General features: G+C 59.8%; 58 protein-coding genes (1 of these 58 only partly in view). 38 read left to right on the forward strand and 20 right to left on the reverse strand.

Annotated elements, in window-relative coordinates; all coding sequences use genetic code 11:
- On the reverse strand, positions 1–238 hold a 238-nt coding region (locus EOL43_RS03430; RefSeq protein ID WP_205669513.1), incomplete at its 3' end, for an alpha-hydroxy-acid oxidizing protein.
- A 277-nt stretch (positions 239–515) separates the two neighbouring features.
- Here EOL43_RS03430 and EOL43_RS03435 point away from each other — a divergent pair.
- The 5 genes from EOL43_RS03435 to EOL43_RS03455 all read left to right on the forward strand — a co-directional run bounded on the left by EOL43_RS03435 (position 516) and on the right by EOL43_RS03455 (position 5,341).
- The gene (locus EOL43_RS03435) at positions 516–1,493 is read left to right on the forward strand and encodes a Hint domain-containing protein (protein WP_166636191.1); all 978 of its coding nucleotides are present in this window, start codon (positions 516–518) and stop codon (positions 1,491–1,493) included.
- 153 nt (positions 1,494–1,646) lie between these two features.
- On the forward strand, positions 1,647–2,267 hold the full coding sequence (gene rpsD, locus EOL43_RS03440; RefSeq protein ID WP_133485594.1) for a 30S ribosomal protein S4: 621 nt from the start codon (positions 1,647–1,649) through the stop codon (positions 2,265–2,267).
- A 179-nt stretch (positions 2,268–2,446) separates the two neighbouring features.
- On the forward strand, positions 2,447–3,568 hold the full coding sequence (gene hisC, locus EOL43_RS03445; protein ID WP_133485596.1) for a histidinol-phosphate transaminase: 1,122 nt from the start codon (positions 2,447–2,449) through the stop codon (positions 3,566–3,568).
- Positions 3,565–4,482, forward strand: coding sequence for a prephenate/arogenate dehydrogenase family protein (locus tag EOL43_RS03450; RefSeq protein WP_420867494.1), 918 nt, complete (start codon positions 3,565–3,567; stop codon positions 4,480–4,482). Before hisC ends, EOL43_RS03450 begins: the two co-directional genes overlap by 4 nt.
- A 16-nt stretch (positions 4,483–4,498) precedes the next feature.
- Positions 4,499–5,341, forward strand: coding sequence for an extensin-like domain-containing protein (locus tag EOL43_RS03455; protein ID WP_166636192.1), 843 nt, complete (start codon positions 4,499–4,501; stop codon positions 5,339–5,341).
- Positions 5,342–5,344: 3 nt separating this feature from the next.
- On the opposite strand, the gene EOL43_RS03460 is transcribed toward EOL43_RS03455, so the two are convergent.
- Positions 5,345–6,346, reverse strand: a complete 1,002-nt coding sequence (locus tag EOL43_RS03460; RefSeq protein WP_166636193.1) for a DUF2125 domain-containing protein — start codon at positions 6,344–6,346, stop codon at positions 5,345–5,347.
- A gap of 72 nt (positions 6,347–6,418) precedes the next feature.
- On the opposite strand from EOL43_RS03460, the gene EOL43_RS03465 reads away from it, so the two are divergent.
- The 3 genes from EOL43_RS03465 (at position 6,419) to EOL43_RS03475 (ending at position 9,978) form a co-directional block, all read left to right on the forward strand.
- Positions 6,419–6,958 carry a gamma-glutamylcyclotransferase gene (locus EOL43_RS03465; protein WP_205669514.1) on the forward strand — a complete coding sequence of 180 codons (540 nt, stop codon included), beginning with the start codon at positions 6,419–6,421 and terminating at the stop codon, positions 6,956–6,958.
- A gap of 83 nt (positions 6,959–7,041) precedes the next feature.
- Positions 7,042–8,238 (forward strand): biopolymer transporter ExbB, encoded by a 1,197-nt coding sequence (locus EOL43_RS03470; RefSeq protein ID WP_133485602.1) that lies wholly within the window; start codon positions 7,042–7,044, stop codon positions 8,236–8,238.
- Positions 8,239–8,241: 3 nt separating this feature from the next.
- A complete protein-coding gene (locus EOL43_RS03475) occupies positions 8,242–9,978 on the forward strand; it encodes a peptidoglycan -binding protein (protein WP_133485604.1) in 1,737 nt (578 codons plus the stop codon).
- Here EOL43_RS03475 and EOL43_RS03480 read toward each other — a convergent pair.
- The 3 genes from EOL43_RS03480 to gloB form a co-directional block, all read right to left on the reverse strand.
- Entirely contained in the window at positions 9,975–10,946 is a 972-nt protein-coding gene (locus EOL43_RS03480; RefSeq protein WP_133485606.1) for a M23 family metallopeptidase, read from the reverse strand. The genes EOL43_RS03475 and EOL43_RS03480 overlap by 4 nt on opposite strands.
- Positions 10,946–13,273 (reverse strand): ATP-dependent Clp protease ATP-binding subunit ClpA, encoded by a 2,328-nt coding sequence (gene clpA, locus EOL43_RS03485; protein WP_133485608.1) that lies wholly within the window; start codon positions 13,271–13,273, stop codon positions 10,946–10,948. Before clpA ends, EOL43_RS03480 begins: the two co-directional genes overlap by 1 nt.
- Before the next feature lie 159 nt (positions 13,274–13,432).
- Positions 13,433–14,197, reverse strand: a complete 765-nt coding sequence (gene gloB / locus EOL43_RS03490) for a hydroxyacylglutathione hydrolase (protein WP_133485610.1) — start codon at positions 14,195–14,197, stop codon at positions 13,433–13,435.
- 131 nt (positions 14,198–14,328) lie between these two features.
- Here gloB and EOL43_RS03495 point away from each other — a divergent pair, with 131 nt between their 5' ends.
- The 9 genes from EOL43_RS03495 (at position 14,329) to EOL43_RS03535 (ending at position 22,711) form a co-directional block, all read left to right on the forward strand.
- Positions 14,329–14,922, forward strand: a complete 594-nt coding sequence (locus tag EOL43_RS03495) for a DUF938 domain-containing protein (RefSeq protein ID WP_240686446.1) — start codon at positions 14,329–14,331, stop codon at positions 14,920–14,922.
- A gap of 71 nt (positions 14,923–14,993) precedes the next feature.
- Entirely contained in the window at positions 14,994–15,761 is a 768-nt protein-coding gene (locus tag EOL43_RS03500; protein ID WP_133485614.1) for a class I SAM-dependent methyltransferase, read from the forward strand.
- 362 nt (positions 15,762–16,123) lie between these two features.
- The gene (locus EOL43_RS03505; RefSeq protein WP_133485616.1) at positions 16,124–16,684 is read left to right on the forward strand and encodes a F0F1 ATP synthase subunit delta; all 561 of its coding nucleotides are present in this window, start codon (positions 16,124–16,126) and stop codon (positions 16,682–16,684) included.
- On the forward strand, positions 16,684–18,222 hold the full coding sequence (gene atpA, locus EOL43_RS03510; RefSeq protein ID WP_133485619.1) for a F0F1 ATP synthase subunit alpha: 1,539 nt from the start codon (positions 16,684–16,686) through the stop codon (positions 18,220–18,222). Before EOL43_RS03505 ends, atpA begins: the two co-directional genes overlap by 1 nt.
- Positions 18,223–18,236: 14 nt before the next feature.
- Positions 18,237–19,115 (forward strand): F0F1 ATP synthase subunit gamma, encoded by an 879-nt coding sequence (locus EOL43_RS03515; RefSeq protein ID WP_133485621.1) that lies wholly within the window; start codon positions 18,237–18,239, stop codon positions 19,113–19,115.
- An 18-nt stretch (positions 19,116–19,133) separates the two neighbouring features.
- Positions 19,134–20,558 carry a F0F1 ATP synthase subunit beta gene (gene atpD / locus EOL43_RS03520; protein WP_133485623.1) on the forward strand — a complete coding sequence of 475 codons (1,425 nt, stop codon included), beginning with the start codon at positions 19,134–19,136 and terminating at the stop codon, positions 20,556–20,558.
- A 26-nt stretch (positions 20,559–20,584) separates the two neighbouring features.
- Positions 20,585–20,995, forward strand: a complete 411-nt coding sequence (locus tag EOL43_RS03525; protein WP_133485625.1) for a F0F1 ATP synthase subunit epsilon — start codon at positions 20,585–20,587, stop codon at positions 20,993–20,995.
- A gap of 105 nt (positions 20,996–21,100) precedes the next feature.
- Entirely contained in the window at positions 21,101–22,303 is a 1,203-nt protein-coding gene (locus tag EOL43_RS03530; protein WP_133485627.1) for a TCR/Tet family MFS transporter, read from the forward strand.
- A gap of 60 nt (positions 22,304–22,363) precedes the next feature.
- On the forward strand, positions 22,364–22,711 hold the full coding sequence (locus EOL43_RS03535; RefSeq protein ID WP_133485629.1) for an H-type lectin domain-containing protein: 348 nt from the start codon (positions 22,364–22,366) through the stop codon (positions 22,709–22,711).
- Positions 22,712–22,777: 66 nt separating this feature from the next.
- On the opposite strand, the gene EOL43_RS03540 is transcribed toward EOL43_RS03535, so the two are convergent.
- On the reverse strand, positions 22,778–23,791 hold the full coding sequence (locus tag EOL43_RS03540) for a ribose-phosphate pyrophosphokinase (protein WP_133485631.1): 1,014 nt from the start codon (positions 23,789–23,791) through the stop codon (positions 22,778–22,780).
- Positions 23,792–23,898: 107 nt separating this feature from the next.
- Between EOL43_RS03540 and EOL43_RS03545 the strand changes: the two genes are divergently transcribed.
- Complete coding sequence (locus EOL43_RS03545) at positions 23,899–24,498, forward strand: 2-hydroxychromene-2-carboxylate isomerase (RefSeq protein ID WP_133485632.1); 600 nt, start codon at positions 23,899–23,901, stop codon at positions 24,496–24,498.
- A gap of 2 nt (positions 24,499–24,500) precedes the next feature.
- Positions 24,501–25,322: an alpha/beta fold hydrolase gene (locus EOL43_RS03550; RefSeq protein ID WP_133485634.1), complete on the forward strand. Its 822-nt coding sequence runs from the start codon at positions 24,501–24,503 to the stop codon at positions 25,320–25,322.
- Between the two features lie 12 nt (positions 25,323–25,334).
- Here the strand turns inward: EOL43_RS03550 and EOL43_RS03555 are convergent, their stop codons facing one another.
- From EOL43_RS03555 to EOL43_RS03580, 6 genes are all read right to left on the reverse strand, one after another.
- Positions 25,335–26,384 (reverse strand): threonine aldolase family protein, encoded by a 1,050-nt coding sequence (locus EOL43_RS03555; protein ID WP_133485636.1) that lies wholly within the window; start codon positions 26,382–26,384, stop codon positions 25,335–25,337.
- On the reverse strand, positions 26,384–26,836 hold the full coding sequence (locus EOL43_RS03560; RefSeq protein WP_133485638.1) for a YcgN family cysteine cluster protein: 453 nt from the start codon (positions 26,834–26,836) through the stop codon (positions 26,384–26,386). Before EOL43_RS03560 ends, EOL43_RS03555 begins: the two co-directional genes overlap by 1 nt.
- Positions 26,836–27,126: a Dabb family protein gene (locus EOL43_RS03565; RefSeq protein ID WP_133485640.1), complete on the reverse strand. Its 291-nt coding sequence runs from the start codon at positions 27,124–27,126 to the stop codon at positions 26,836–26,838. The genes EOL43_RS03560 and EOL43_RS03565 overlap by 1 nt, the downstream gene beginning before the upstream one ends.
- Positions 27,123–28,073 carry a bifunctional riboflavin kinase/FAD synthetase gene (locus EOL43_RS03570; protein ID WP_133485642.1) on the reverse strand — a complete coding sequence of 317 codons (951 nt, stop codon included), beginning with the start codon at positions 28,071–28,073 and terminating at the stop codon, positions 27,123–27,125. The genes EOL43_RS03565 and EOL43_RS03570 overlap by 4 nt, the downstream gene beginning before the upstream one ends.
- Positions 28,074–28,148: 75 nt before the next feature.
- Positions 28,149–28,592 (reverse strand): MaoC family dehydratase, encoded by a 444-nt coding sequence (locus EOL43_RS03575; protein ID WP_133485644.1) that lies wholly within the window; start codon positions 28,590–28,592, stop codon positions 28,149–28,151.
- A 187-nt stretch (positions 28,593–28,779) separates the two neighbouring features.
- Entirely contained in the window at positions 28,780–29,655 is an 876-nt protein-coding gene (locus EOL43_RS03580; RefSeq protein WP_133485646.1) for a TIGR01459 family HAD-type hydrolase, read from the reverse strand.
- A 137-nt stretch (positions 29,656–29,792) separates the two neighbouring features.
- Here EOL43_RS03580 and EOL43_RS03585 point away from each other — a divergent pair, with 137 nt between their 5' ends.
- Positions 29,793–30,059: a hypothetical protein gene (locus EOL43_RS03585; RefSeq protein ID WP_133485648.1), complete on the forward strand. Its 267-nt coding sequence runs from the start codon at positions 29,793–29,795 to the stop codon at positions 30,057–30,059.
- Positions 30,060–30,151: 92 nt separating this feature from the next.
- On the opposite strand, the gene EOL43_RS03590 is transcribed toward EOL43_RS03585, so the two are convergent.
- The 3 genes from EOL43_RS03590 to EOL43_RS03600 form a co-directional block, all read right to left on the reverse strand.
- Entirely contained in the window at positions 30,152–30,640 is a 489-nt protein-coding gene (locus tag EOL43_RS03590) for a hypothetical protein (RefSeq protein WP_133485650.1), read from the reverse strand.
- A gap of 63 nt (positions 30,641–30,703) precedes the next feature.
- A complete protein-coding gene (locus EOL43_RS03595) occupies positions 30,704–31,285 on the reverse strand; it encodes a hypothetical protein (RefSeq protein WP_240686447.1) in 582 nt (193 codons plus the stop codon).
- 134 nt (positions 31,286–31,419) lie between these two features.
- Positions 31,420–32,340, reverse strand: coding sequence for a manganese-dependent inorganic pyrophosphatase (locus EOL43_RS03600; protein WP_133485652.1), 921 nt, complete (start codon positions 32,338–32,340; stop codon positions 31,420–31,422).
- A gap of 187 nt (positions 32,341–32,527) precedes the next feature.
- Between EOL43_RS03600 and EOL43_RS03605 the strand changes: the two genes are divergently transcribed.
- From EOL43_RS03605 to groL, 4 genes are all read left to right on the forward strand, one after another.
- On the forward strand, positions 32,528–33,178 hold the full coding sequence (locus tag EOL43_RS03605) for a DUF2161 domain-containing phosphodiesterase (RefSeq protein WP_133485654.1): 651 nt from the start codon (positions 32,528–32,530) through the stop codon (positions 33,176–33,178).
- A gap of 79 nt (positions 33,179–33,257) precedes the next feature.
- Entirely contained in the window at positions 33,258–34,382 is a 1,125-nt protein-coding gene (locus tag EOL43_RS03610) for a cytochrome-c peroxidase (RefSeq protein ID WP_133485656.1), read from the forward strand.
- Positions 34,383–34,520: 138 nt separating this feature from the next.
- The gene (locus EOL43_RS03615) at positions 34,521–34,808 is read left to right on the forward strand and encodes a co-chaperone GroES (protein WP_133485658.1); all 288 of its coding nucleotides are present in this window, start codon (positions 34,521–34,523) and stop codon (positions 34,806–34,808) included.
- Positions 34,809–34,859: 51 nt separating this feature from the next.
- Positions 34,860–36,509 carry a chaperonin GroEL gene (gene groL / locus EOL43_RS03620; protein WP_133485660.1) on the forward strand — a complete coding sequence of 550 codons (1,650 nt, stop codon included), beginning with the start codon at positions 34,860–34,862 and terminating at the stop codon, positions 36,507–36,509.
- 169 nt (positions 36,510–36,678) lie between these two features.
- Here the strand turns inward: groL and EOL43_RS03625 are convergent, their stop codons facing one another.
- Positions 36,679–37,113: a PACE efflux transporter gene (locus EOL43_RS03625; RefSeq protein ID WP_133485662.1), complete on the reverse strand. Its 435-nt coding sequence runs from the start codon at positions 37,111–37,113 to the stop codon at positions 36,679–36,681.
- An 83-nt stretch (positions 37,114–37,196) separates the two neighbouring features.
- Between EOL43_RS03625 and EOL43_RS03630 the strand changes: the two genes are divergently transcribed.
- The 3 genes from EOL43_RS03630 (at position 37,197) to EOL43_RS03640 (ending at position 40,162) form a co-directional block, all read left to right on the forward strand.
- Positions 37,197–38,093, forward strand: a complete 897-nt coding sequence (locus tag EOL43_RS03630) for a LysR family transcriptional regulator (RefSeq protein WP_133485664.1) — start codon at positions 37,197–37,199, stop codon at positions 38,091–38,093.
- Positions 38,094–38,199: 106 nt separating this feature from the next.
- Positions 38,200–39,333: a DUF8173 domain-containing protein gene (locus tag EOL43_RS03635; RefSeq protein ID WP_133485666.1), complete on the forward strand. Its 1,134-nt coding sequence runs from the start codon at positions 38,200–38,202 to the stop codon at positions 39,331–39,333.
- Positions 39,334–39,433: 100 nt separating this feature from the next.
- Positions 39,434–40,162, forward strand: coding sequence for an esterase/lipase family protein (locus EOL43_RS03640; RefSeq protein WP_240686448.1), 729 nt, complete (start codon positions 39,434–39,436; stop codon positions 40,160–40,162).
- 38 nt (positions 40,163–40,200) lie between these two features.
- Here the strand turns inward: EOL43_RS03640 and hemN are convergent, their stop codons facing one another.
- Positions 40,201–41,556 (reverse strand): oxygen-independent coproporphyrinogen III oxidase, encoded by a 1,356-nt coding sequence (gene hemN, locus EOL43_RS03645; RefSeq protein ID WP_133485670.1) that lies wholly within the window; start codon positions 41,554–41,556, stop codon positions 40,201–40,203.
- Positions 41,557–41,634: 78 nt separating this feature from the next.
- Here hemN and fnrL point away from each other — a divergent pair, with 78 nt between their 5' ends.
- Positions 41,635–42,375 carry a transcriptional regulator FnrL gene (gene fnrL, locus EOL43_RS03650; RefSeq protein ID WP_133485672.1) on the forward strand — a complete coding sequence of 247 codons (741 nt, stop codon included), beginning with the start codon at positions 41,635–41,637 and terminating at the stop codon, positions 42,373–42,375.
- 17 nt (positions 42,376–42,392) lie between these two features.
- Here the strand turns inward: fnrL and EOL43_RS03655 are convergent, their stop codons facing one another.
- Complete coding sequence (locus EOL43_RS03655) at positions 42,393–43,214, reverse strand: universal stress protein (RefSeq protein ID WP_338068764.1); 822 nt, start codon at positions 43,212–43,214, stop codon at positions 42,393–42,395.
- A gap of 231 nt (positions 43,215–43,445) precedes the next feature.
- Between EOL43_RS03655 and ccoN the strand changes: the two genes are divergently transcribed.
- The 8 genes from ccoN (at position 43,446) to ccoS (ending at position 51,582) form a co-directional block, all read left to right on the forward strand.
- Positions 43,446–45,047, forward strand: coding sequence for a cytochrome-c oxidase, cbb3-type subunit I (gene ccoN / locus EOL43_RS03660; protein ID WP_133485676.1), 1,602 nt, complete (start codon positions 43,446–43,448; stop codon positions 45,045–45,047).
- 14 nt (positions 45,048–45,061) lie between these two features.
- The gene (ccoO, locus tag EOL43_RS03665) at positions 45,062–45,796 is read left to right on the forward strand and encodes a cytochrome-c oxidase, cbb3-type subunit II (RefSeq protein ID WP_133485679.1); all 735 of its coding nucleotides are present in this window, start codon (positions 45,062–45,064) and stop codon (positions 45,794–45,796) included.
- Positions 45,797–45,808: 12 nt separating this feature from the next.
- Positions 45,809–45,985 (forward strand): cbb3-type cytochrome c oxidase subunit 3, encoded by a 177-nt coding sequence (locus EOL43_RS03670; protein ID WP_133485681.1) that lies wholly within the window; start codon positions 45,809–45,811, stop codon positions 45,983–45,985.
- Between the two features lie 35 nt (positions 45,986–46,020).
- Entirely contained in the window at positions 46,021–46,893 is an 873-nt protein-coding gene (gene ccoP, locus EOL43_RS03675; RefSeq protein WP_133485683.1) for a cytochrome-c oxidase, cbb3-type subunit III, read from the forward strand.
- A 393-nt stretch (positions 46,894–47,286) separates the two neighbouring features.
- Positions 47,287–48,699, forward strand: a complete 1,413-nt coding sequence (gene ccoG, locus EOL43_RS03680; RefSeq protein WP_133485685.1) for a cytochrome c oxidase accessory protein CcoG — start codon at positions 47,287–47,289, stop codon at positions 48,697–48,699.
- 2 nt (positions 48,700–48,701) lie between these two features.
- Entirely contained in the window at positions 48,702–49,187 is a 486-nt protein-coding gene (locus EOL43_RS03685) for a FixH family protein (RefSeq protein ID WP_133485687.1), read from the forward strand.
- Between the two features lie 33 nt (positions 49,188–49,220).
- Entirely contained in the window at positions 49,221–51,416 is a 2,196-nt protein-coding gene (locus EOL43_RS03690) for a heavy metal translocating P-type ATPase (RefSeq protein WP_133485689.1), read from the forward strand.
- Positions 51,417–51,420: 4 nt separating this feature from the next.
- On the forward strand, positions 51,421–51,582 hold the full coding sequence (gene ccoS, locus EOL43_RS03695) for a cbb3-type cytochrome oxidase assembly protein CcoS (protein ID WP_133485691.1): 162 nt from the start codon (positions 51,421–51,423) through the stop codon (positions 51,580–51,582).
- Here the strand turns inward: ccoS and EOL43_RS03700 are convergent.
- Positions 51,579–52,184 (reverse strand): response regulator transcription factor, encoded by a 606-nt coding sequence (locus EOL43_RS03700; RefSeq protein ID WP_166636194.1) that lies wholly within the window; start codon positions 52,182–52,184, stop codon positions 51,579–51,581. The two genes, ccoS and EOL43_RS03700, sit on opposite strands and share 4 nt — an antisense overlap.
- 174 nt (positions 52,185–52,358) lie before the next feature.
- Positions 52,359–52,961 carry an arylesterase gene (locus tag EOL43_RS03705; RefSeq protein WP_240686449.1) on the reverse strand — a complete coding sequence of 201 codons (603 nt, stop codon included), beginning with the start codon at positions 52,959–52,961 and terminating at the stop codon, positions 52,359–52,361.
- Between the two features lie 78 nt (positions 52,962–53,039).
- Between EOL43_RS03705 and EOL43_RS03710 the strand changes: the two genes are divergently transcribed.
- Complete coding sequence (locus EOL43_RS03710) at positions 53,040–53,708, forward strand: ABC transporter ATP-binding protein (RefSeq protein ID WP_133485695.1); 669 nt, start codon at positions 53,040–53,042, stop codon at positions 53,706–53,708.
- Positions 53,705–55,458, forward strand: the 5' portion of a protein-coding gene (locus EOL43_RS03715; RefSeq protein ID WP_240686450.1) for an ABC transporter permease. It continues 769 nt past the right edge of the window; only the first 1,754 of its 2,523 coding nucleotides appear in the window; its start codon is at positions 53,705–53,707; its stop codon lies beyond the right edge, outside the window. Before EOL43_RS03710 ends, EOL43_RS03715 begins: the two co-directional genes overlap by 4 nt.

Raw genomic sequence — 55,458 nt, forward strand, 5'->3', positions numbered from 1 at the left:
ACGCCGCCCTACTGGCCCACTTTTGCGCCGCCCTTGACACCAGCATGGTGGTGCGGGTCGACCGGTTGTCCATGTCCACGGCAACGCGCTGGCGGAAATAGATCTTGTCAAAATCCGAGCTGTTCTCGCGGAAGGTTTGTTCAGACCAACTGCCACTTTCAGCATAGTCATAGAACATTTTGGGCACGCGCCGTTTGTAGATACGGCGCAGATCTTCGATTTCCGTGATGACGGGCATTGTGTGCTCCTGCGCTGGTAAAAAATCGTTACCAATCGCGGTTGTGTGGCGCAAGAGGGCGTTTCGGCTGACCCGCACGCGCCCGAATTGTGGATTTTGGGACTCACCTGCGACAGCTAACGCGGGCTGGCGACAAAAGACTTATCAGGGTGATTCGCCCGTGATACCCTTTCAGAAAACAAATATAATGGCAGGTATAACCATGAATACGGGCTACGAAGGTACTTTCGTAATTTCATGGGCGCAGACAACGGTCAATTCGACCGTAAATGCGCCTATGGCAATGTTAACCACAGGATCGGACTGGGAATGGAGCGGCGAGGCCGTGCGCCTTGATCGCACGCGTGAGCTGGCCCTGTTGCAGAATGTTGGGGATCAGGTCGACAAGCGGCGCCGCGCGGCCATCTTCGCGCACCAACTTGTCGGGGCTGCAACGATCGGCGCGGCTGGGCTTGAGGTGCTGGCAGAGGATGATCCCCGCTTGAATGTCGGGTTCGAGGTCACGGATGGCTATGAAAGCTATCGCGTGTCTCTGGTGATCTCGCCGAATGGAGGCACCCCGCTTTTGGTCTTCGCTGGTTCCGTGCCGCGCCCCGAAACGACGCTGCGCGTGGTGCGCGCCAATCTGGTCGCGACGCAAGACGATCTTCTGACAGAGCTTCCGTCGGGCGTCGCCATCCTGTCGCAAGGCACCCGCGTGCGCACCCCCTCGGGCGAGTGTGCGGTCGAGGACTTGCGCGAAGGCAGCGTGATCCTGACCCGCGAACATGGTGGCCAGCCGGTCCTTTGGGTCGGGCAGCGCCACATCTCGCAAGCGCGCATGATGGTCGAGCCTGAGCTGAAGCCGATCCGCCTGCGCGCTGGCGCCATTCGCCCCGGCCAGCCGGATGCGGATTTGCTGGTGTCGCCCCATCAGCAGATCCTTGTCTCGGGCATGCGTGCGAAGCAGTTGCTTGGGCAGGCCGAAGTTTTGGCAGGCGCCGCAGATCTGGTAGATGGAAGCCTGATCATGTGCGACCGCAATGCGCCCGAGATCACATTCTATCAAGTTCTGCTTGGACGCCACGAGGTGGTCTGGGCCAATGGTGTTCCGGTGGAAAGCCAGCACCCCGCATTTGCGGATCTGGACGCAACAATGACCGAGCATCGCGCACGCCTGAAAGCCCTGTTCCCGCAGTTGGACGAGATGGCCACCAGCACTGCGCAAACACCGCATGTGGTCCACGAGAATTCAATGGAAATTGGCGTGGCCTAGTCATTGACTCCACCGCTCACGGCGCTATAAGCCCCAAATCCGGTCCCGCGAGGGGCCGGTTTTCATTGGTGTTGGTGGCCCCCGCAAGGGGATCCCTGTCAGGCGCAAGCCAGAGGACAACGCCCTTCGAAGTTTACAGAAGGAGATCAGCAGATGACCAAAAGAACTGCTGCCAAGTACAAAATTGACCGCCGTATGGGCGAAAACATCTGGGGACGTCCGAAGTCGCCGGTAAACCGCCGCGAATACGGCCCCGGCCAGCACGGCCAGCGTCGCAAGGGCAAAATGTCGGACTTCGGTCTGCAGCTGCGCGCCAAGCAGAAGCTGAAAGGCTACTACGGCGACCTGACCGAGAAACAGTTCCGCCGCATCTATGGCGAAGCCGAGCGTGTTAAAGGCGACACCGGTGAAAACCTGATCGGTCTGCTGGAGCGCCGTCTGGACGCTGTTGTGTACCGCGCCAAGTTCGTACCGACCGTCTTCGCCGCACGTCAGTTCGTGAACCACGGCCACGTGAAAGTGAACGGCAAGAAGGTAAACATTCCTTCGTACCGCGTTAAAGAAGGCGACGTCATCGAAGTACGTGACCGCTCGAAGCAGCTGGCTATCGTTCTGGAAGCCGTAGCGCTGGCCGAACGTGATGTGCCTGACTACATCGAAGCCGACCATTCGAAACTGACCGCCACCTTCACCCGCACCCCCGGCCTGTCGGACGTGCCTTATCCGGTGATGATGGAACCGAACCTCGTGGTCGAATTCTACGCGAAGAACTAATCTTCGCCGCACCAGACGAATTCAAAAGGGCCGCGCCAGTCGCGGCCCTTTTTTTATGCTTTCGGTCGCAACATGCGGCCAATTTGCCATCCTATTTGAAAAATACGACCGGCCCCAAACATCGCTGGTCTTGAATTTGGACTAAGTCTAAAACGCGCCTACGAAGGAAAGGCCAAGTCATGACGAAACCTGTGCCCCAGCCGGGGATCATGCAGATCAAGCCCTATGTCGGCGGTGCCTCGGGCATCGACGGGATGTCGAATGTGATCAAGCTCAGCTCGAACGAGAACCCGTTTGGGCCAAGCCCGCTTGCCGTTGAGGCATTCCAGAAGGCAGGTCATGCGCTTCATCGTTATCCGAACACCGATCACGCCAGCCTGCGGGCAGCGATTGGCGATCTGCACGGGCTGGATCCCGAGCGGATCATCTGTGGTGTCGGCTCGGACGAGATCATTACCTTTCTGTGCCAATGCTACAGCGGCCCCGAGACCGAGGTGATCTATACCGAGCACGGGTTCTCGATGTACAAAATCTCGGCCCTGGCGGCGGGTGCGACGCCGGTGATGGTGCCGGAGCGCGAACGCATGGTCGACGTGGACGAAATTCTGAAGGCCGTGACGCCCAAGACCTCGCTGGTGTTCGTGACCAATCCGGGCAACCCGACGGGCACGATGGTCAGCAGGGCCGACCTGTCGCGTTTGGCGCGCGAGCTGCCGGACGATGTGTTGATGGTCATCGATGGTGCCTATGCGGAATACGTCGACGGGTTCGACGGCGGTGCCTCGCTGGTCGAGAAGTTCCCGAACGTGGTCATGACGCGCACGTTCTCGAAAATGTACGGCCTTGGTGGGCTGCGCATCGGGTGGGGCTATGCTTCGTCCGAGGTGATCGGCGTTCTGAACCGCGTGCGCGGGCCGTTCAACCTGTCGATGCCGCAGCTGGATGCCGCCGAGGCAGCGCTTGGCGACCGCGAGCATGTGGAACGCTGCCTGCGCGAAAACACCCGCCTGCGCGCGTGGCTGGCCGAGGCGCTGGCCGAGCTGGGCGTGCCGTCGGACACCTCTTGCGCCAACTTCATTCTGGCGCGCTTTGCCGACGCGGACGAGGCGAACGCCTGTGACGACTTCCTGCAAAGCGAAGGCATCATCGTGCGCCGTGTCGCGGGCTATGGCCTGCCCAACTGCCTGCGCATCACCATCGGGGACGAGGCTTCGTGCCGCCGCGTTGCGCATATGATCGGGCGGTTTAAAGGCGTTGCGCCGGCCTCGGACGAGAGCAAATCCGAAGGGGGTGCATCATGAGCGTGATCTACCAACGCGTGGCCCTGATCGGCCTTGGCCTGATCGCGTCGTCGATGGCACATGCGATGCGCCGCAGCGGTTTGGCGGGCGAGATCGTCGGCACCGCTCGGTCTGCCGAAACACGCGACATTGCCCGCGAGGTCGGATTTTGTGACCGCGTCGTGGACACCGCGGCCGAGGCCGCTGAAGGTGCAGACCTTGTCGTGCTGGCCGTGCCCGTGGGCGCGATGGGCCCCGTGGCGCAAGAAATCGGCCCGATCCTGAAAGCTGGCGCGACGGTCACGGATGTGGGCTCGGTCAAAGGGGCTGTCATCGAAGCGGTATCGCCGCATCTGCCGGACAGCGTCCATTTCATCCCGGGCCACCCGCTTGCCGGGACCGAACATAGCGGCCCGCGCTCGGGCTTTGCCGAGCTTTACGACAACCGCTGGTGCATCCTTGTGCCGAACGGCGCGGATGAGGCTGCGACCCAACGCTTGCGCGACCTCTGGGAAGGTATGGGCGCGAATGTGGATATGATGGATGCCGACCACCACGATCTGGTTCTGGCCGTCACCAGCCACGCGCCGCACTTGATCGCCTACACGATGGTGGGCGTGGCTGATGACCTAAGCCGCGTGACAGATACCGAGGTGATTAACTACTCGGCGGCGGGTTTCCGCGACTTTACGCGCATCGCGGCGTCGGATCCGACCATGTGGCGTGATGTGTTTTTATCCAACAAAGACGCGACCTTAGAGATCCTTGGCCGCTTCACGGAAGAGCTGTTCGCCCTGCAACGTGCCATCCGGACAGGCGATGGGGACCACCTGTTCGACTATTTCACTCGCACCCGTGCGATCCGTCGTGGCATTATCGAAGCCGGACAGGATACGGACGCACCAGATTTCGGACGTTCGGTCAAACACGACTAGGGTGGTGAACACAGGCATGGCTACGCGCTTCATTGGCAGCAGAGTGATCTGGCAGGCCGGGGCGCTTGCCTTAGCGGCGTGTGTCGGCGTCGGAACCGCACAGGCCGAGATGCTGCGCCCGAAGCCACGCCCTGTTGTTGCTGAGTTACCCCTATTGCCGATGTCACTTCGCCCAATGGCGCGTCCAGTGGTGGCACCGGTTGTTCTTGCGCCGGCGCAGCCCGCCCCGCCAACGCGTCTTGCAGTTGTCACGTCTTTGCGACCCATTAGTCGCCCGAAGGGCTTCGCGCGCAAGATCGCATCCACGACACCCACACCCGCAAGCGCGGGCCGTCGCGGGCGGATTTGTGGCGTGAACGAGATCAAGGGGCAGGCAATTTCAGCCATCCCCGGTAAGATCAACGGTTGCGGGATCTCCTCCCCCGTGCGCGTAACCGAGGTGTCGGGCGTAAAGCTGAGCCAAGCGGCGGTGATGGATTGCACCACGGCGAAAGCCTTGAACAACTGGGTGCGCAATGGGGTCTACCCGGCCGTTGGGCGCTTGGGCGGCGGCCCGTCGTCTCTGCGTGTCGTCGCGCATTACGCCTGCCGTACCCGTAATAGCCAACGCGGCGCGAAGATCAGTGAGCATGGTAAGGGCCGCGCGGTGGACATCGCTGGGATCCGCTTGAAAAACGGGGCCGAACTGTCTGTTCTGCGCGGCTGGCGCGATCCTGCGCAGAGCAAGGTTCTGAAGAAAATGCACAAGGCGGCCTGTGGTCCGTTCGGGACCGTGCTTGGCCCCAATGCGGACAAGTATCATCAGGACCATTTCCATTTTGATACCGCCCGCTATCGCAGCGGCGCCTATTGCCGCTAGGCCTTACCGGATCTTGATGATCGGGGCTGCGCCGATGGGGATCGGGCCAAGGAACACCGCCCCGCCGGACAGGCGCAGGGTCACATCCAAGGTTTCCGAATTGCCCGACAGACCCGCCACGAACTGAAGTGCGCCGGTAACCGTGCTGACCAGTTCCGGCGCGATGGCGCCCGAGGCTTCCGCGATCTCGATCATTTTGCGCCAGTTTTTGGCTTTGATGGCGACCTCACCTGTGGGAATGCCACGCTCGTCAACGTCCACCGCGCCAACGGCTTTCAGCCCCAGCTCGCCCCATGTGGCGTCCAGCTCGGTGATCTCGATCCGGGTGATTTGCGGACGTGCGGTTTCGACAGCATGCCGGTCCCACGGCCCGGTGAAATCGACGCTGGCTTTCAGCAGCGCGCGTTCAAACACCGGAGGCAGTAGGTTGCCATCGCCAAAGCTCTGAATAAAGGACGAGGCGGGCAGCAGGCCGGTCGCCTCGAAATGGATGTCGTGCCGGTTTGGCGCGACCGAGGATTTGCGCGTCGCGATCTGCCCGGCCTCAAGCCCGGCGGTCCAGCCCGCGTTGGACTGCATCGTCAAGTTCTGGATCACGATTGAACTGCGGTCCAGTGGAAGGTCGGGGCTGGGATCGAAGACCAAAGAACCTTTGAAGCTGTCGGCCTGAAAACTGATGTTTTGCAGGGGCGAGGATATGACCTGCTGCCCCGGCCACACCGCGATCACGTGATTGGGCTGATAGGATAGCGCAAGGATTTTGAACTCATCCGCGCGCCACGCAAGCCCGGTGTCCGGGTCGGCCAGTTCAAGCCCTGTAAAGATCGTGTCGAACCGGTTGGGAAATCCTTGGGTCGAGATGTCCTCGGCCTGCGATACCCAGCCCTCGGCGCGGCGATCCTCGATCCAGGTGGTAAACGCGCTTTCCACGCCCTTTGCCCCGATAAACCAATATCCGGACCAAAGCCCCGCCAGAACCACTGCAATCACAACCAGCTTACGCATCTTCAATTCCCTTTTTGCACGATACATGCTTATAGGCGTGTGTACTGCGCGAAGGACAGAAGGGCGAGTGAAATGAGCAACGGCGATTTGTGGGTTTTCGGCTATGGGTCGCTGATGTGGAACCCGGGCTTTGACCATGACGAAGCGCTGGTCGCCACGCTGCCGGACTATCACCGCAGCTTCTGCATGCGTTCGATCCACCACCGCGGCACGGAAGACCATCCGGGTCTGGTGCTGGCGCTGGACGAACTGGCCGGTGCGCATTGTCAGGGGCTGGCTTTCCGCGCCCGTCCGGGCACCTATGATCAGACCATGGCAGACCTGCGCGAGCGCGAGCTTGTATCCTCGGCCTATCTGGAAAAACGGCTGATGATCGACCTGCGCGATGGTCGCCGGGTCGAGGCCGTGACCTATGTCATCGACCCCGATCACGTGCAGTATTGCCAGATTGAACTGGACGAGCAGGCCCGGATTATCTCGACCGCCGTCGGGGGTAGGGGGCCGAATACAGAGTACCTTTACAACACCGCCAGCCACCTGACCGAGCTGGGGATCGAGGATGAAGATCTGTCGTGGTTGTCCCATCAGGTCCGCGCGTTAACGGGCGGTTGAATTCTGCGGATAGAAAGCTTGGCAGGAAATGAAAACCTGCCTATCCTGACGCCAATAACAATGGCGACAAGGACATACCCCGCATGGATCACCCGGATCGCGGGACGCTGACTGCGCCCAGAAGAAAAGGCATCGAGCCGTCTTTCACTCAACCCGTGCGTCAGATCTTTCTGATGCTGGTGGCCTTGGGCCTTGTGGGCTTTGGCACGTTCGTGGCTTTGCCGCATGTCTTGCCCGTGTTCATGGCGAACCTGTATCTGAACGGGTTCATCCTGTTTGTCTTCATCATCGGGCTCTTGGCCTGTTTCTGGCAGGTGTGGCAGGTTTTCGCCTCGGTCAGCTGGATCGAGGGCTTTGTTCAACAGCGCGAGGCACACGACCCCGATCGCGCCCCGCGTCTGCTAGCGTCGCTGGCGGCGTTGATGCGGTCGAACCGAGGGACACAGTTGCAGATTGGCGCGTCGTCGTCACGCTCGATCCTCGACAGTATCGCCACCCGGATTGACGAAGCGCGCGACATCACGCGTTACATCGTCAACCTTCTGATTTTCCTTGGTCTTCTGGGCACGTTCTTTGGCCTTGCGACAACCGTGCCTGCGGTGGTCGAAACCATCCGCTCGCTTGCGCCGGGCGAAGGCGAAGGCGGGGTCGAGGTGTTCAACCGCCTGATGACCGGGCTGGAAGAGCAGTTGGGCGGCATGGGCACGGCGTTCTCGTCCTCGCTTCTGGGACTTGCCGGGTCGCTGGTCGTCGGCTTGATGGAGCTGTTCGCGGGTCACGGCCAGAACCGCTTTTATCGCCAGCTGGAAGAGTGGCTGTCGACCATCACCAAGCTTAGCTATGCGTCGGGCGACAGTGAAGACGCGTCCGAGGCTGGGGCCTATCTGGGCATTCTGGCCGAGCAGATCGAAACCATGCAGACCATGTTTGTCCAAACGGATGCGCAGCGCACGATGATGGATGAACGGCTGCGCGCACTGGCGACCAATGTCGAAGCCCTAACCAACCAGTTGGCACAGGATAATGGGCAGACGCAGGCATTGATGCAGATCGCCGAAAGCCAAGAGGCTGTACGCCAAATCCTTGAAGCGAACTCTGTCACCGACGAGGATCAAGTGGACGCCGAAAGCCGCATGCGCCTGCGCTCGATCGACGTGCAGATGCTGCGTATTTTGGAAGAAATGCAAGCCGGACGGCAGGAGAGTCTGGCCGATTTGCGCGGCGATCTGGCAACTTTGACCCATGTGATCCGCGTCGCTTCTGGTCAGGAGCAAGGCTAAGCCATGGCGCTGACCCGCCGATCCACCCAACGCGTCAGCGGGTCCATCTGGCCCGGCTTCGTGGACGCGATGACCGCGCTTTTGCTGGTGCTGATGTTCGTCCTGACGATCTTCATGATCGTGCAGTTCATCCTGCGCGAGACGATCTCGGGGCAGGCGAGCGAGCTGGACGAGCTGTCGGCGCAGGTGTCAGAACTGGCCGATGCGTTGGGGCTGGAACGCAACCGGACCGAGGCCCTTCAGGGCGAGATCGGCACGCTGAACGCAACTTTGACCGAGGCGCGCTCGATATCCGACGCGCAGGCGGCGTTGATTGCGCAGCTGACGACGCAGACGGAAAGCCAAGCGGCCGAGCTGGCGGCGCAGGCGGCGAAGATCACCAGTTTCGAAGCTCAGGTGGCCACGCTTTTGTCGGAGCGGGACCGTGCCTTGGCAGAAGGCGAGGCATTGAGCGCGACGGTGGAAGAACTTGAGGTCGCGCGCACCCAATTGCTGAGCGAACAGGAGGCCCTGCAACTGGCCCTTGCCAAAGCGCGTGACGAGGTCGATGCCGGTGCCGAGGCCGCGCGCCTTGCTGCCGCCAAGCGCGAGGCGTTGGAGGCTTTGGTCGCTGATCTGGAAGTGAAGGTCACCGAAGGTCAGACGGCGCTGGATGAAGAAGAGGCCGGGCGCTTGGCCGAGGCTGCGGCCGCCGAAGCCTTGCGTGAACGTTTGCAGAATGCGGACACTGAACTGACCGCCATGACCTTGGCCCTTGAAGAAGAACGCAAGCGGGCCGAGGAAACGCTGACCTTGTTGGCCGCCTCCAAAGCGGCGGGTGTGGATCTGGATAAACGCTTGGCGGCCGCACTGCTGCAGCTTGAGGAACAGGCCGCGGCAGGGGCGGATTCTGCAGAGTTGCGCGACCGGCTTGAGGCCGAACTTGCTGCGCGCCTGAATGCTGAACGGATCGCGACCGAGACACTGACCCAAGCCGAAGAACGCGCACGTCTGCTGGCCGCCGCCAATCTGGCGCTGGCCGAGGAAGAAGCCGAAAGCGCGGAAAGCCAACGCAAGATCGCGTTGCTGAACGAGCAAGTCGCTGCTCTCCGGACGCAGTTGGGCGGGCTACAGGCCATTCTGGATGAAGGCTCGGCCCGTGATCAGGCCGCACAGGTGCAGATCCAGAAATTGGGGTCCGAGTTGAACGCCGCCCTTGCGCGCGTCGCGGCCGAAGAACGTCGCCGCGCGGAACTGGAAGAGGCCGAACGCAAACGTCTGGAAGCCGAAGCAAAAGAACTGTCCGCGTATCGGTCCGAATTCTTCGGAAAACTGCGCGAGGTTCTGGGGAATCGCGAGGGCGTTCAAATCGTGGGGGACCGGTTCGTGTTCTCGTCCGAGGTGCTGTTCGAAAGCGCCCGCGCTGAGCTTCAGCCAGAAGGGCGGGCGCAAGTCGGGCGTGTGGCTGCGCTGTTAGCTGACGTTGCAGGCGAGATCCCTGAAGAAGTGGATTGGGTTATCCGCGTCGATGGGCACACGGACAACGTGCCGCTGTCCGGGCGCGGGGCGTACCGCAACAACTGGGAACTCAGCCAGGCGCGTGCCCTGTCGGTGGTCGAATACATGATCGACGCGCTCGGTTTCCCACCCGACCGTCTGGCCGCGACTGGCTTTGGAGAATACCGCCCGGTTAATCCTGCGAACACGCCCGAGGCCCGCGCTGAAAACCGCCGGATCGAGCTGAAACTGACGGAACGCTAAGGCGCGGTCAGTGTGGCAGTGGCCGAAATACGGTCGATCACAACCCCGTCACGCGTCAGCGTGGCCTCACCGTGATACGCACCGGGGAATGTGTTTTCGCCAGTCAGCCGCCGCCCTGCTGCACGCATCGCGCGGGCTTGCGTCTTGTCCAGCACCTCTTCGTGGTCGATGAAAACACCGTTGGGGCCGTGGATCACTAGCTGCATGAGGTCGTCGGCCTGTGCACCGAATATCTGCGCCCAGAACACGAATGCACCGCCGTCGCCGCCCACGGTAGTAATGTGTGCCTTGCCCCATTTTACCGCGTTAAAGTCAGGAATACGGTCGCTGAACCCCGCATTCACGAACCCACTGGCGCGGTACGGGACCTTGTTCGCCCACAGGGGTTTTGCGTCTGTATCGCCGCAATAGGTCAGAGGATCAGCGTTGAAGGGATCAACAAGCTGCCCGTCTTTGCGCAGGGCAACATGCAGATGCGGAAATTCTGAATGGCCGGACATGCCAATCTGGCCCAACAGGGTTTGCAGGCCGACGCGCTGGCCGATGTCGACGGTGATGCTGCCCTTGCGCAGGTGGCAATACTGGCTTTCCCAGCCGCCGCCGTGGTCAATCAGGACACCGTTGCCGCACTCCTGTTCGTCCGGATGATCGAAGGTCGTTGTGAAGAACTGATCTTCCACGCCGTCACGCAGTCGTCGCACAATGCCGGGCGCAACCGGGGTGACGTCGATACCCGCAAGCGCCGCCATGTCCGAGGTCAGCGCGATATCTGTGCCTTGGTGTCCGTCATAGGTCAGCGCGCCACAAGAGAAATCCGCGGCCCCTGCGCTGGGATCAACATCGACATAGTTCTGGATGAAGCAATCTTGCCCCAGCGTACACGCAACCGGGAAGCTGAGGATGGGATCACGCGCCGCAACCGGGGTCGCGGCGCATGTTATCAATGTTGCAGCCCAGAGGGCGCGCATCAATCGGCGGGCAGAAGCGGGGGCTTCTTGCGGCGGCCGATGCGCGGGGCTTTGGGCTCTTCATAGCGAAGTTCCAGTTTGCCGCCTTTGACACCCACCTGCACCAAGCCACCTTTCGCCAGCTTGCCGAACAGAAGTTCTTCGGCCAGCGGCTTCTTGATGTGCTCTTGGATCACGCGGCCCAAGGGGCGGGCGCCCATGCGATCGTCATAGCCCTTGTCGGCAATCCATTCGGCAGCGGCGCGGGTCAGTTCGATATGCACACCACGGTCCATCAGCTGGGCCTCGAGCTGCAGTACGAACTTCTCGACCACTTGCAAGATCACCTCTTTGCCCAGCGGGGCAAAGCTGATCACCGCGTCCAGACGGTTGCGGAATTCCGGCGTGAAGGTGCGTTCGATGGCTGCGGTGTCTTCGCCCTCGCGACGGTCACGGCCAAAGCCGATCGCGGCCTTCGCCTGTTCCGAGGCACCAGCGTTCGAGGTCATGATCAAAACCACGTTGCGGAAGCTGACGGTGCGGCCGTTATGGTCGGTCAGTTCGCCATTATCCATCACCTGCAGCAGGATGTTGTAGACATCCGGGTGCGCTTTCTCGATCTCATCCAGCAGCAGCACGCAATGCGGATGCTGATCAACGCCGTCAGTCAGAAGACCGCCCTGATCAAACCCGACATAGCCCGGAGGTGCACCGATCAGACGGCTGACCGCGTGTTTCTCCATATATTCGGACATGTCAAAGCGCAGAAGCTCGACGCCCAGATTGTCGGCCAGTTGCTTGGCAACCTCGGTCTTGCCCACACCGGTGGGACCGGCAAACAGGTAGTTGCCGATGGGCTTCTCAGGCTCACGCAGACCGGCACGTGCCAGCTTGATCGCTGAGGAAAGCGCCTCGATCGCGGTGTCCTGTCCGAACACGACGCGTTTAAGCGACTTTTCAAGATCGCGCAGAGTTTCCGCGTCGTCCTTCGAGACGTTCTTCGGCGGGATGCGGGCGATCTTGGCCACGACGGCCTCGATTTCCTTGGTGCCGATGGTTTTCTTCCGCTTCGAGGCGATCAGCAGATGCTGGGCCGCGCCTGCTTCGTCGATCACGTCGATGGCTTTGTCGGGCAGTTTGCGGTCGTTGACATAACGGTCCGATAGTTCGACAGCCGATTTGATCGCATCAGCGGTGTACTTCACGCCGTGATGTTCCTCGAAATAGGGTTTCAAACCCTTCAGGATTTTCACCGCATCTTCGACCGTCGGCTCGTTCACGTCGATCTTCTGGAAACGACGCGACAGTGCGCGGTCCTTTTCGAAATGCTGGCGGAATTCCTTGTATGTGGTCGAGCCCATGCAGCGTAGCTTGCCGCCCTGAAGTGCAGGCTTCAGCAGGTTCGAGGCATCCATCGCCCCGCCAGAAGTCGCCCCGGCACCGATCACCGTGTGGATTTCGTCGATGAACAGCACCGCGTCGGGATGCTCCTCAAGCTCTTTCATCACAGCTTTCAGACGTTCCTCGAAATCACCGCGATAGCGGGTGCCAGCCAACAACGCGCCCATGTCGAGCGAGTAGATGGTGGTTTCCGACAGGATTTCAGGTGTTTCGCCCGCGACGATCTTGGTGGCCAGACCTTCCGCGATGGCGGTCTTGCCCACGCCGGGGTCGCCAACCAAAAGCGGGTTGTTCTTGCGGCGGCGGCACAGAACCTGAATGCAGCGTTCAACTTCGTGGCCACGGCCGATCAGCGGGTCAATGTCGCCCTCACGCGCCTTGGCGTTCAGATCGACACAGTATTTCCCAAGTGCGCTATCATTTTCTTCGGCGGGCTGGGCGTCTTGCACATCCTCGTCATCGAAGTCCGGCGTGCCCGAGATCGGGCGCGCTTCGCCAAAGCCCGGCTCTTTCGCGACGCCGTGGGCGATGTAGTTCACCGCGTCATAGCGCGTCATGTCCTGTTCTTGCAGGAAGAAGGCTGCGTTCGATTCGCGTTCGGCGAAGATGGCGACCAGCACATTGGCGCCCGTTACTTCGGTCCGACCCGAGCTTTGGACGTGGATCGCAGCGCGCTGGATCACACGCTGGAACGCGGCGGTCGGGACCGCTTCGTTGCCTTCGATGTCGGTGATCAGGGTGGTCAGCTCTTCGTCGATGAATTCGACCAGCACTTTGCGCAGCACGTCCAGATCGACCGAACACGCCTGCATCACCCGTGTCGCGTCTGGTTCGTCCAGAAGCGCGAGCAGCAGGTGCTCAAGCGTTGCAAGCTCGTGCTTGCGGTCGTTTGCCAAAGCCAATGCCTGATGGATGGCTTCTTCGAGGGGTTTTGAAAAAGATGGCATGTTGCGCACTCCTCGTAAGTTCAGCGGTGGACATCGCTGGCGATTTCTTCGCCTTTTTACCGTTGCCTCATAGTATTAAGGTTCGGTTGTCCTTGCGTCGCTATCAAGACCCTTTTGGTCAATTTCTGCTCGCACAAGCGTGATTTCTTGAGATTTGCCTTAGAAATCGTCTTTCCTGGCGCGGATCTCGGCAAAGACCTCGGCGTCGGATGCGGTTTCTTTATGTAGGGCGGCTTTGACCGACGACAAGTGCGCGCGCAGAAATGGGTTGGTTTCCAGCTCGTCTGACAGAAGGGATGGGACGGTGGGCTGGCCCTCGGCGCGGGCGGCCTCGACCCGTTCGCGGCGGGCGCGTAGGGCGGCATTGTCCTGCTCGATGGTCAGCGCAAACGAGATATTGCCACCGGTATATTCATGGCCCGAGCAGATCAGCGTATCCGCGGGCAGCGCCATCAGCCGTTGCAGGCTATCCCACATCTGTTCGGGGCGCCCTTCAAACAGGCGACCACAGCCCATCGCCATCAGGCTATCGCCGGTGAAGGCGGCCTTGGCGGCGGGGACATAGAACGCGATGTGGCCGATTGTGTGGCCGGGGACGTCCAGCACCTGAACCTCGTGGCCCGCAAAGTCGAAACTCGTCCCGGGGGTGAGCGCCTGATCCAGTGGGGGCAGGCGGTGCGCATCGGCCTCGGCTCCGATCACGCGGGCGCCGGTGGCGGCAACCAGATCGGCGACCCCGTCAATATGGTCCCAATGGTGATGGGTCAGCCAAATCTCGGACAGGGTCCAGCCGCGCTGTTCCAGTTCGCCTTCGATGGGCAGGGTCTCGGGCGCGTCGATCAGCGCAGTTTTCCCTGACTTGGCGTCATGCAGCAGAAATGCATAATTATCCGAAAGGCAGGGAATTGTGACAAGTTCGAGCATGTTGGTTCTCCGTGGTGGTGCAACAGTCTTGCCCAAACGATCCGAAGCCTCAATACTGGTAATGCGCCCGAGGGATAAAAATGGCGGGAGAAAAACCACATTCGATCGCGCAAGAGCGCGGAGATGGCCGGATGTCTGCGCCATCTGCGGCCCGTAATTTGTTTCCGATTCTTGATGCCATGAAGCCCTTCGTGCCGAAGCACGGGGTCGCGTTGGAACTCGCCTCAGGCACGGGTGAGCATATCGTTGAATATGCCGGGCATTTTCCCGATGTGATTTGGCAGCCGACCGATATCGACCCTGACCGCCTGAACAGCATCGACGCGTGGCGCGCCGAAAAAGGGGTCGAGAACATGCGCTTGGCGCAGTGGCTGGATGCCAGTGCCCCATCGTGGCGCACCGGGCCGATGTCGATGATCGTGACCGTGAACCTGATGCATCTGATCGACGCGCCCACCGCGCGGGCTGTGATTGCGGGCGTTGCGCGCAATCTGGCACCCGGTGCCTATTGGTTCCTCTATGGGCCATTCCGAACCGGAGGTGCGTTTCGCAGCGAAGGGGACAAGAGTTTCCACGCTTCCCTGACGGCGCATGATCCGCATATCGGCTATAAGGATCTGGAGAAAGTCGAGGCGTGGGCGTCGGATGTCGGATTGCGCCGTGCCAATCTGATCGAGATGCCCGCAAACAATCTGGCTCTGGTTTTGCGGCGCAGCACGCATTGAAGATGGGCATTCCAATTTGCCTGTGATCCGGTAGTCTCGGCCTTGAATAAATAAGGGTCGATTGACGCGACATGCATCTTGATGTGCAGGATCTGAGGAACTTTTACTACCGCAGCATGTTGGGGCGCGCGGCGCAAAAGGCGATCCGTGACAAGGTGGTCAGCCTGTGGCCTGAAGCACAAACCAAGGGGCAAACTGTTGCGGGTTACGGATTCGCTGTGCCGTTGCTGCGCCCCTATCTGCCGACAGCGCGCCGGGTCGTCGGTTTGATGCCCGCGCCGCAGGGCGTGATGCCGTGGCCTGCCGGGATGCCCAATGTCTCGGTTCTGGTCGAGGACACTTTGTGGCCCTTGGATACGGGGGTCGTGGATCGGCTGGTGGTGATGCACGGGCTTGAGACGTCTGAGACGCCTAGCCAACTGCTTGAAGAATGCTATCGCGTACTTGGCCCCGGTGGCCGTGCCCTGTTCATCGCGCCGAACCGGGCGGGTCTGTGGGCGCGTTCGGATGCGACACCGTTTGGGTACGGACGACCCTATTCGCTTGGGCAGCTCGAAGGTCAATTGCGCGAGCATGGCTTCAAGGTCGAACGGCACCTGTCCTCTTTATATCAACCGCCGTCAGGAAAGCGGTTCTGGCGCAAGACTGGTACCTTCTGGGAACGGGCCGGGCACCAGTTGCCAGTGATCCTTGCTGGCGGGGTCCTGATGGTCGAGGTGACCAAGCAAGTGCCCGCCCCCAAACGCCCTGGCCTCGCGCAAGCCGTCCGTCGCCCCCTGAAGGTTCTCGAGGGGCTGGGTGTTCCCGAGCCCAGTGCGCCGAGGCAAGGACGGCCTTAGGTATAGAATCAGTCCAGTGTCGACCTTGGAAATTTGGCTATCAGAACGCCAAACCACCTTTGATTCTTTCGTGAGTGCCGTTTCGGTATGCAAATGTATTCCGTTTTGAGTGGTCCGAGTTTCAGCCCGTGATCGGCAAATTGTCCCTAGGGTTAAGGGGTATGCGCGGATTAGCGGCGAAATCTAACGAAACCTAAGCCGGAAATGTTGGCGATAAACCCGCGCAAGCCTGTTGCGAGGTAGGGTTTTCCCTGTTACATGCGACGACGATTTAGATAGTACGCGCGAAAGTGCGGCTTCTGTAGGCCGCCCCGGTTTGTCCAGCAAACCACAAAGGGGCATAGTACATCGGAAGGGTGGACGTGTCCGAACCAGTCTCGATCTCAACTGGCATTGCCCAACGTTATGCCACGGCCATCTTTGATTTGGCCAAAGAGGGCAAAGAACTGAAAGCAGTTGAAGCGGATGTTGCCGCTCTTGATGCTGCTCTCGCCGATAGCTCTGATCTTGTCGATCTGATCAACTCGCCGGTAGTTACCCGCGATGAACAGGCCGCCGTGATTGCAGCTGTCGCCAAGAAAATGAAACTTTCGTCAACGGTCGCAAACGCCCTGAGCCTGATGGCTCAGAAACGTCGTTTGTTCGTGCTGCCTCAGCTTCTGGACGCCATGCGCGCCCTGATCGCCGAGGATAAAGGTGAAATCACCGCAGAGGTGACTGCAGCCAAAGCCATGACCAAGGCGCAACAAGACAAACTTGCCAAGGCTCTGAAAGCCTCGACTGGCAAGGATGTAAAAATCAACCTGGCCGTTGATGAAGCTCTTATCGGTGGCCTGGTCGTGAAAGTGGGCTCGCAAATGATCGATACGTCGGTCAAGGCCAAGCTCGATGCACTTCAGAATTCCATGAAAGAGGTCGGATAATGGGTATCCAAGCAGCAGAAATTTCTGCGATCCTGAAGGACCAGATCAAGAACTTCGGCCAGGAAGCCGAAGTGGCCGAAGTTGGCCGCGTTCTGTCGGTCGGTGACGGTATTGCTCGTGTATACGGTCTGGACAATGTTCAGGCTGGTGAAATGGTCGAATTCCCCGGTGGTATCCGCGGGATGGCTCTGAACCTTGAAGCTGACAACGTTGGTGTTGTTATCTTCGGTTCCGACCGCGACATTAAAGAAGGTGACACCGTAAAGCGCACGAACTCGATCGTGGACGTGCCGGCCGGTGACGAGCTTCTGGGTCGTGTTGTTGACGGTCTGGGTAACCCGATCGACGGCAAAGGTCCGATCAAAACCAAAAAGCGCAACGTTGCTGACGTTAAAGCTCCGGGCATCATCCCGCGTAAATCGGTTCACGAGCCGATGGCAACCGGCCTGAAATCGGTTGACGCTATGATCCCGATCGGCCGTGGCCAGCGCGAGCTGATCATTGGCGACCGTCAGACCGGCAAAACCGCCGTTGCTCTGGACGCGATCCTGAACCAGAAATCGTACAACGACGCCGCTGGCGACGACGAATCGAAAAAGCTGTACTGTGTGTACGTGGCCGTTGGTCAGAAGCGTTCGACCGTTGCTCAGCTGGTGAAGAAGCTGGAAGAAACCGGCGCGATTGAATACTCGATCGTTGTTGCTGCAACCGCTTCGGACCCCGCTCCGATGCAGTTCCTGGCACCCTATGCCGCAACCGCCATGGCCGAGCACTTCCGTGACAACGGCCGCCACGCCCTGATCATCTATGATGACCTGTCCAAACAGGCTGTTGCTTATCGTCAGATGTCGCTGCTGCTGCGCCGCCCGCCGGGCCGTGAAGCTTATCCGGGTGACGTTTTCTATCTTCACTCGCGCCTGCTGGAGCGTTCGGCAAAGCTGAACGAAGACTTCGGTGCCGGTTCGCTGACCGCTCTGCCGATCATCGAAACCCAGGGTGGCGACGTGTCGGCCTTCATTCCGACCAACGTGATCTCGATCACCGACGGCCAGATCTTCCTGGAAACCGAACTGTTCTACCAGGGTATCCGCCCCGCTGTGAACACCGGTCTGTCGGTATCGCGTGTTGGTTCGTCGGCACAGACCAAAGCTATGTCGTCGGTTGCCGGTCCGGTTAAACTGTCGCTGGCTCAGTACCGCGAAATGGCAGCATTTGCTCAGTTCGGCTCGGACCTCGACGCCGCAACCCAGCAGCTGCTGAACCGTGGTGCACGTCTGACCGAGCTGATGAAACAGTCGCAGTACTCGCCGCTGACCAACGCCGAAATCGTTTGCGTCATCTACGCAGGCACCAACGGCTATCTCGACAAGGTTGACGTGAAAGAAGTTGGCCGTTTCGAGGAAGGTCTGCTGAACCACCTGCGTCAGAAACACGCCGATCTTCTGGACGACATCACCAACAACGACCGTAAGGTTAAAGGTGAGCTGGAAGACAAGGTCAAAGCAGCGCTGGATGCGTTCGCCGCAGACTACGCATAAGGGGGCTCTGAACGATGCCCAACCTTAAGGACCTCAAAAATCGGATCGAAAGCGTCAAGTCGACGCGGAAGATCACGAAGGCCATGCAGATGGTGGCCGCCGCAAAACTGCGGCGGGCACAGGAAGCGGCCGAAGCAGGTCGTCCCTACGCAGAACGGTTTAACGCCGTTCTGGGTGGGCTGGCTGCTTCTTCGGGGGGTGATAGCGCTCCGAAACTGCTTTCGGGCACGGGTTCCGATCAAGTCCACATGCTTGTGGTCATGACCGCGGAACGCGGCCTGTGTGGTGGCTTCAACTCGTCCATCGTAAAGATGGCGCGTGCCAAGGCTGAAGAGCTGATCGCTTCGGGCAAGACGGTTAAAATCTTGACCGTCGGCAAGAAGGGTCGTGAACAGCTGAAGCGTGATTTCGCAGACAACATGGTTGACCATGTGGATCTGTCGGAAGTGCGCAACGTGGGTTACGACAACGCACAAGGCATCGCGAACGATCTGATCAACCGTTTCAACAACGGTGAGTACGACGTTGCGACGATCTTCTACAACAAGTTCGAAAGCGTGATCAGCCAGATCCCGACGACGCAACAGGTCATCCCGGCCAGCTTCGACGCCCCTGCAGAGGGCGCGGAAGAAGTGTCGACCGTGTATGATTATGAGCCGTCGGAAGAAGGCATTCTGGCAACGCTGCTGCCTTCGGGCGTGGCCACCCAGATCTTTACCGCTCTGTTGGAAAACGGCGCGTCCGAGCAAGGTGCGCGTATGTCCGCAATGGATAACGCAACCCGAAACGCTGGCGACATGATCGACAAGCTGACGATCGAGTTCAACCGCTCGCGTCAGGCCGTGATCACCAACGAACTTATCGAAATTATTTCGGGCGCCGAGGCGCTCTAAGAAATCGGAGAAACGACAATGGCAAATGCAAAAGGTAAGATCACCCAGGTGATCGGCGCCGTTGTAGACGTTCAGTTCGAGGACCACCTCCCCGAGATCCTGAACGCACTCAACACCGACAACAATGGCAACAAACTGGTTCTGGAAGTGTCCCAGCACCTTGGTGAAAACACCGTTCGTTGTATCGCTATGGACGCGACCGAAGGTCTGGTTCGCGGCGCAGCCGTGGAAGACACCGGCGCACCGATCTCGATCCCGGTTGGCAACGCCACCCTGGGCCGCATCCTGAACGTTGTGGGCGAGCCCGTGGACGAAAAAGGTCCGGTTGTAGCGACCGAGACCCGCGCCATCCACCAGCCCGCACCGGAATTTGACGAACAGGCAACTGAATCGGAAGTTCTGGTAACCGGCATTAAGGTTATCGACCTGCTGGCCCCCTACTCGAAGGGTGGTAAGATTGGTCTGTTCGGCGGCGCCGGCGTTGGCAAAACCGTTCTGATCATGGAACTGATCAACAACATCGCAAAAGTGCACTCGGGTTACTCGGTGTTCGCAGGTGTTGGTGAACGTACCCGTGAAGGTAACGACCTTTACTGGGAGATGATCGAATCCAACGTTATTAAGCCCGACAACCTGGAAGAATCGCAGGTTGCTCTGGTGTACGGCCAGATGAACGAACCTCCCGGAGCACGTGCTCGTGTTGCTCTGACCGGCCTGACCCTGGCCGAGCAGTTCCGCGACCAGTCGGGTACCGACGTTCTGTTCTTCGTGGACAACATCTTCCGCTTTACTCAGGCTGGTTCGGAAGTTTCGGCTCTGCTGGGTCGTATTCCTTCGGCGGTGGGCTATCAGCCGACCCTGGCCACCGACATGGGTGCCATGCAGGAACGCATTACCTCGACCAAAGCCGGTTCGATTACCTCGATCCAGGCCGTATATGTTCCCGCGGATGACCTTACCGACCCCGCACCTGCAACCACCTTTGCTCACTTGGACGCAACTACCGTTCTGTCGCGTGCGATCTCGGAACTGGGTATCTACCCGGCCGTTGACCCGCTCGACTCGTCGTCGCGTATCCTTGACCCGCAGATCGTGGGTGAAGAGCACTATCAGGTTGCCCGTGATGTTCAGAACATCCTTCAGCGCTACAAGTCGCTGCAGGACATCATCGCCATCCTTGGCATGGACGAACTGTCGGAAGAAGACAAACTGACCGTTGCTCGCGCTCGTAAAATCCAGCGTTTCCTGTCGCAGCCGTTCGACGTTGCGAAAGTGTTCACCGGCTCGGACGGTGTTCAGGTTCAGCTGGAAGACACGATCAGCTCGTTCAAAGCGGTTGTTGCTGGCGAATACGACCACCTGCCCGAAGGCGCCTTCTACATGGTTGGCGGCATCGAGGAAGTGATCGCCAAAGCCGAGAAAATGGCGGCAGACGCTGCTTAAGCTGAACCGCTGAAGGAGGGCCTCTGATGGCTGATACGATGCAATTCGACCTGGTGTCGCCCGAACGGAGCCTCGCTTCGCTTCAGGCGACTGCGGTCCAGCTGCCGGGTGCCGACGGTGACCTGACGGCGATGCCGAACCACGCACCGACGATCACGACGCTGCGTCCCGGTATCGTTCGCGTCGAGTCCCCCGAAGGCAATGCCGAGTTTGCAGTCACCGGCGGTTTCGCCGAAGTGACCGCCAACGGCACCTCGGTTCTGGCTGAACGTGCCCTGCCTGTTTCGGAAGTGACACAGGACGTTCTTGATGGCTTCGTTTCGGATGCGGCTGCCGCATCGGAAAACGCAACCGCCGAGAACTTGGACGAACTGGCCAAACGCACGGTAGATATCGCTGCAATGGCAAGTGAACTGGGTCTGTCCGTGAAAGGCTAAGCCCACGGAACATGATTATTGAAAAGCCCCGCCCGAACCGGCGGGGCTTTTTGCATTTGCGCTTTCCCACGCTTCGCGTCACTGATGTGGGCAAAGGAGCGCGACATGCAGAAACGCGGAGCAATCTGGTTCATTTTGGCCACCATCCTTCTGGATGCAGTGGGCATTGGCATCGTGTTTCCGATCATGCCGGACCTGATGGAGCGTGTGGGCGCGGCCAATACTGCCGACGGCGCGTTTTGGGGCGGTATTTTGATGGCCTCTTACGCGGCGATGCAGTTTCTGTTCGCGCCGGTGATTGGCGGGATCTCGGATAGTCTGGGACGTAGGCCCGTGCTGTTGTTGGCGCTTGTCACATTGGCGGTGGACTATGTGATCATGGCCTTGGCCACCACATTCTGGTGGTTGTTGATTGGGCGCGTGCTGGCGGGGATTGCCGGGGCGACCTATATCACCGCGACGGCTTATCTTGCCGACATCTCGAAGCCCGAGGAACGGGCCGCGAATTTCGGTTTGATCGGCGCGACGTTCGGCATCGGCTTCGTTATGGGCCCTGCAATTGGTGGTCTGGTGGCCAGCGTGCACATCACGGCCCCGTTTTGGCTGGCAGCGGGTCTGGCCGCGCTGAACGTCGCCTTCGGCCTGTTCCTGCTGCCTGAGAGCCTAGCGCCCGAGAAGCGCCGTGCCTTCACGAAGCGGGACCTGAACCCGTTCGGTTCAATCCTCGACGCCTTCCGTCTTCCCGGCCTGATGTTGCCCTTGGTCCTGATCTTCGCGTTTGAGTTCGCCAACATGGTCTATCCGACGCTTTGGGCCTTCTGGACGCGCGAGGTCTTTGGCTGGGGCACCGCCCTGATCGGCATCTCGCTGGCGTCCTACGGGATTGCGGTGGCCTTTACGCAGGGTGTCGTCATGCGGTTCATGCTGCCCAAACTTGGCGAATATCGCACGCTGATCTTCTCGATCATCTGTGCGATTGCAGCTTTCGTTGCGTTCGGATTGACCGGAAGCGTCTGGGTGATGTTTACGTTTATCATCGTCGCAGCACTGGCAGACATGGCCCCGCCGACCATGACCGCCATGATGGCCAATATGGTGTCCGAGGATCGTCAGGGGCTGCTGCAAGGCGTTATCGCCAGCCTTGGATCGATCGCCGCCGTGATCGCGCCAATGGTGGTAACCGGTGTCTTCCAATTTTTCGCGGATGCGGACGCTCCGATCTATTTGCCCGGCGCGCCGTTCTTGCTGTCCGGACTGATGGTTCTGATCCTTCTGCCCTTCTTTTTGCGTTTGAAAACTCAGCCTTAACTTGTGTTGGACATAATTTTTCGGCAACAATTGTCTAAATTTTATGGACGACGTTAAATTATGAAGCGAATTCGACCCCAAATGATGGGCGTGGACCAAGGCAGCAAAGTGCTGTTCTCGGATTTCGAGCATGACGGAGAGATGTGGACAGGAAGTGGTCCGCGAAAAATGCGGACGAAGATCCGTTTCTCGGAACCCTTTCTGACACCGCCCACCGTCACCGTGTCGATGTCGATGTGGGACATTGCAGGTGAAAGCAATCAGCGGGCGGACATCACGGCCGAGAATGTGACCGAGGACGGGTTCGACATCCTGTTCCGCACATGGGGGGATACGCGGGTCGCCCGCGTACGTGCTGATTGGCTGGCGATCGGGGAAGTTCGGGATGACGAAATGTGGGATGTCTGACCCCAAATCTGACCAATAAAAAAGGGCCCCGTGGGGCCCTTTCGTGTCTCTGATCTTCAGATGGGATCAGGAATACATACCTTCATAGAGCGGCTCGAGCGTGTCGTGGTCAAACAGCGACGACACCGAGGTGCCACCCCAGATGTTCAGGATGGCCTGTGCAAACATCGGTGCGGTCGGGACCACGCGAATGTTCTTGGCATCCAGCACCGGTTGGGTGGGCTCGATCGAGTCCGTGATCACCAGCGATTTCATGACAGAGTTCTGGACGCGCTCGACAGCAGGACCGGACATGACGCCGTGGGTGATGTAGGAATGTACCTCCTGCGCGCCGTTCTCCATCAGAACCTCGGCCGCTTTACACAGCGTGCCCGCGGTGTCGCAGATGTCATCGACGATGATGCAGCGCTTGCCTTCAACGTTCCCGATCACGGTCATCTCGGCGACTTCACCGGGCTTTTCGCGGCGTTTGTCGACGATGGCCAGCGGTGCGTTGATCCGTTTTGCCAGCTCGCGAGCACGGGCCACACCGCCAACGTCGGGCGAAATCACCATCACTTCGTCCAGGCAATCCTTGAAGTGGTGCTTTACGTCCAGCGCGAAGATCGGGCTCGCATAAAGGTTGTCCACCGGGATGTCGAAGAAGCCCTGGATCTGGGCGGCGTGCAGGTCCATGGTCAAAACCCGCTCGATGCCCGACTGGGCGATTAGGTTGGCGACCAGCTTGGCCGAGATCGGCGTGCGGGCCTTGGTGCGGCGATCCTGACGGGCATAGCCGAAGTAGGGGATCACGGCAGTGGCAGACCGGGCCGACGAACGGCGCAGCGTGTCGGCCATGATCAAGAGTTCCATCAGGTTGTCATTCGCCGGGTTCGAGGTCGACTGAATGATGAACATATCCTCGCCGCGGACGTTCTCGTAGATCTCGACGAACACCTCTTGGTCGTTGAAGCGTTCGACGCGTGCATCCACCAGCCCGACATTGGCGCCGCGATGCATGGACATGCGTTTGGCGACGGCTTCGGCCAGCGGGCGGTTGGCATTGCCCGAGATGAGTTTCGGTTCGGTGATGGAAGGCATGGCAGCAGATCCCAGAATTGCTCTGTATGACAGAATCGTGACGTTGACACCCAATAGCATCGGGATAGATTTCGGGAAACAGCATTGGCGCAACAGGGGGCCGAAAAATGAGCCATATTGACTATTATTTCACAGTCCTTTCACCGTGGGCTTTCTTTGGCGGCAAGCGGTTTGCGCAGATTGCCGACAAGAACGGCGTATCCGTCACTTTCAAACCAGTGGATATCGGGCAGCTCTTTTCGCGCACCGGTGGACAGCTTCCCAAGGATCGCCACCCCTCGCGCATGGAGTATCGCATGCAAGAGTTGAAGCGCTGGTCCAAGGCGCTGGACATGCCGATCAACCTCAACCCCGCGCATTGGCCGACCAATGGTGCGCCTGCGTCTTACGCGATCATTGCGGCTCAGAATGCGGGTACGGGCGATGTCGGCGTGCTGGTGAACGCTTTGATGCGCTCGATCTGGATGGACGAAAAAGACATCGCCGAAGACGCGGTGATCAAAGAGTGCCTGTCCGAGGCCGGGTTTGATCCGTCGCTGGCCGACAGCGGTCTTCTGATGGGGGCCGAGACCTATGCCAAGAACACTGACGACGCGGTGAATGCGGGCGTGTTCGGCTCGCCCTTCTATGTCTGCGATGACGGCGAGAAGTTCTGGGGTCAGGACCGTCTTGACCTGCTGGACGCCTATCTGGCCGAGCGGGGATAAGTATGCTGGAAGATCTGGGCGGCTGCCCCACCTATTGGGACCGGCAGGGCGCGGGCCCGCACGAGGCGCTGTTCATCCATTGCTCGCTGGCGCATTCTGGTGCGTGGCGGGGTGTGCGGACCGTGTTAGAGCATGAACTGACAACGCTTGCCTATGACCTTCCGGGGCACGGGCGCAGTTCCGATTGGGACGAGCAGAGCGATTATCAGGACACCGCGATGCAGGCCGCGTTGGATCTGCTGGACCGCCACGCGCATGGGCCGGTTGATTTGGTTGGACACAGCTTTGGCGGCACGATTGCTTTGCGCGTGGCCCAGATGGCACCCGACAAAGTGCGCAGCCTGACCCTGTTCGAACCGGTTCTGTTTGCGACCGCCAAGGACGACCCGGCTTATGTCGAGAACAACACCTATATGAATGGCGTTTTTGCGGACGCCATGCGCGCGGGCGACCGGATGGAAGCTGCGCGTCTGTTCAATTGCCAATGGGGCAGCGATGCCGGGTGGGAAGCGCTGCCCGAGCGTCTGAAAGCTGATATGGCAAAGCAAATCCACTTGATCCCCGCCGCGCGCGGTGTCACGCATGAAGACATACACGGGCAGGTTGCGCCGGGTGCGTTGGAAAAGGTCGCGCTGCCGGTTTTATTGCTGGAAGGCGAACGCTCGCCCGATCTGGTACGCGCCGTGCATGACCGGATGGAGGCGCGGTTCCCGAATGTGCGCCGCAAGGTGATTGCTGGGGCAGGGCATATGGGGCCGATCAGCCACCCGCGCGAGGTCGCTGCATGCATTCGCGGGCACATTCTGCAGATAGAACAGGCCTAGGCCGCGCGCGCCTTAGCCGCGCACCAGCTCGATAAACCGATCGACGTTTTCGTCCGACATGGACCAGTCCGCCACCATGCGGGCGGTCAGGATCTCGTCGGGGTTGTCGCCTTCAAGCTGGCCTTCCCAGACATAGTACGCCGCGCCCGCGTCATGCAGACGCTGATGACCTGCGCGGGTCCAGCCGGCAAAGCTCATATTGGCCTGCGGGTCGTGCAGGAAGGTCACGCCGTCGATCTGCTTCAGCCCGCGCACCAGACGGGCGTTGGCTGCATTTGCGCGGCCTGCCAGATCCAGCCACAAATCGCCATCCAGATAGGCCAGCATCTGCGCCGCCAGATAACGGTTTTTCGAGAACAGATGCCCACCACGCTTGCGGCGCAGCTCGAATTCCCAGGCGTGTTTGGGATCGAAGAAGATGACCGCCTCGACACCCATGCAGCCATTCTTGGTGCCGCCAAAGCTGACCACATCCACGCCCGATTTCCATGTCATCTCGGCGGGCGAACAGCCCAAAGCGACCAGCGCATTGGCAAAGCGCGCGCCGTCCAGATGGACGGGCAGGTCGAAGGATTTGGCGACGTCGCACAGGGCTTTGATTTCGGCCACGGAGTAGACCGTACCGCGTTCAGTCACGTTTGTGATCGACACCGGGCCGCGCTGCGGGCCATGTACACCGCGGCTTTCCTCGCCCGCGATAGACGCGCTCAGCGCGTCAGGCGACATCTTGGCGTGTTCGGCAGGCACCAAAGTCAGCTTTGCGCCACCTGTATAGAACTCGGGTGCGTTGCACTCATCCTCGTGGATATGCGCCTCGGGCGAGCAGAAAATCGTGTCGAAAGGGCGCGTCAGTGTCGCCAGCGAGATCGAGTTCGCCGCCGTGCCGGTGGCCACCAGATAGACCGCGGCCTCGGGCGCTTCGAAAATCTCGCGAATGCGGGCGGTGACTTGCGCCATGATGTCGTCAGCCCCATAGGGCATGGCGTAACCTTCATTGGCGCGTGCCAGTGCTTCCATCACCTTCGGGTGCACGGGCCCCGTGTTGTCAGAGGCGAAAAACATCAGTGAGGCTCCTCGATCAGGTGGTCTTCCCATTCGTCTTCAGGGATTTCAAATTCCGGCACCGTCCAACCCTGTACGCTGCGCCCAGCCTTATGCACGCTGTCCGGATCGCCCGACACCAGCGGGTGCCAGTCATGAAGCGGCTTGCCTTCATGGCGCAGTCGATAGGCGCAGGAGGCGGGCATGAAATAGGCGGTTTCGCCGATATTCTCCGGCGTCAGGTGGATGCACTCCGGCACGAATTGCAGACGGATGTCATATTGCGAGCACTGGCAGGTCTCGCCATCCAGAAGGCGGCAGGCGACGCGGGTAAAGACGACCTCTCCGGTGTCTTCATCTTCCAGCTTGTTCAGGCAACATTTACCGCAGCCATCGCACAGCGCTTCCCATTCATCAGGGGTCAACTGATCCAGCGGGTGTTCCCAGAATTTCTTACGCAGGGACTTGCCCATCAGTCGGCCAGAAAATCGGCCGCAATCCGCATCTCGCGCAGGGGGCGGACGCGGGCAATCGATTCCTGATAGATGGGATGCGCCTTATAGGCGGCCAACTGGGCTTCGTCCTCGAATTCGCCATAGACGACCACGTCGGGCGAGGGGCCGGGGATCGGGTCTTCGAACCGGTTCTCGGCGATCTCAAGCCGGATGCAGTCGGGGATGCCTTTCAAAAGCTCCAACCCTTCGCGTACGCGGTCGACGTCTTCGGGGCGTTTGGCGGTGAAGAAAACGATATGACGGATCATGGGCGGCTCGGAAGTTGAGAGAGAATGTCGCGCGCGCGGGCGCAGTCGGCGTCCATCTGGGCAATCAGGGCGTCCAGCCCGTCGAACACCTCTTCCGGGCGCAGATAGTCGATCAGGGCAACGGACAGCTGTTCGCCATAAATGTCGCCCTTGAAGTCGAAAATAAAGCTTTCGATGTTGGGCAGGTTTTCCCCAAACATCGGGCGTGTGCCCATCGAAGCCGCGCCACCATAAACGCCTTGATGCGGGCCGGTCAGGATCTCGACTTCGACCACATAGACGCCGAATTTCGGCGGGTGCAGGCCAGCAATGGACATGTTGGCAGTGGGATAGCCCAGATCGCGGCCGCGCTGGTCGCCCCGGATCACTTCGCCATCAATGCGGTGCCAGTGGCCCAGCATACGGGCGGCATCACGCGGGCGGCCTTCGGTCAGGGCTTTGCGGATCGCGGTCGAGCTGACCTCGCCCACGTCATCCGACATGAGCGGCGCGACGGTGACGCCAAAGCCAAGCTCTTTGCCGAGCGCTACCAGCACCTCGGGCGTGCCCGCACGGTCCTTGCCGAAATGGAAATCTGCGCCAACAAAGACATGGGTCAGGCCCAGCCCCTCGACAATAACATCGCGGGCGAACTCTTCGGGCGTCAGGGCCGATAGGGTATCGTTGAAGCTGAGTTCAAACAGCGCTTCGATTCCCAGCTTCTCAAGCCGGTGCGCGCGTGTGTCGGCGTTCATCAGGCGAAACGGAGGGGCCTTCGGCGCGAAATATTCGCGCGGGTGGGGTTCGAACGTCATTACGCCCAAAGGCGCGCCCAGCTCGGCTGCTTTCTGGCGGGCAATGTCGATGACATACTGGTGGCCCAGATGCACGCCGTCAAAATTGCCGATGACAGCCGTGGCGCCTCGGTCAGATGGGTCTACAAACTGATAGTCACGAATGATCCGCATATGCTGGCCTTAGCGGTCCAGCGGGGCCTGTGCAAGCCCAAGGCGGCATGCAGGCCGAATTCGTGAATGCGGCGTTTAGTCCAGCTTGGCGGACGGCGCCAGAACCTTGGCCTCGCCCTTCAGGACGGGCTTGCCGTCGACCAGACATTCGGTCTTCAGCGTCACGCGGCGTTTGGCGTGGTCGATGTCCATCACGGTCACCTCGGCGCGCACGACGTCACCGGGGCGCACTGGGGCCAAGAAGGTCAGTTGCTGGCCCATATAGATGGTGCCATGTCCGGGTAGCTGTTCACCAATCACGGCCGAGATCAGGCCAGCGCTGAGCATGCCGTGGGCGATACGCCCCTGAAAGATGGTGTCTTTCGCAAAGTCGTCATCCAGATGCACCGGGTTGCGGTCGGTCGAGACCTCGGCAAACAGTTCGATGTCACGGTCGGTCACCTCTTTGACGATGTGGCGCGACATACCGATTTCCAGCTCTTCAATGCAGATCGTTCCGCGCGGGAAGTTGTCCAACATTTCGTCCTCCGGGTAACAAATGGACGAATTGTCGTCCGTATCGGTAATAACATTACTTTGCAGTTGCAGAAAAAATCAAGGGGTAATCTGCGTAGAAATACCACGTGACCGCCACGTCAAGCGGACGCAACTGTACGGTCTTCGGCCGGGCGTGGCCGAATTAATAACATTAAATCAAGAATTTATGTCAGCGGAGATAGCCGATCGCATATGTCGGGGTGATCATCTGCGACTGGATATATTGATCCAACGCGTCTGGATCGGGCTGCGTGCGGGTTTTCGTCTCGTCCCGCGCAAGGCCACCAGTGATGAAAAGAGAATCGATATCCTCGCCCAAGGCGCCTTTGATGTCGGTCGCGATGCCGTCGCCGATGGCCAGAATGCGGTTGTCCGGCACCGATTTGCCCTCGGCCACCATGCGGCGGCGGGCGAGGTCATAGATCGGCGGATGGGGCTTGCCAAAATACAGGCTCTCTCCGCCCATTTCCGTATACATTTGCGCGATTGCACCCGCGCACCATTCCCGCGCCTCGCCGCGATCCACAATAATGTCGGGATTCGCGCAGAGCAATTTGACCCCGCGCTGTTTCGCCATCAGAAGATCCGCGCGCCATGTGTCAGGATCCGCCATCGGGTCGAAGGGGCCACAGCATACGATGCCCTCGGCCTCGGCCACGGGGACGCGGGTGATGTCGACGGGGGTATCGATCACCTCCATTGGTTCGAAGAAACCGGCGTCGCGCTCCCATTCGCCCATGAAGAAGACGTTGTTGCCCACCGCACCCGTGAACATCGCCGCCCGCGCGCTGTCGCCCGACGTTGCGATGGTGTCATAGCAGTCCGAGGGTACGCCGAATTCCGGCAACTGCTCCATCACGCCCGCGCGGGGTTTGGGCGAGTTCGTGACCAACACCACATAACCGCCATTCGCACGGTAGGCGCGCAGGGCGGCCACAGCCTCGTCAAACGCGGTGATCCCGTTATGCACACAGCCCCAAAGGTCGACGAACAGCGCGTCGTAATTCGCAGAAATCTCGGACAAGCTGGTGATGATACGGGTCATGGCGCGGTCTCCTTAGTTGCTGGAGATATGGCAGAGGGGAGGCGGGGTGGCTAGGGGGAGTTGTATGGAATGCATATCCAGATCTATGCTGCGTTTTCGAGGATTCCATTCTATTGGGGCAACTAGGAGTAAGTTGCATGGCATTTAAGCTCATCACGTTGACGAATGGCGGTGTTAGCTTGGAGTTCGATCAAAGCGACCTCCCAATCGTTGTGGAGGCGATTACGGCGCTATACGGAACGCCAGTTATGCGAAAGCAAGTTCTTTGCGAGCTTTGGGAGTTTGGGGGTGGGGAACTCATTTACTACAATGAATGGGATCCCTGTTTGATCGCCCAATCTGAGGAAAGCAATGAAGCGCTTCAAAACCTCAATTCCGTGTTGGGTGAACGGCAGTCGGGTTAAAGGTCTGCTCTCTAGGAATTGACAGTTCGCCCGGCATCGCCGGGCAGCGCCCGACCACCCCCCATGGGCGGGCGCTTCACGCCCACCCGCGGTCAGGCGCTGCCCGCGCTTACTTGTGGGATCGGTAGGTTCATGCGTAGACAATCACCTTCGTAGGTCAGGTGTAATTCTTTTCCATTGGAAAGCCCAAAACGGATCTCTTCACTATGTTGAGTTTTCCTGAGCGTTACGCTCCGAACAACGGTGGCGCGTGTAGCTTCATGGTGGCTAATCGGTAGGATGAGGGTTCGGCCATACTCCGCCATGTCGACCGACGTCTGCGTCACTTTCTCGATAGTAAACTGGTCCGCGCTGCTGTTGCCGCGAACCAGAATGGAAGCAGACGCGGTTGGTGACTTGAACGCCAACGACATTAGTTCCTCGCTGATGTTTCCGCTGCCCTTCGGGTGCTCATGAACTTCAATTGAAAACGTTGAAAGCTCAAGGCCGATCGCCTCTTCTAAAAGTGCTTGGTGTCTTGTTTTCATCGCAAATGCCTGAATCAAATAGCCCGCTCTGTTGTACGGGCCACGTTTCCGCATGTGAACAGGGCTTAAACGGCCAAACCCGGAATGGTCGGCAATAGCGGCCCATGATGCCCCTCTTCAATTCCCGGCGCGTTGCATCATCATCATGTGCACGGCATGCATCCCTTGCGACGCCATGGCCGAAACTTCTTGGGCGTGGAGCTGCAAGGCGTTGACCACATCTGGATCGTCTGAGGTCTGCGTCACGACAATGCCCTCGTCCGTTACCTCGATGGTGTTTGAGATCGTCTCGGCGCGGTCAAAGAAGATGTCCAGTGTCGGGCTTTGAATGATGATTTTCGGATCGTCCTGACGCTCGACCCGGTCGACCATGCCCACCACATGGCTGACAAGCACTTCCATGACCTCGGGGTTGGTTGATCGGGTCACCGTGCGAATGCCGTCGGGCAGGTTCTCGACCACGCGTTCAAGCGTTCTGAAGTTGCGGAACAGGATGGCCAGTTCCTGACTTTCCTCGGGCGTTGCATTCTCGCCGCGTAGCCCGGGCATGCGCATCTCGTCATGTCCGGTGCCGTCTGCGCCATGAAGGTGCCCGTGTCCGTGATTCATCTGAGCGTAGGCGCCGACGCCGGACGCCACGCTGATCGTTGCGATCAGGGCGATGGATCGGAGTGTCGGGTATCGCAAGGAAAAACGCATTTGAGCACCTTCATTGGAATGTGCTGCGTGCCTATCACATTCGCATGTGTTCGGGAAATGAGCTTTCTGTGAGGTGGCCCCAAACAAAAAGGCCCGCGCGATTGCACGGGCCAGTTTGAGAGTTTTTGAACGGCTTAGACAGCCAGGTTCGGAATGATCTGCTTTTTGCGGCTCATGATGCCGGGCAGGACGACGGCGTCGCCCTCAACAGTGGCGCCAAAGCTCTTCTCAGCCACGCCCTTCACAACGTCGTTCGGGATCAGCAGGGTGGCTTCTTCCTTCAGGATGTCCACGACGAACAGCAGAACTTCGTCCACGCCGTCTTCAGCGGCGACGGTTTTGAAGGTCTCGATCAGGCTTTCTTTACGGCCCAGCGGGATTTCCGGAGCGGTGGTTTCCAGAACCGACACGCGGAACTTGGTGCCCGACACTTCATATTCTTTCGAGTCCATGCGGATCAGTTCCGCGTCCGAGAATGCCGATACGTCCGATTTGGCGGCGAACATCTCGGCCGCGTATTCGGTGACGTTGATGCCCAGATCAGCGGCCAGAGCAGCCACGACTTCGCGGTCGCGGTCGGTGGTGGTGGGCGAGCGGAATTCCAGCGTGTCCGATAGGATGCAGGTCAGAGCGGCACCCTTGATGTTTTCCGGCATCTTCGCGGCGTCGTCACCCATCAGGTCGTACATGATGGTCGCGGTGCAAGCCAGCGGACGGATGGTGATGTCGATCGGGCCTTTGGTTTCCAGACCGCCAACCAGCTTGTGGTGGTCGATGATGGCCTGAACGTCTGCGCCGTTGATGTTGGCGGGCAGCTCGGCCGGGTTGTTGGTGTCGACTACAACGCAAGGCTGATCGTCGGCCACGTCCTCGATGATGTCCAGCATGTCAAAGCCCCAGCGCTCCAACATGAAGGCAGCTTCGGTGTTGGGCTGGCCCAGCAGAACCGGCTTGGCGTCAACGCCTTTCACTTCATTTAGGTACCAAGCCCAAACCAGCGGCGAGCCGGTCGAGTCGGTGTCAGGCGATTTGTGGCCGAATACGAGGGTGGTCATATGCATCATCCGTCTATGTGTGATCGTGTTTGCGTGCCTTATAGAAAGGCCGATGCGCCTTGTCATCCCTGATAGGGCCAACATCTGTGCAGTTGCAGAAAACCCGTCATGTGTTGCGCGCAAACCCCTTGCGGTTCGTGCGTCGCGTGGCGAAACTGTCGGGACGTCCAATTGAAAGCGTCCTCCTGTGAGCAAACCCGCCGAAACCGACTTGTATGCACCTGTCAAAACGTGGCTTGAGGGGCTTGGCTATGAGGTCAAAGCTGAAGTCGGGGCGGCGGATGTAGTGGCCCTACGTGATGGCGATGATGTGCCGGTGATTGTCGAACTGAAGGCGGGCTTCTCGCTGACCTTATTGCAGCAGGCCGTCGCACGGCAGGCGATCAGCGATCTGGTCTATGTGGCCGTGCCGCGTTGGTCAGGCAAGCCGGGGTGGCGGGCGTTCAAGGGGAATGTCGGGTTGTGCAAGCGGTTGGGGCTGGGCGTTGTCTCGGTCCGGTTAAAAGATGGGTTTGTGCAGGTCCATGCCGATCCCGGTCCGTTTCAGCCGCGCAAATCTAAGGTGAAGGCCGGGCGATTGCTGTCCGAGTTCGCGCGGCGCGAGGGGGATCCGAACACCGGCGGCACCAACGGCAAGCTTGTCACCGCCTATCGTCAGGATGCCGAGAAGTTGCGCGCCTATCTGGCCGAACATGGCCCCAGCCGCGGGGCCGAGGTGGCCAAGGCGACAGGGGTCGAGAAGGCGACCAACATGATGGCGACCAATCACTATGGCTGGTTCGAGCGGGTCGAACGCGGGGTGTACGGATTAACGCAGGTGGGGCGGGCCACGGGATAAATCCGATAATTTTGATCAGGATCAAGTTGCGCTTTCCGCGCGCTGCGCTAGAAGGGCAGGGTAACCCAAGGATATTCCCATGCGCCCGCTTCTGATTTCCGCCCTTCTGACCGTCACGGCGTCCCCCATTTATGCGTTCGATACGCTGGAAGAGCTGGGCGAGGCGCTGTTCTTCGACGTGAACCTCTCAAAGAACCGGACGCAGTCCTGCGCGACCTGCCATGATCCCGAGTTTGCTTTCGTGGACCCGCGTGAAACGGCTGCAGGGCGTGCCGTATCGCTGGGAGATGACGGCGAAAGCCTTGGGGATCGCAGTGCGCCGACCGCTGGCTATGCGATGTTCACGCCGGACTTCGAGCAGTTGGATCAGGCGGCATGGCGCGGCGGGATGTTCTGGGATGGCCGCGCGGCGGGGCTCGCTGGGCAGGCGGGTGGTCCGCCGTTGAACCCGATCGAGATGGGCATGCCCGACAAGGCGTCTGTGGTTGCGCGACTGCAAGAGGATGCGGGTTATGTCACCGGGTTTAAGGCACTGTTCGGCGCGGGGATTTGGAAGTCCGATGATGCCGCCTATGAGGCCATGACGCAGGCGATTGCAGCCTTCGAAAGCACCCCGCTTTTCGCGCCGTTCGATAGCAAATACGACCGCTACCTTCGGGGCGAGGTTGAGCTGACCGCAGAAGAAGAGCTTGGTCGCGTGCTGTTCACGTCTCAGCAATTCACCAATTGCAACCTGTGCCACCAGCTGCGCCCGTCCCCCATCGCGCCGGACGAGACGTTCACGAATTACGAGTATCACAACATTGGCGTTCCGAAGAACGCGGCGGCCCGCGCTGTGAATGGCGCAACAGGGTCTGATACCGGATTGCTGTCCAATCCCGCGGTCGACGCGGCCTCGGCGGCGGGGCGGTTCAAAGTGCCCACGTTGCGCAACGTGGCCGTGACCGGCCCGTATATGCATAACGGTGTGTTCCAAGACCTGCGTACGGTGGTGCTGTTCTATAACAAGTACAACACGAGGAACCCGGATCGGCAGATCAATCCGGAAACCGGCAAGCCTTGGGCGATGCCCGAAATCCCGCAGAACCTGTCCGTCATGGAGCTGACGGAAGGTCCTGCCTTAGATGATCGGCGGATTGATGCCCTGGTCGCGTTTATGAAAACGCTGACCGATCAGCGGTACAAGCATTTGCTGGAAGAGTAGAGCACGTGCTGCGCTGCGGCGACGAAATTTTCCCGGCCTTTGTTGACTCCCCCATTTCGCACCCCTAACTATGCGCCGTTAGCACTCGCAACGGGTGAGTGCTAATGGAACGTTAACTGAGCTTAGGGAGTCTCAGAAATGGCTTTTACCCCGCTGCATGACCGCGTGCTGGTACGCCGCGTAGAGAGCGACGAAAAAACCGCTGGTGGTCTGATCATTCCGGATAGCGCCAAAGAAAAACCTGCTGAAGGTCTGGTTGTGGCTGTTGGCGCTGGCGCCAAAGACGACGACGGCGATCGTATCGCAATGGACGTCAAAGAAGGCGACAAGATCCTGTTCGGCAAATGGTCCGGCACCGAAATCACCATCGACGGTGAAGAGCTGCTGATCATGAAAGAAGCCGACATCATGGGCATCCTGTCCTGATCGTCTGCTGACTGAATATCTGAATTACACGAATTTACTGGAGTAAGCTAAATGGCTGCTAAGGACGTAAAGTTCGACACCGATGCCCGCAATGCAATGCTGCGTGGCGTCAACGTACTGGCTGACGCTGTCAAAGTGACCCTGGGCCCGAAAGGCCGCAACGTGGTTCTGGACAAGTCGTTCGGCGCCCCGCGCATCACCAAAGACGGTGTGTCGGTTGCCAAAGAGATCGAGCTGGAAGACAAGTTCGAAAACATGGGCGCGCAGATGGTGAAAGAAGTCGCCAGCCGCACCAATGACGAAGCCGGTGACGGCACCACCACTGCAACCGTTCTGGCCCAAGCCATCGTGCGCGAAGGTCTGAAGCAAGTTGCTGCTGGCCTGAACCCGATGGATCTGAAGCGCGGCATCGACCTGGCAACTGCCAAGGTTGTTGAAGCAATCAAAGCTTCGGCTCGTGACGTTGCAGACAGCGACGAAGTTGCTCAGGTTGGTACCATCTCGGCCAACGGTGAAGCTGAAATCGGCCAGCAGATCGCAGACGCGATGCAGAAAGTTGGCAACGAAGGCGTTATCACCGTTGAAGAAAACAAGGGTCTGGAAACCGAGACCACTGTTGTTGAAGGCATGCAGTTTGACCGCGGCTACCTGTCGCCCTACTTCGTGACCAACCCCGACAAAATGATCGCTGATCTGGACGACTGTCTGGTTCTGCTGCACGAGAAAAAACTCTCGTCGCTGCAGCCGATGGTTCCGCTGCTGGAGCAAGTGATCCAGTCGCAGAAACCGCTGCTGATCATCGCTGAAGACGTTGAAGGCGAAGCTCTGGCAACTCTGGTTGTCAACAAGCTGCGCGGCGGTCTGAAAATCGCTGCTGTTAAAGCTCCGGGCTTTGGCGATCGTCGTAAAGCCATGCTGCAGGACATCGCGATCCTGACCGGTGGTCAGGTGATCTCGGAAGATCTGGGCATGAAGCTTGAGTCGGTCACCATGGACATGCTGGGCACCGCCAAGAAGATCGAAATCACCAAAGACGAAACCACCATCGTTGACGGTGCTGGCGAGAAAGCCGAGATCGAAGCACGTGTTGCTCAGATCCGCGCCCAAGCTGAAGAAACCTCGTCGGACTACGACCGTGAGAAGCTGCAAGAGCGCGTTGCCAAACTGGCAGGCGGTGTTGCTGTGATCCGCGTTGGCGGCATGACCGAAGTCGAAGTGAAAGAGCGTAAGGACCGTGTGGACGATGCGCTGAACGCGACCCGCGCTGCTGTTCAGGAAGGCGTCATCGTTGGTGGTGGTGTTGCTCTGGTTCAGGCTGGTAAAGCTCTGGAAGGTCTGGAAGGCGACAACGCTGACCAAAGCGCCGGTATCAACATCGTGCGCAAGGCCATCGAAGCGCCGCTGCGCCAGATTGCTGAGAACGCAGGCGTCGACGGCGCTGTTGTGGCTGGCAAAGTCCGCGAGTCGTCGGACACCTCGTTCGGCTTCAACGCCCAGACCGAAGAATATGGCGACATGTTCTCGTTCGGCGTGATCGACCCGGCAAAAGTAACCCGTACCGCTCTGGAAGATGCGGCATCGGTTGCTGGTCTGCTGATCACCACCGAAGCCATGGTTGCTGACAAGCCGTCGAAAGACGGTGGCGCTGGCGCCGGCATGCCCGACATGGGCGGCATGGGCGGCATGGGCGGCATGATGTAATCAGAATTCGCATCGCGAATTCTGATGGCGTCAGGCGAGTTCCCAACGGGAAATCGCCGAGAGCTACCCGGCGACAGGCGATTGGCCGTCAGGCCAATCTGCCGAGAGCCAAACAGCCTAAAAGAATAAAGCAAAGGCGTCCCTTGTGGCGCCTTTGTTGTGTTTGGGGCTAGGCGACCGCGCGCACCGGGAACAGGCGGTCATATCCCAGCGTGAACAGATAGGTGTAGAACACGACGAAAGTGGTGACGGTCAGATCAGTGGCGATGGCCTCGATCAGTCCAAGCTGCAGCCACCACATGTAAATCGGAAGCGAGGTCACCAGCAGGGTCAGTTCGAACCCGGTGGCATGCATGATCCGACCGATGGCTGAGCGATCAGACGAAATCCGACCCGCGCGCGCATCCACCCGATCAAAGACCCAGTTATAGACGAGATTTATCGCCATGGCTTTAAGCGACAGAATTAGCCCCAAGGCGCCGATCTCGTGCAGCGCCTTGTCAAAATAGATCGCGCCCACGGGGACAAGAAGCGCCATCAACAGCAGCTCGAAACTGATCGTGTACCTCAACCGATCACGGCCGGTACGCATGGGGGTGTCCATCGGGTGCCCTTTCCTGTTCACCCTTCATCTATCAAAGATTCTGCGGTAATAAAGTTCGTATGTATCTAATTAAGAGATAGGTCATGGTTTCCCAAGATGGTCTAACGGCGTTCATGCTGGCTGCAGAACTCGGGTCTTTTTCAGCGGCGGCGCGGCGGATGGGGAAGGTGCAATCCGCTGTCTCCACCGCGATTGCCAATCTTGAAATCGATACGGGCGTCACGCTGTTCGATCGCTCCGGGCGTTTGCCGGTTCTGACGGATGAGGGGCGGGCGCTCTTGCCCTATGCGCGTGCAATTTCCTTGGGGCAGAAAGAGCTGATGGCCAAGGCCGGGTCGCTGTCCGAAGGGATCGAACACCGGTTAAGCGTGGCCATCGAACAGGGATTGAGCCTGCCGCCGGTTCTGGATGCGCTTGCTGAATTTGCCCAGACCTTCCCGACGGTCGAGCTTGAACTGCTGTCCCCGGGGATGAACGACACGCCCGAGCTTTTGATCTCGGGCCGTACCGATCTGGGCCTGATGACTGAACAGGAAAGCTATCCGCTGGGGTTCCAGTTTCGCGGTGTCGGACATGCCGCGCATATTATTGTATGTGCACCTGAACACCCGCTTGCCGGGGCGCAGCCTGTCGGTTTGGGCGCGCTGAGGGAGCATCGGCAGATTGTGCTGCACAGTCGTTCGCAGGGGCGGGACGGGTCCGTTCTTGCCGAAAAAAGCCCTATGCTGTGGGAGGCTGAGAACCCAAACCTGATCGTCGAGATGGTGCTGTCTGGCCTTGGCTGGGCCGAACTTCCTTACGCCGTTGTCCACACCCAGATCGCGCAGGGGAAACTGATCCGGCTGGCGACCAGTTTTCAGCAGAGTGACGATCTGGCAGGTGTGGATGTGGTCTGGACGGAACGCCGCGGATTGGGCGCCGCAGGCAGCTGGTTGCGTGATCGCCTGATGTCGCTACCGCAGGACGCGTGGCGGGGTTGAGGTTCCGACCGGAAATCCATTGGAATTCTCACGATCCTCTCTTACAAATCCGGTGATACCTCCTATGTTAAGGTTGATAACATCATTCAATTGGCAAGGGACAGCCATGTTTCGTTCATTCATTCTTCTGTGCGCCACACTGATCGCAACCCCCACCTTCGCGGACGAGGTCTATCGCTTTGGCGATGACGCTTATATAGCGGGCGATAATGTCACCCTGTCGGGCGAGGCCGTGGATGACGCCTTTGTGGTGGGCAACACGATTGTGGTTTCGGCCCCGGTAAGCGGTAGCGCCCATGCGGGTGGCCGGTCGGTGTCGATTTCGGCCCCGGTGGGGCAGAGCCTTTATGCGGCAGGGATGAACGTGAATGTTTCGGCCCCGGTTGGCGGCGACGCACAGCTTCTGGGCGACACCGTTCTGGTCACCGCGCCGATCTCGGGCGATCTGCGCCTTGGTGCGCAGCGGGCCGAGATTACGGCGTCCATTGGCGATGATGCACTGATCGCGGCAGAACATATCCTGCTGACCGAAACCATCGCGGGCGATGCTAGCCTGTCCACGAAAACCATTAGCTTTGGCGAGAACGCCCGCATCGAAGGCACGCTATATCTCTATGCGGACGACCCCGAAGCGATTGAAATCCCGGCCCATGTTGTGCCCGCGGATCGGATCGAGCGTCACGACGCCGATGCATTTGATCCGACAGCAGACCCTGAAGGTGGCGCGACCGTAGACACCAGCGGCGGCTGGAGTTCGTGGCTTGGTGGCAAAGTGACCTCGATCCTGATCCTGACCGCGCTGGCGACGTTGATTGCAGCTTTGGCGCCGGGTTTCCTGATGAATCTGCGCGAGCGCACGTTGGAGACCCCGATGCGTGCCTTGTGGATGGGCTTCTTGTCGATCTCGGCGTTGGCCGGGTCGCTGTTCCTGTTTGCCTTGACGGGCTATGGCATCCTGCTGGTTCCGGCCTCGATCGTGCTGGCGGTGCTTCTGGGCGTCGCGGGCTATGTGATTGGCAGCTATATTCTGGGCGTAGGCGTGATGAGCGCGCTCAGCCGCCCGTTGCCAGAAACCCTGTCCGAACGCGCCATCGCGGCGGCTGTGGGTGCGGTGGCTGTGACGCTGCTGGCCTTGATCCCCGTGATCGGCTGGATCGGCGTGCTGGCGGTTGCGATTGCCGGGGCAGGGGCGCTGATCATCCGCTGGTTCGCACCGGGCTTTTATACCGAGCTGCGCTAAACTGCGCCCATCGGGCACGCGTCTGGCCTATCGGCTCGAACCCCCGTTTTGATACGAGTATCCTGAAGCCATGAGAGTAACCGCTTTTATAGCCGTTGTGATGACGCTTGTCGGCGCGCTTCCCGCCCATGCGGATTGCGTGGTGCTGCTGCATGGGCTTGCGCGATCCGCGTCGTCCATGTGGGTGATGGAGGAGGCGTTGGAGGCCGAGGGGTATAAGGTCATCAACCTTGGCTATCCGTCGACCAAGGCCGAGATTCCTGTTTTGGCAAATACGGCCATCCCCCCTGCGGTCGCGGAGTGTGGGGACGAAAGGCTGCACTTTGTCACCCACTCGATGGGCGGCATCCTAGTGCGCGTCTGGTTGGACGATAATCACCCTGAAAATCTAGGGCGCGTCGTGATGCTAGCCCCGCCCAACCAGGGCTCGCAACTGGTAGATGAATTTGCCGAGCTGGAGCCGTTCGAGTGGATCAACGGCCCTGCCGGGTTGCAGCTGGGCACGGGGCAGGATTCGGTGCCCAACCAAACGGGCCGCGCCCAGTTTGAACTGGGCGTGATCGCGGGTAACCGGTCGTTGAACCCAATCTATTCAGCGGTGATTGACGGAGCGGATGACGGGAAGGTCTCGGTCGAAAGCACGCGGGTCGAGGGGATGGATGACCACATCACCCTTCCTGTGACCCACACGTTCATGATGGTGAACCCGCTGGTCATCACGCAGGTCGAAAACTTTTTGCGCGATGGCGCGTTTGAACACGGGCTGACGCTGGCCGACGTGCTGGATCGGATTGCCGTCGAAGCGGGCTATCGCAAGAAAACACCGTAACGGGATTTGCCGCCCGCCAAATAAAGGTCAGGCGGCGGTTAAACCGCCTGACTATGTCCGCTTTCATTCATCTCGTAGGCGTCGAAGTGACGCGCGATGATGCGTGCAAGCGGGCGGGAATCGTCGCGGATCGTCAGAACGTTGTCGACCAGATCCGTCGTGCCGGGCATCGCAGTCTCAAGCCCGCTGACCCAGTCCAGTAGGGTCTCAATGGGAAGTGATTGCTCTTTCGCCAGCGCGGCCAGATCGGCGCGGAAATAGCACAGAAGCTCTTCGATCACGCGGCCCCGTGCGATGTCGTCGCCTTTGAACGCGTGGCCTTTGGCGGCGGTCAGCTTGCCGTCGCGCGCGGCGGCCTGATATTTCGCGGTGGCGGGCTGGTTCTGTACGTAACCTTGCGGATAGCGCGCGATCGAACTTGCGCCGACACCCATCAGCACCTCGGATGCGTCTTCGGTATAGCCTTGGAAGTTCCGCTTCATTGTCCCCGCTTTGTGTGCTTTCGCCAGCCCGTCCGAGGGTAGGGCAAAGTGGTCGATGCCGATCTCGTCATAGCCAGCCGCCACGAACAGGTCGCGGGCGGTGTTGAACAGATCCAAACGTTCTTCGGCCGAGGGCAAGGCCTCGGTCGGGATCAGGGTTTGGCGGCGTGCCATCCACGGAACGTGGGCATAGCCGAACAGGGCAACCCGATCCGGGCCAAGGCTGATCAGCTTTTCAACCGAATCCGTAATCCGCGCGATGTTCTGATGCGGCAGACCATACAGGATATCCATGTTCAGACTGTCGATCCCGCGCGCGCGCAAGCCATCGACGGCCTCTTTCGTCACTTCATAGCTTTGCGGACGGCCAATGACCTCTTGGATCATCGGATCGAAATCCTGAACACCGATCGAGGCGCGGTTCATGCCAGCCGCCGCCAGTGCGTCCAGACGGGCGTCGTCGACTTCGGATGGATCAATCTCGACCGAGAACTGCGCGCCTTCGGCAAGCGGCATCGTGTTCAGAATGGCATCGGTCAGATCCGAGATCATCTCGGGCTGCAGCAGGGTAGGCGTGCCGCCACCCCAATGCAGATGCTCGATCTCGATCCCCGGGGCGAGCAGCGATTTGATCGTCGCAAGCTCGGCCTTCAGGCTGTCCACATAGGCAGCCACGGGTTCAGCCGTCGATGTGCCCTGCGTACGACAGGCGCAGAACCAGCACAGGCGGCGGCAAAACGGGATGTGGACATACAGCGAAACCTTGTTGCCCGACGGGATCGCGCTGATCCATTTGGCAAGCGTCTCGGGACCGAAGCCTGCCTTGAAATGCGGGGCGGTCGGGTAGCTGGTGTAGCGGGGCACGCGCGCGTCAAAAAGACCGAGGCGTTTCAGTTGCGTAAGTGTCTGCATTCGAATACGCTGTAACACCAAACGCGCCGCATACTTTGATCAGGATCAAAGCAAGATACTTCTCTTGTTCAGGAAACCATGAACGATACCAGTTTCAACCCCAGGGATTGCGGAACGTGTCCGATTCGCCACCGTGCCGTGTGTTCGCGCTGCGAACCGGATGAGTTGGAGCATCTGGACGACATCAAGTACTACCGCACCTATGAAGCAGGCCAGCCCGTTATCTGGGCCGGTGACCCGATGGAGTTTGTGGCCAGCGTGGTCACCGGGATCGCAACCCTGAGCCAAACAATGGAAGACGGGCGGACCCAGATGGTCGGCCTGCTGCTGCCGTCGGACTTCATTGGCCGTCCGGGGCGCGAGCAAGCGCCGTTTGACGTGGTTGCCGTCACCGACCTCACCCTGTGCTGTTTCCGTAAGAAACCGTTTGAGGATCTGATGGGCTCGACCCCGTCGATCGGCGGACGGTTGTTGCAAATGACCTTGGACGAGCTGGACAGCGCGCGGGAATGGATGCTGGTTCTGGGCCGCAAAACCGCACGTGAAAAGATTGCCAGCCTTCTGATGATCATCGCGCGCCGCGATGCTGCGCTGCACAAGCGTCTTCCCAAGGATGGGATGGAGTTCGATCTGCCGCTGACGCGCGAAGCGATGGCGGACTATCTTGGTCTGACGCTGGAAACGGTCAGCCGCCAGATTTCGGCGTTGAAAAAGGCCGGGGTAATCATTCTTCAGGGTAAGCGCCAAGTGCAAATCCCCGACCTGCAAAGACTGGTGTCCGAGACCGGGGATGATGTGGACGGCGGTCACATTTTCTGAACCGCCGCCCGCTGTTCTTAGTGGGCCATCAGCACCGGAACCTCAGCAATTTCAAGCATATGTCGGGTCGCGCCGCCCAGAATGCTCTCGCGGAAGCGCGAGTGACCATAGGCGCCCATCACGATCAGGTCTGCATTCTTGTCGCTGGCGTGACGGTTCAGGATGTCCGCGATACGCGGCATGGTTTTTGCCAAAACCGAGACCTCGGCCCGGACGCCGTGACGTGCCAGCATCTGGCTAAGCGCACCGCCCGGATCCGATCGCTCGGGCCCGTGCTGAGGCGGATCTATGACGGCGATCGAGATCGATTCGGCGGCTTTCAGGAACGGCATGGCCGCGCGAATCGCGCGCAGCGATTCGGGGCTTTCGTTCCACGCGATCACAACACTGGTAGGGGCCTGCGTCAGCGACACGTCATCTGGCAGCACAAGAACCGGGACACCGCCGTCGAACATAGCACTTTCGATGATGGCCTCGTCACTGTGGCCGCGACCTTCGCCGTAGGGGCGGGGCAGGATGACCAGATCCGCGAATCGAGACCGGTGCGAGACCACATGGTTCAGTGTAACCGATTGAGTGGCCAGCGCCGTGGTCGACCAAGGCATCACGTTTGACGACAGAATTTGCCGGATATTTTGCTCTAGCGCTTCGATGTCTTCGCGGACCTGCGCCAAGTTATCCTGCACCACCATTGCGGAGGCGCCAGCATAGTAAAACCCCTGCTGAGACGGGTCTATGCCAAGGCACAAAGCGTCAAGATGCGCGTCGAACCGCTCGGACAGGCAACGCGCGGTGTCCAACGCAGGGCGGAACAGCGTGTCATCTGTTATGATTGTCATAATCGTTTTGTAGTCCATGTCAGGCCTCCAGCGAATGTCACTAAAAGGGTGCCAAGCCTTCCCCTGTGACGCTTTGACATGGGTCAAGCGTCGAAAACTGCGCAGGTGCGGCAAGTTTTGACATGGATCAAGGCGAGGGGCTGGGGTTAAGTCCAAACCGACGAAAGTCGATAGGTGCCCCGAGTCTATTTAGGGTCAAGTGGGCACAAGACAATGACGAAGGGACGCAAAATGTGGGATTACCTCAAACTGGTGATTTTCGCGCTGATAACAGTATTGGCCGCAATCGCCGCTAGCTATGCCCGCGACGTAGCCTACCAAGTACACGCTATTCTGGTAGTTCTGATCGCGGCTGGCCTGTTCGTTTACACGCTGAGAGGCATTGGAAGCGAAAAGGTCGTTGAAACCGGATATATGGATGGGCCTATTCGCGTAGGTGCTGCCTTGACCGCCTTCTGGGGCGTCGTAGGCTTCTTGGTCGGGACGTTCATCGCGTTCCAGCTGGCCTTTCCTGAACTGAACTTTGCCTGGGCCGAAGGCTATCTGAACTTTGGTCGCCTGCGCCCGCTGCACACCTCGGCAGTGATTTTTGCGTTTGGTGGTACGGCACTGATCACCAGCTCGTTCTACGTGGTACAGCGTACCTCGGGTGCGCGCCTTTGGGGCGGCAACCTGGCGTGGTTCGTGTTCTGGGGCTATCAGATCATGATCCTGCTGGCCGCAACCGGCTATCTGCTGGGTGCTACCCACGGTAAAGAATACGCTGAACCCGAATGGTACATCGACCTGTGGCTGACCATCGTTTGGGTGGCTTACCTGCTGGTGTTCCTGGGCACGCTGATGAAGCGCAAAGAGCCGCACATCTACGTTGCCAACTGGTTCTTCCTGTCCTTCATCGTCACCGTTGCCATGCTGCACGTTGTGAACAACCTGGCTGTTCCCGTGTCGATCTTCGGTTCGAAATCGGTACAGCTGTTCGCAGGTGTTCAGGACGCAATGACCCAGTGGTGGTACGGCCACAACGCTGTGGGCTTCTTCCTGACCGCTGGCTTCCTGGGCATGATGTACTACTTCGTTCCGAAGCAGGCTGAACGCCCGGTCTTCTCGTACAAACTGTCGATCATCCACTTCTGGGCTCTGATCTTCCTGTACATCTGGGCTGGTCCGCACCACCTGCACTACACCGCTCTGCCGGATTGGGCTTCGACCCTTGGTATGGTGTTCTCGATCGTACTGTGGATGCCCAGCTGGGGTGGTATGATCAACGGTCTGATGACCCTGTCGGGTGCATGGGACAAACTGCGCACCGACCCGGTGATCCGTATGATGGTTGTGTCCATCGGCTTCTACGGCATGTCGACCTTCGAAGGTCCGATGATGTCGATCCGCGCCGTGAACTCGCTGTCGCACTACACTGACTGGACCATTGGTCACGTACACTCGGGTGCTCTGGGCTGGAACGGCATGATCACCTTCGGGATGCTGTACTTCCTGGTCCCCAAACTGTGGAACCGTGCAGGCCTTTACAGCCTGAAACTGGTCAGCTGGCACTTCTGGCTCGCCACCATCGGCATCGTTCTCTATGCCGCGTCGATGTGGGTAACCGGTATCATGGAAGGCCTGATGTGGCGTGAAGTTGATGCGCAAGGCTTCCTGGTGAACTCGTTCGCTGACACCGTTGCCGCGAAGTTCCCGATGTATGTGGTCCGTGGCCTGGGCGGGGTTCTGTTCCTCGGTGGTGCTCTGATCATGTGCTACAACCTCTGGATGACCGTGAAGCGTGCACCGGCTGCTGAAGCAGCAGGCGACGCAGCTGCGGCTCCGGCCGAATAAGGAGGGAATGACTAATGGGAATTCTCGACAAACACGTAGTTCTTGAAAAGAACGCAACGCTTCTTCTGGTCGGTAGCCTTCTGGTTGTGACCGTGGGTGGCATCGTAGAGATCGCACCGCTCTTCTACCTCGAAAACACCATCGAGGATGTGGAAGGCGTGCGCCCCTACTCGCCGCTCGAGCTTGAGGGCCGGAACATCTATATCCGCGAGGGCTGCTATGTCTGTCACTCGCAGATGATCCGCCCGATGCGTGACGAAGTAGAGCGTTACGGCCACTACAGCCTTGCAGCTGAAAGCCAGTACGACCACCCGTTCCAGTGGGGCTCGAAGCGGACGGGGCCTGACCTTGCCCGCGTCGGTGGCCGCTACTCGGACGAATGGCATGTGGATCACCTTGTTGATCCGCAGTCGGTCGTGCCGGAATCGGTGATGCCGAAATACGCTTTCCTTTTGGATAAGCTGATCGAGCCGAAATACATCCAGGATGTGATGAAGACGAACCGGATCGTAGGTGTACCTTACACCGACGAACAGATCGCAAATGCGGAAGCAGACTGGCTGAGCCAGGCTGACCCGGATGGCGACAATTCGGACGTCGACGCGCTCCAGGCACGCTATCCGAAAGCGCAGGCGCGCAACTTCGATGGCAAGCCGGGTGTGTCCGAAATGGACGCTCTGATCGCCTATATGCAGATGTTGGGTACTCTGGTCGACTTCTCGACCTTCACGCCTGACGCAAGCCGGTAAGGAGTAGGGATGATGGATACCTATAGCATTATGCGAGCCTTCGCTGACAGCTGGTTCCTGATCGCGATGTTCGCCTTTTTCATCGGGGCAGCTCTGTTTGCGTTCCGCCCGGGATCGAACAAGGTCCACAAGGACATCGCGAACATCCCGTTCCGCCATGAAGACAAACCTGCCGGTGACCGGGACTAAGTTCCCGGGCGCTCAGCTCAAAAGGAGTTGCGGCAATGAGTAAAAAACCTGTTGAAAAGAAAGATCCCGATACGACGGGTCACGAGTGGGACGGCATTCAGGAGTTCAACAACCCGCTGCCCCGTTGGTGGGTCTGGGTGTTCTACCTGACGATCGTCTGGGGTATCTGGTACACTATCGCCTATCCTGCATGGCCGTTGATCAAAGGGGCCACCGCTGGTTACCTTGGGTTCTCGACCCGTGCGGAAGTTGCGGCAGAGATCGACCGTTTCAAGGGCATGAACAGCGAACTGGAGGCCCAACTGGCATCCGCTGACCTGAACACGCTCACCCCCGGTTCGGATCTGCACAACTACGCCATTCAGTCGGGCCGTGCGACCTTCGCCACCTGGTGTTCGCAGTGTCACGGTTCGGGTGCAGCTGGCAACGTTGGGTACCCCAACCTCTTGGACAATGACTGGCTCTGGGGCGGCACGTTGGAAGACATCCAGATGACGGTTGCCTACGGCATCCGCTCTGAAGACAACGACGACACCCGTTATTCGGAAATGCCCGCTTTCGGTGACGACTATCTGAGCGACGAAGAAATCGCACAGGTTGTGGCCTACGCCATGTCGCTGTCGCCGGTGACCAAGGACGCCGCTGACATGTCGCTGGTTGCTGACGGTGCTGTGGTCTACGCCGACAACTGTTCGTCCTGCCACATGGAAGACGGCACGGGTGACCGTACCCAGGGTGCGCCTAACCTGACCGACGCCATCTGGCTGTTCGGTGACGACAAAGCGGCAATCACCGCGGTCGTTTCGGAAGGCCCCTACGGCGTTATGCCGGCCTGGAGCGGCAAGCTGACCGACAGCCAGATCAACGCTGTGTCGGCTTACATCCACCAGCTGGGCGGCGGCGAATAAGCCCCGGCCACTGGCCCACAATATTCGTCCAAGCGTCCGCGCTCGGACGGCCCAAGATCCGGGGCCTCACTCCCCGGTCAAAGGCACCGACCTCTGATCCTGTTCGCGCGTTTCTCCGAGGTCGGTGCCGACAAATTTCGAAACCCGGGTGCTTCGCGCTCGGGTTTCTTTTTTGGGAGAAGGGAATCAAATTGGCATGCGCAATTCGGAATTTGTTCACTTTCCCTGCGACCTTTTTGCACTGCGACACTGTGCAAACTCGTCCTTTCTCAGGGGCTTAGATAGGCAGTCTGTGAAAGCCTTCAGCGAAAAGTCTTGATCCACATCAAGGCTTAGATCTGGAATAGTTCCTAAGTGGAACCTCAAGCGAAACACAGGATCCGAGAAACAGTCATGTCTGACGCCCCCGAACAGCTATACGCCCCGCGCGAGCCAGTCTTCCCCAAACGGGTGAAAGGCACCTTCCGTAGCCTCAAGTGGTGGATCATGGGGATCACCCTTGGCATCTACTATCTTGCCCCGTGGATCCGTTGGGATCGTGGCCCGAACCTGCCCAATCAGGCGATCCTTGTGGATATGGCTGACCGCCGGTTCTACTTCTTCTGGATCGAAATCTGGCCGCACGAGTTCTATTTCATCGCAGGGCTTCTGATCATGGCCGGGCTTGGGCTCTTCCTATTTACCTCGGCCGCGGGGCGTGTGTGGTGTGGCTATGCCTGCCCGCAGACCGTCTGGACCGACCTGATGATCCTTGTGGAGCGCTGGATCGAGGGCGACCGCAACGCGCGCATTCGTCTGCACCGCCAGAAATGGAATGCCGAGAAGATCCGCAAGCGTCTGGTGAAGTTTATTGCGTGGATCCTGATCGCCGTCGCAACCGGCGGCGCATGGGTGTTTTACTTTGCGGATGCGCCGACGCTGATGATGGATCTTCTAACCATGCAGGCACATCCAATCGCGTATTCGACCATTCTGGTGCTGACCCTGACCACCTTCTTCTTCGGCGGCATCGCGCGTGAACAGATCTGTATCTACGCCTGCCCCTGGCCGCGCATTCAGGCCGCAATGATGGACGAAGATACCATCACAATCGCCTATCGCGAGTGGCGTGGCGAGCCGCGCGGCAAAGGTAAGAACCGTGATGATCTGGGCGATTGTATCGACTGTAATGCTTGCGTGAACGTCTGCCCGATGGGGATCGACATTCGTGACGGGCAGCAGCTGGAATGCATCACCTGTGCGCTGTGCATCGACGCTTGCGACGAGATGATGGCGAAGGTCGGTAAGGAACGCGGCCTGATCGACTATCTTGCGCTAAAGGACGAAACGCACGAGCGCGCCGGAAACCAGAAGATCCCGGTAATGAAGCACCTGCTGCGTCCGCGCACCATCCTGTACACCTCGCTTTGGACGCTGGTTGGTGTCGCACTGACCGTGGCCGTGTTTGCGCGTCCCAAGGTGGATGTCACCATTCGTCCGGTACGCAACCCCACCTATGTAACGCTGTCGGACGGCTCGATCCGCAACACCTATGACGTGGGCGTTCGCAACCGACACGGCGAAGAATGGCCTTACTATTTCACCCTGACCGATGGCAGCCCCCTGACGGTAGAACTGGAAGGCACCGACAAACTTGTGCTAGTAGCTCCGCCTGATACCGAGGCCAAACAGCGTGTCTATGTTGTCGCGCCTCCGGGTACGGAAGCCGCCAAGCTTGACCGCTCTGAGCTGCGCATCTGGGTCGTGGATGGCGTGACCGGAGACCGTGCCCACCTTGACACGATCTTTAACGGAAGAGGGCGCTGACCATGGCTGAGAAGTCCGAGAAGAAAGAGTTCGAACTGACGGGCAAACACGTGCTGGCCATCGTGGTCACCGCATTCTCGATCATCATCGCAGTGAATGTTTTCATGGCCTATTCGGCCGTGGGGACATTCCCCGGGCTCGAGACTAAGAACTCGTATGTTGCCAGCCAGAAGTTTGACGCCCAGCGTGAAGCTCAAGAGGGGCTTGGCTGGGACGTTGCCGCCCGGATCGAAGGCGAAACTCTGGTGCTGGACATCAAGGACGTGAACGGCGACCCCGTGACCGTCACCTCGCTTTACGGCCTTCTGGGCCGGGCGACCCATGTGAACGAAGATCAAGAGCCCGAGTTCACCCAAAGCTCGACCGGCGCCTATGTCGCGCAGGTGGGCAAGCTGGGCGAGGGCAACTGGAACCTGCGGATGAATGCGGTGGCGGAAGACGGCACCAGCTTTCAGCAACGGATTCCGATCTATCTGAAGGCCAACTAGGCCTTCATCTGACGCGCGAACAAGGAATACATCATGGCTGCTCCGATCTCTGCCTGTCCGGCCTGTGACGCTGCCCCCCTTGCAGAAGAGCAAGCGGGCAAGGGCTATCGCGGCAATGGAATGGAAGCGAAGCGGATCATGCTGTCGCTGCCCCAGATTTATTGTGCGGCCTGTATCGCGGGCGTAGAGCGTGGTCTGGCGAAGCAGGACGGCGTGCGGGCTGCGCGCGTGAACCTGACCTTGAAACGCGCCGTTGTGGATGTCGACCCGGATGTCGAAGCGCAGACACTGGCCGACTATCTGACCGGCATCGGGTTTGAAGCTTACGAACTGGACCCGGGGCAGCTAAAGGCAACCGCCACGGATAAGCACGGCAAAGACCTTCTGATGCGTCTGGGCGTGTCGGGCTTTGCGATGATGAACGTGATGCTGCTGAGTGTCGCGGTCTGGTCGGGCGCCACCGACGCCACGCGCGATCTGTTCCACTGGATCAGCGCGGGTATCGCCATTCCGACCGTTGGCTTCTCAAGCCAGGTGTTTTTCAAATCCGCTTGGTCGGCCCTTCGGGTGCGCCGTCTGAACATGGACGTGCCGATCTCGCTGGCGATCCTTCTGGCGCTGGGCATGTCGATTTACGAGACGATGCATTCGGGCGCACATGCCTATTTCGATGCGGCCCTGTCGCTGACCTTCTTCCTGCTGGCGGGCCGCTATTTGGACTACCGCACCCGTGCTGTTGCCCGGTCTGCCGCCGAAGAACTGGCCGCACTGGAAGTGCCCCGCGCGTTGCGTGTGGTGGATGGCCAAGCCGACGAACAAGTGCCTGTCTCTGAATTGGAGCCGGGCCACATTGTACGCGTCGTGCCGGGATCGCGTGTCCCCGTGGATGGGATCGTCACGGGCGGCGAAAGCGAGCTGGACCGTTCGCTTCTGACCGGGGAAAGCCTGCCTGTGGCGGCGTCGCCGGACAGCATCGTGTCAGCGGGTGAAGTCAACCTGACTGGCCCCCTGACCGTGCGCGTGACGGCTGCTGGCCGTGACAGCTCTTTGCACCGGATGGCCGATCTGGTCGCCATCGCGGAAACCGCGCGCAACCGCTATACCTCGCTCGCGGACAAGGCCGCTGCGGTCTATGCGCCCGTGGTGCACCTTCTGTCCTTCGCGGCCTTCCTATTCTGGTTCTGGTATTCCGGCGACTGGCGCATGTCGATGAACATTGCCGTGGCCACCCTGATCATCACCTGTCCCTGTGCGCTGGGCCTTGCTGTGCCTGCTGTGACCACCGCCGCCTCGGGCCGGTTGTTCAAGCAAGGCATGCTTTTGAAATCCGCCACCGCGATGGAGCGTCTGGCCGAGGTTGATCACGTCGTTTTCGACAAGACCGGCACGCTGACCGAAGGCAAGCCCGCGCTGGATGCGCTGGCCCGTCACAAGGACCGCGACCTGCAAGTGGCGCTTGCGCTGGCCGAAGGCTCCAGCCACCCGCTGGCACAATCCCTGACCCAAGCCGCCCGCGCTGCTGGCGTGCAGCCCGCCGAAGTGGCGCAAGTGACCGAGGTTCCGGGCAAGGGCATCGAGGGTCAGTGGAATGGCAAAACCGTCCGCCTTGGCCGCGCCGAATGGCTGGGTGCCAATGCTGTTGGGCAGACCGCAACGTATCTGTCGATTTCGGGCGCGAAACCCGTGGCCTTCACCTTCACCGACGCGCTGCGTCCGGGCGTCGAGGAAGCCATCACCGCCCTGAAAGCCAAGGGGATGGGCGTCACGCTGATTTCAGGTGATGTGCCCGCCGCCGTGGCCGACATCGCGGGCCGCGTGGGCATCGAGGACTGGAAAGCCGACACGCTGCCTGAAGACAAAGCTGAATTCGTGGCCCGTCTGGGCAAATCGGGCCGAAAGGTGCTGATGGTTGGCGACGGCCTGAACGATACGGCGGCACTGGCCGCGGCCCACGTCTCGATCTCGCCCGCTTCCGCGCTTGAAGCCGCCCGCGTGGTGTCTGACATCGTGCTTCTGGGCAAATCGATGGAGCCGCTCTCGGGCGCGATCGACATGTCCAAATCGGCCACCCGCCGGATCAAGGAAAACTTCGCGATCGCCGCAGGCTATAATGCCATCGCCATTCCGGTTGCCTTGATGGGCTTTGCGACGCCACTGGCAGCAGCCCTTGCCATGTCGACCTCGTCGGTGACAGTATCGCTGAACGCTTTGCGTCTGAAGAAAGGCTAAGCCGATGAACGTCCTTGTCTACCTGATCCCGATTTCCCTGCTGCTTGGCGGGCTGGGTCTGGCTGCGTTCTTCTGGACCTTGAAGACGGAACAATATGACGATCCCGATGGGGATGGTCAGCGTATTCTCAGCGATCGGTGGGACGACAAGCCGCCGGAAGATTAAACGATCCCGTTGCGCAGCGCGATCATCGCGGCATGGGTGCGGTTTTTCGCGCCCAGCTTGGTGATGATCGACCGCATATGCATCTTCACGGTGACTTCCTGAATGCCAAACATGTGGGCGATTTCCTTGTTCTGACGGCCTGCGCACAGGCTGTCCAGAATCTGAATCTCGCGCCGCGAGAGACCGGTCTCGCCCTGATCAAGGTTTGGCTTGTGCGCGATGGGGTAAACCATCAGGCCAAGGTCTTCGCCGATCAAGGTCAGGATGCTGGCCAACGCGGTTTCCGAGATCTCGACCGGCGCCCCCGCACACGCCCCCGTGCGGAGCGCCTGCCTAAGCAGATCCACTTCCTTCTCGGGCAGCAAAAGTGCGACCGCCAAACGTTTGTCGCGCCGACACAGTTTTTCGATGGTCTTCAGACCTCCGAGATCGGGAAGCCGATAGTCGATGATGGCACAATCAAAACCGGGCGCTTTCCCAAGTGCGTCCAAGGCGCGCTGCATGGTATCAAACCCGGATGGAGTCGGAATGTCGCAAATGCCAGCGGCAGCAAGCACCGTGCGCCGGAGCGCAGGATCGTCTGTGGCAAACAATAGTTTCATAGCGGCGCTCCGCACCTTGGCAGCGGCAAGAATGGCCCGACCTGCCATAACGGGTCGCTGTATTGGCAATGCCAACAAGACCCGCATAGGTGTCTCGAAAATTAGGAGTTATGCGGATCGCCCGTCAGAAAAACCGCGAATTTACGTGCGCCAAGCACGTGCGCAGTCAGTGAATTATCGCACTAAGGATACCACAGAAGGGACTATTTTGTCCACAATCAGGGCGACGCCTTGCGGGTTCGGGTGCAGCCCGTCTGCCTGAAGATACAAGCGCCGCGCGTCGGCAAATGACCCGGCCGAGGCAATGCCATCCAGGAAATTCGGGAACAGATCGACGCTGAATTCCTGAGCAAGATCTGGGAAAACCTGCTCGAAATCAGCGCGATAGCCTTCGCCAAAATTGGACGAGGCAAGAACGCCGATCAGCAGGGTGGGAATGCCCTTGTCCTGCAGTTCTGTCAGGATCGCGGCAAGATTGCGCTGCGTTTCGTCCGGCGAGATCCCGCGCAGCATGTCATTGCCGCCAAGTGCGACCATGGCAACGTCGATGTCGTCTGTCAGGATCCAGCCAAGGCGCGCGGCCCCTCCAGCCGAGGTGTCCCCGGATACGCCCGCATTCACCACTTGGACGTCCAGACCTTGCTGGATCAGCGCGGCTTCCAGTTGGGGAACGAAGCCTTCACCCTGCGGCAAGCCATAGCCCGCTGTCAGACTGTCCCCCAGCGCCAGAATCTTGGTGGTTTCCGCTTGCGCAGCGCTGGTCATGAAAACTGTCACGAAAAGCCCCTTGAGACCGCGGGCGAAAACCCCATATGCAGCTGATATCATGCCATTCTCCTAAAGAAGGTCCGCCCCATGACGACCCCGGTTCTTTCCCTGCGCGACGTGCGCCTGACGCTTGGCAATAATGCAGGCCGGACCGAGATCCTCAAGGGCATTGACCTAAATGTGACCACCGGCGAGACCGTGGGCCTGACCGGGCCGTCTGGCTCGGGTAAATCCTCGCTGCTCATGCTGATGGGCGGGTTGGATCAGGCCACAGGTGGGGCCGTTTTGGCGCTGGGTCAAGACCTTGGTGCGATGAACGAAGACCGGCTGGCGCGGTTTCGGCGCGACCACATGGGTGTGGTGTTTCAGTCCTTCCATCTGATCCCCACCATGACAGCGCTAGAGAACGTCGCAACTCCGCTGGAGCTGGCCGGCGTATCCGACGCCTTCGACCGCGCCACGCAAGAGCTTGAGGCCGTGGGCCTGTCCCATCGTCTGCACCACTATCCCAGCCAAATGTCGGGCGGCGAACAGCAACGCGTCGCGCTTGCCCGCGCAGCAGCCCCCCGTCCCGAGATCCTTCTTGCCGACGAACCCACCGGCAATCTGGATGGTGCCACCGGGGCAGCCATTATGGACCTGCTCTTTGGTTTACGCGACCGTCACGGCTCGACCCTGATCCTCGTCACCCACGCGCCCGAACTGGCCGAGCGCTGCGACCGCGTGGTTCATATCCAAGACGGGCGGCTTGCATGATCCAGAACGTAGCAATGGCATGGCGCCTGACCCGGCGCGAGCTGCGCGGCGGGATCAAGGGCTTCCGCATCTTCCTCGCCTGCCTGATCCTTGGTGTCGCCGCTATCGCCGCTGTCGGTTCGGTGCGCGAGGCGTTGCGCGCGGGCCTGTCCAGCCAAGGCGCGGTGCTGTTGGGGGGCGATGCCTCGATTTCATTCACCTATCGCTTTGCCGATGAGGCCGAGTTGGCCATGATCGCTGACGCGGCTGAAGATGTTTCAGTCGTCGCGGATTTCCGATCGATGATCGTGCTGGGCGAGGAGCGCGCCTTGACGCAGGTGAAGGCCGTTGATGACGCCTATCCGCTATACGGGGCGGCGAAATTGGACCCGCCGATGCCGATGGCGACGGCGCTGGACGGCGTGAACGGGCAGCCGGGTATCGTCATGGATGATCTGCTGATCGACCGTCTGGGACTTCAGATCGGAGACAGTCTGACGCTGGGCGAAATCCCCTTCGTCTTGATGGCCGAGCTGGTCAGCGAACCGGATAACGCCACCGGCGGGTTCGGCCTTGGCCCACGCTCGATCCTGCGGCGCTCGGCGCTGGAGGGATCTAGCCTGCTGTCCGAAGGCACGCTGTTTGACAGCCACTATCGCCTGCGCCTGCCGGAAGGCGGTATCGGCCCTGCCTATGGTGCGCTGATGCCGGATCTCGAGCCCAATGGCGCGCGGTGGCAAGACGCCCGCGACGGCGCGCCTGGGATGCGCCGCCTGATCGACCGTCTGGGTGCGTTTCTTGTGTTGGTCGGACTGGCTGGGTTGGCCGTCGGAGGTGTCGGCATCTCGGCCGCGATAAGATCTTATTTGGACGAAAAAACCGGCACCATCGCGATCCTACGTGCCCTCGGCGCTGAACGCCGTGTGATCTTCCTGACTTACTTTCTACAGATCGGCATCCTAACCCTTTTGGGCCTTGCGCTGGGCGTGATCCTTGGTGCGTTGATCCCGGCACTTCTGGTCCCCGTCATCGCGCAATCCCTGCCCGTGTCGGCCGAGCTGACAATCTACCCGCGTCCACTGGCCGAGGCCGCGCTCTACGGTGTTCTTGCGGCGCTGCTCTTCACCCTCTGGCCGCTCGCTCGCACGGAAGAGGTCAAAGCCGCCGACCTGTTCCGCGACGCGGCCCTTGGTTCAAACCGTCTACCGCGACCGTTGTTCATAGGGCTGTGTGTCGCCATTCTGGCGCTGCTGGTCTGGGTCGCCGCGCGGTTCTCGGGCATGCAAGCGCTGGCGATGTGGAGTTTCATTGGCCTTGGCGGGGCCTTCGCCACGCTGGTCCTGACGGGCATCGCCGTGAAATACGCGGCCCGCTGGCTGGGCCACCGCCAAATCCTGCGCCGCGTGCCCACCCTGCGCATGGCCTTCACCGCCGTTGGCGGTCCGGGGGGCGAGGCAGGGGCTGTTGTCCTGTCCCTCGGCCTTGGGCTCGCGGTACTGGCCGCCGTCGGGCAGATCGACAACAACTTGCGCGGTGCGATCTCGCGCGACTTGCCAGACGTGGCCCCAAGTTTCTTCGTTGTGGACATTCAACCCGACCAGATTGAGGCCGTTAAGGTGCGTCTGGACAGCGATCCCTTCGTCAGCCGTATCGACACCGCCCCCATGCTGCGCGGCGTGATCACCCAGATCAACGACCGCCCCGCGCGCGAGGTCGCCGGAGGTCACTGGGTCATCCGGGGCGATCGGGGCCTGACCTACTCTGCAAAACC

It is taken from the genome of Aliiroseovarius marinus (assembly GCF_004360145.1).
GTDB lineage: Bacteria > Pseudomonadota > Alphaproteobacteria > Rhodobacterales > Rhodobacteraceae > Aliiroseovarius > Aliiroseovarius marinus.

Bases quoted from the DNA above. Each gene is read 5' to 3' on its own strand.
- EOL43_RS03500 (WP_133485614.1), top strand. From the start codon at position 14,994: ATGCATCTTGATGTGCAGGATCTGAGGAACTTTTACTACCGCAGCATG.
- EOL43_RS03570 (WP_133485642.1), bottom strand. From the start codon at position 28,073: ATGCGGATCATTCGTGACTATCAGTTTGTAGACCCATCTGACCGAGGC.
- ccoO (WP_133485679.1), top strand. From the start codon at position 45,062: ATGGGAATTCTCGACAAACACGTAGTTCTTGAAAAGAACGCAACGCTT.
- EOL43_RS03470 (WP_133485602.1), top strand. From the start codon at position 7,042: ATGGATCACCCGGATCGCGGGACGCTGACTGCGCCCAGAAGAAAAGGC.
- EOL43_RS03610 (WP_133485656.1), top strand. From the start codon at position 33,258: ATGCGCCCGCTTCTGATTTCCGCCCTTCTGACCGTCACGGCGTCCCCC.
- ccoS (WP_133485691.1), top strand. From the start codon at position 51,421: ATGAACGTCCTTGTCTACCTGATCCCGATTTCCCTGCTGCTTGGCGGG.
- atpD (WP_133485623.1), top strand. From the start codon at position 19,134: ATGGCAAATGCAAAAGGTAAGATCACCCAGGTGATCGGCGCCGTTGTA.
- EOL43_RS03535 (WP_133485629.1), top strand. From the start codon at position 22,364: ATGAAGCGAATTCGACCCCAAATGATGGGCGTGGACCAAGGCAGCAAA.
- EOL43_RS03580 (WP_133485646.1), bottom strand. From the start codon at position 29,655: ATGACCCGTATCATCACCAGCTTGTCCGAGATTTCTGCGAATTACGAC.
- EOL43_RS03540 (WP_133485631.1), bottom strand. From the start codon at position 23,791: ATGCCTTCCATCACCGAACCGAAACTCATCTCGGGCAATGCCAACCGC.
- EOL43_RS03595 (WP_240686447.1), bottom strand. From the start codon at position 31,285: ATGCGTTTTTCCTTGCGATACCCGACACTCCGATCCATCGCCCTGATC.
- EOL43_RS03495 (WP_240686446.1), top strand. From the start codon at position 14,329: ATGTCTGCGCCATCTGCGGCCCGTAATTTGTTTCCGATTCTTGATGCC.
- EOL43_RS03450 (WP_420867494.1), top strand. From the start codon at position 3,565: ATGAGCGTGATCTACCAACGCGTGGCCCTGATCGGCCTTGGCCTGATC.
- EOL43_RS03630 (WP_133485664.1), top strand. From the start codon at position 37,197: ATGGTTTCCCAAGATGGTCTAACGGCGTTCATGCTGGCTGCAGAACTC.
- EOL43_RS03690 (WP_133485689.1), top strand. From the start codon at position 49,221: ATGGCTGCTCCGATCTCTGCCTGTCCGGCCTGTGACGCTGCCCCCCTT.
- EOL43_RS03480 (WP_133485606.1), bottom strand. From the start codon at position 10,946: ATGCGCGCCCTCTGGGCTGCAACATTGATAACATGCGCCGCGACCCCG.
- clpA (WP_133485608.1), bottom strand. From the start codon at position 13,273: ATGCCATCTTTTTCAAAACCCCTCGAAGAAGCCATCCATCAGGCATTG.
- EOL43_RS03635 (WP_133485666.1), top strand. From the start codon at position 38,200: ATGTTTCGTTCATTCATTCTTCTGTGCGCCACACTGATCGCAACCCCC.
- EOL43_RS03545 (WP_133485632.1), top strand. From the start codon at position 23,899: ATGAGCCATATTGACTATTATTTCACAGTCCTTTCACCGTGGGCTTTC.
- EOL43_RS03640 (WP_240686448.1), top strand. From the start codon at position 39,434: ATGACGCTTGTCGGCGCGCTTCCCGCCCATGCGGATTGCGTGGTGCTG.
- EOL43_RS03685 (WP_133485687.1), top strand. From the start codon at position 48,702: ATGGCTGAGAAGTCCGAGAAGAAAGAGTTCGAACTGACGGGCAAACAC.
- EOL43_RS03555 (WP_133485636.1), bottom strand. From the start codon at position 26,384: ATGTTTTTCGCCTCTGACAACACGGGGCCCGTGCACCCGAAGGTGATG.
- EOL43_RS03615 (WP_133485658.1), top strand. From the start codon at position 34,521: ATGGCTTTTACCCCGCTGCATGACCGCGTGCTGGTACGCCGCGTAGAG.
- EOL43_RS03515 (WP_133485621.1), top strand. From the start codon at position 18,237: ATGCCCAACCTTAAGGACCTCAAAAATCGGATCGAAAGCGTCAAGTCG.
- EOL43_RS03475 (WP_133485604.1), top strand. From the start codon at position 8,242: ATGGCGCTGACCCGCCGATCCACCCAACGCGTCAGCGGGTCCATCTGG.
- EOL43_RS03525 (WP_133485625.1), top strand. From the start codon at position 20,585: ATGGCTGATACGATGCAATTCGACCTGGTGTCGCCCGAACGGAGCCTC.
- EOL43_RS03590 (WP_133485650.1), bottom strand. From the start codon at position 30,640: ATGCGGAAACGTGGCCCGTACAACAGAGCGGGCTATTTGATTCAGGCA.
- EOL43_RS03460 (WP_166636193.1), bottom strand. From the start codon at position 6,346: ATGCGTAAGCTGGTTGTGATTGCAGTGGTTCTGGCGGGGCTTTGGTCC.
- EOL43_RS03625 (WP_133485662.1), bottom strand. From the start codon at position 37,113: ATGGACACCCCCATGCGTACCGGCCGTGATCGGTTGAGGTACACGATC.
- atpA (WP_133485619.1), top strand. From the start codon at position 16,684: ATGGGTATCCAAGCAGCAGAAATTTCTGCGATCCTGAAGGACCAGATC.
- EOL43_RS03530 (WP_133485627.1), top strand. From the start codon at position 21,101: ATGCAGAAACGCGGAGCAATCTGGTTCATTTTGGCCACCATCCTTCTG.
- ccoN (WP_133485676.1), top strand. From the start codon at position 43,446: ATGTGGGATTACCTCAAACTGGTGATTTTCGCGCTGATAACAGTATTG.
- EOL43_RS03700 (WP_166636194.1), bottom strand. From the start codon at position 52,184: ATGAAACTATTGTTTGCCACAGACGATCCTGCGCTCCGGCGCACGGTG.
- EOL43_RS03585 (WP_133485648.1), top strand. From the start codon at position 29,793: ATGGCATTTAAGCTCATCACGTTGACGAATGGCGGTGTTAGCTTGGAG.
- EOL43_RS03655 (WP_338068764.1), bottom strand. From the start codon at position 43,214: ATGACAATCATAACAGATGACACGCTGTTCCGCCCTGCGTTGGACACC.
- EOL43_RS03465 (WP_205669514.1), top strand. From the start codon at position 6,419: ATGAGCAACGGCGATTTGTGGGTTTTCGGCTATGGGTCGCTGATGTGG.
- EOL43_RS03550 (WP_133485634.1), top strand. From the start codon at position 24,501: ATGCTGGAAGATCTGGGCGGCTGCCCCACCTATTGGGACCGGCAGGGC.
- EOL43_RS03560 (WP_133485638.1), bottom strand. From the start codon at position 26,836: ATGGGCAAGTCCCTGCGTAAGAAATTCTGGGAACACCCGCTGGATCAG.
- EOL43_RS03435 (WP_166636191.1), top strand. From the start codon at position 516: ATGGCAATGTTAACCACAGGATCGGACTGGGAATGGAGCGGCGAGGCC.
- gloB (WP_133485610.1), bottom strand. From the start codon at position 14,197: ATGCTCGAACTTGTCACAATTCCCTGCCTTTCGGATAATTATGCATTT.
- ccoP (WP_133485683.1), top strand. From the start codon at position 46,021: ATGAGTAAAAAACCTGTTGAAAAGAAAGATCCCGATACGACGGGTCAC.
- hemN (WP_133485670.1), bottom strand. From the start codon at position 41,556: ATGCAGACACTTACGCAACTGAAACGCCTCGGTCTTTTTGACGCGCGC.
- hisC (WP_133485596.1), top strand. From the start codon at position 2,447: ATGACGAAACCTGTGCCCCAGCCGGGGATCATGCAGATCAAGCCCTAT.
- EOL43_RS03565 (WP_133485640.1), bottom strand. From the start codon at position 27,126: ATGATCCGTCATATCGTTTTCTTCACCGCCAAACGCCCCGAAGACGTC.
- groL (WP_133485660.1), top strand. From the start codon at position 34,860: ATGGCTGCTAAGGACGTAAAGTTCGACACCGATGCCCGCAATGCAATG.
- rpsD (WP_133485594.1), top strand. From the start codon at position 1,647: ATGACCAAAAGAACTGCTGCCAAGTACAAAATTGACCGCCGTATGGGC.
- EOL43_RS03600 (WP_133485652.1), bottom strand. From the start codon at position 32,340: ATGACCACCCTCGTATTCGGCCACAAATCGCCTGACACCGACTCGACC.
- EOL43_RS03575 (WP_133485644.1), bottom strand. From the start codon at position 28,592: ATGTTGGACAACTTCCCGCGCGGAACGATCTGCATTGAAGAGCTGGAA.
- fnrL (WP_133485672.1), top strand. From the start codon at position 41,635: ATGAACGATACCAGTTTCAACCCCAGGGATTGCGGAACGTGTCCGATT.
- EOL43_RS03455 (WP_166636192.1), top strand. From the start codon at position 4,499: ATGGCTACGCGCTTCATTGGCAGCAGAGTGATCTGGCAGGCCGGGGCG.
- EOL43_RS03710 (WP_133485695.1), top strand. From the start codon at position 53,040: ATGACGACCCCGGTTCTTTCCCTGCGCGACGTGCGCCTGACGCTTGGC.
- EOL43_RS03670 (WP_133485681.1), top strand. From the start codon at position 45,809: ATGGATACCTATAGCATTATGCGAGCCTTCGCTGACAGCTGGTTCCTG.
- ccoG (WP_133485685.1), top strand. From the start codon at position 47,287: ATGTCTGACGCCCCCGAACAGCTATACGCCCCGCGCGAGCCAGTCTTC.